50 protein-coding genes and 1 pseudogene are annotated in these 52,270 nt (G+C 43.2%); 34 read left to right on the forward strand and 17 right to left on the reverse strand.

The window, feature by feature from the left end; genetic code table 11:
* Positions 1–422: 422 nt before the first annotated feature.
* The 4 genes from FHS10_RS27425 to pdeM form a co-directional block, all read right to left on the reverse strand.
* Positions 423–1,208 carry a succinate dehydrogenase/fumarate reductase iron-sulfur subunit gene (locus FHS10_RS27425; protein ID WP_259097224.1) on the reverse strand — a complete coding sequence of 262 codons (786 nt, stop codon included), beginning with the start codon at positions 1,206–1,208 and terminating at the stop codon, positions 423–425.
* Positions 1,209–1,312: 104 nt separating this feature from the next.
* Entirely contained in the window at positions 1,313–3,247 is a 1,935-nt protein-coding gene (locus tag FHS10_RS27430) for a fumarate reductase/succinate dehydrogenase flavoprotein subunit (protein ID WP_259097225.1), read from the reverse strand.
* A 216-nt stretch (positions 3,248–3,463) separates the two neighbouring features.
* Complete coding sequence (locus FHS10_RS27435) at positions 3,464–4,246, reverse strand: succinate dehydrogenase cytochrome b subunit (protein WP_259097227.1); 783 nt, start codon at positions 4,244–4,246, stop codon at positions 3,464–3,466.
* A 162-nt stretch (positions 4,247–4,408) separates the two neighbouring features.
* Positions 4,409–5,074: a ligase-associated DNA damage response endonuclease PdeM gene (gene pdeM, locus FHS10_RS27440; RefSeq protein WP_259097228.1), complete on the reverse strand. Its 666-nt coding sequence runs from the start codon at positions 5,072–5,074 to the stop codon at positions 4,409–4,411.
* 869 nt (positions 5,075–5,943) lie between these two features.
* On the opposite strand from pdeM, the gene FHS10_RS27445 reads away from it, so the two are divergent.
* The 12 genes from FHS10_RS27445 (at position 5,944) to FHS10_RS27500 (ending at position 14,460) form a co-directional block, all read left to right on the forward strand.
* On the forward strand, positions 5,944–6,351 hold the full coding sequence (locus tag FHS10_RS27445; RefSeq protein ID WP_259097229.1) for a hypothetical protein: 408 nt from the start codon (positions 5,944–5,946) through the stop codon (positions 6,349–6,351).
* A 207-nt stretch (positions 6,352–6,558) separates the two neighbouring features.
* Positions 6,559–6,978 (forward strand): cobalamin B12-binding domain-containing protein, encoded by a 420-nt coding sequence (locus FHS10_RS27450; protein ID WP_259097230.1) that lies wholly within the window; start codon positions 6,559–6,561, stop codon positions 6,976–6,978.
* A gap of 12 nt (positions 6,979–6,990) precedes the next feature.
* Positions 6,991–7,773, forward strand: coding sequence for an enoyl-CoA hydratase/isomerase family protein (locus FHS10_RS27455; RefSeq protein WP_259097231.1), 783 nt, complete (start codon positions 6,991–6,993; stop codon positions 7,771–7,773).
* A 613-nt stretch (positions 7,774–8,386) separates the two neighbouring features.
* On the forward strand, positions 8,387–8,986 hold the full coding sequence (locus tag FHS10_RS27460) for a hypothetical protein (RefSeq protein ID WP_259097232.1): 600 nt from the start codon (positions 8,387–8,389) through the stop codon (positions 8,984–8,986).
* A gap of 175 nt (positions 8,987–9,161) precedes the next feature.
* Positions 9,162–10,589, forward strand: coding sequence for a sigma-54-dependent transcriptional regulator (locus tag FHS10_RS27465; protein WP_259097233.1), 1,428 nt, complete (start codon positions 9,162–9,164; stop codon positions 10,587–10,589).
* A gap of 3 nt (positions 10,590–10,592) precedes the next feature.
* Complete coding sequence (locus FHS10_RS27470; protein ID WP_259097234.1) at positions 10,593–10,802, forward strand: hypothetical protein; 210 nt, start codon at positions 10,593–10,595, stop codon at positions 10,800–10,802.
* Positions 10,803–10,962: 160 nt separating this feature from the next.
* The gene (locus FHS10_RS27475; RefSeq protein ID WP_259097235.1) at positions 10,963–12,006 is read left to right on the forward strand and encodes an AI-2E family transporter; all 1,044 of its coding nucleotides are present in this window, start codon (positions 10,963–10,965) and stop codon (positions 12,004–12,006) included.
* Positions 12,007–12,161: 155 nt separating this feature from the next.
* Entirely contained in the window at positions 12,162–12,428 is a 267-nt protein-coding gene (locus FHS10_RS27480; protein ID WP_091149256.1) for a YtxH domain-containing protein, read from the forward strand.
* 74 nt (positions 12,429–12,502) lie between these two features.
* Positions 12,503–12,853, forward strand: a complete 351-nt coding sequence (locus FHS10_RS27485) for a phage holin family protein (RefSeq protein ID WP_259097236.1) — start codon at positions 12,503–12,505, stop codon at positions 12,851–12,853.
* 5 nt (positions 12,854–12,858) lie between these two features.
* A complete protein-coding gene (locus tag FHS10_RS27490) occupies positions 12,859–13,305 on the forward strand; it encodes a hypothetical protein (protein WP_259097237.1) in 447 nt (148 codons plus the stop codon).
* A 65-nt stretch (positions 13,306–13,370) separates the two neighbouring features.
* Complete coding sequence (gene trmB, locus FHS10_RS27495) at positions 13,371–14,021, forward strand: tRNA (guanosine(46)-N7)-methyltransferase TrmB (RefSeq protein ID WP_259097238.1); 651 nt, start codon at positions 13,371–13,373, stop codon at positions 14,019–14,021.
* A gap of 106 nt (positions 14,022–14,127) precedes the next feature.
* Entirely contained in the window at positions 14,128–14,460 is a 333-nt protein-coding gene (locus FHS10_RS27500; protein WP_259097240.1) for an MGMT family protein, read from the forward strand.
* Here FHS10_RS27500 and FHS10_RS27505 read toward each other — a convergent pair.
* Positions 14,455–14,811 carry a VOC family protein gene (locus FHS10_RS27505; RefSeq protein ID WP_259097241.1) on the reverse strand — a complete coding sequence of 119 codons (357 nt, stop codon included), beginning with the start codon at positions 14,809–14,811 and terminating at the stop codon, positions 14,455–14,457. The genes FHS10_RS27500 and FHS10_RS27505 overlap by 6 nt on opposite strands.
* Before the next feature lie 129 nt (positions 14,812–14,940).
* Positions 14,941–15,318, reverse strand: a complete 378-nt coding sequence (locus tag FHS10_RS27510; protein ID WP_259097242.1) for a VOC family protein — start codon at positions 15,316–15,318, stop codon at positions 14,941–14,943.
* A gap of 152 nt (positions 15,319–15,470) precedes the next feature.
* On the opposite strand from FHS10_RS27510, the gene FHS10_RS27515 reads away from it, so the two are divergent.
* Positions 15,471–15,815: a carboxymuconolactone decarboxylase family protein gene (locus FHS10_RS27515; protein WP_259097244.1), complete on the forward strand. Its 345-nt coding sequence runs from the start codon at positions 15,471–15,473 to the stop codon at positions 15,813–15,815.
* Between the two features lie 101 nt (positions 15,816–15,916).
* Here FHS10_RS27515 and fabG read toward each other — a convergent pair whose 3' ends face one another.
* Positions 15,917–16,660 carry a 3-oxoacyl-[acyl-carrier-protein] reductase gene (gene fabG / locus FHS10_RS27520; protein WP_259097246.1) on the reverse strand — a complete coding sequence of 248 codons (744 nt, stop codon included), beginning with the start codon at positions 16,658–16,660 and terminating at the stop codon, positions 15,917–15,919.
* 294 nt (positions 16,661–16,954) lie between these two features.
* Between fabG and purH the strand changes: the two genes are divergently transcribed.
* The 6 genes from purH to rodA all read left to right on the forward strand — a co-directional run bounded on the left by purH (position 16,955) and on the right by rodA (position 24,515).
* On the forward strand, positions 16,955–18,484 hold the full coding sequence (gene purH / locus FHS10_RS27525) for a bifunctional phosphoribosylaminoimidazolecarboxamide formyltransferase/IMP cyclohydrolase (RefSeq protein WP_259097248.1): 1,530 nt from the start codon (positions 16,955–16,957) through the stop codon (positions 18,482–18,484).
* Between the two features lie 275 nt (positions 18,485–18,759).
* Positions 18,760–19,782 (forward strand): rod shape-determining protein, encoded by a 1,023-nt coding sequence (locus FHS10_RS27530; RefSeq protein ID WP_090651245.1) that lies wholly within the window; start codon positions 18,760–18,762, stop codon positions 19,780–19,782.
* Between the two features lie 102 nt (positions 19,783–19,884).
* Positions 19,885–20,709, forward strand: coding sequence for a rod shape-determining protein MreC (gene mreC / locus FHS10_RS27535; protein WP_259097252.1), 825 nt, complete (start codon positions 19,885–19,887; stop codon positions 20,707–20,709).
* Positions 20,709–21,227: a rod shape-determining protein MreD gene (locus FHS10_RS27540; protein WP_259097254.1), complete on the forward strand. Its 519-nt coding sequence runs from the start codon at positions 20,709–20,711 to the stop codon at positions 21,225–21,227. Before mreC ends, FHS10_RS27540 begins: the two co-directional genes overlap by 1 nt.
* Positions 21,224–23,236: a penicillin-binding protein 2 gene (gene mrdA / locus FHS10_RS27545; protein WP_259097255.1), complete on the forward strand. Its 2,013-nt coding sequence runs from the start codon at positions 21,224–21,226 to the stop codon at positions 23,234–23,236. The genes FHS10_RS27540 and mrdA overlap by 4 nt, the downstream gene beginning before the upstream one ends.
* Before the next feature lies 1 nt (position 23,237).
* On the forward strand, positions 23,238–24,515 hold the full coding sequence (rodA, locus tag FHS10_RS27550) for a rod shape-determining protein RodA (protein WP_259097257.1): 1,278 nt from the start codon (positions 23,238–23,240) through the stop codon (positions 24,513–24,515).
* Positions 24,516–24,725: 210 nt separating this feature from the next.
* Here the strand turns inward: rodA and FHS10_RS27555 are convergent, their stop codons facing one another.
* Positions 24,726–26,804 (reverse strand): TonB-dependent receptor, encoded by a 2,079-nt coding sequence (locus FHS10_RS27555; protein WP_259097259.1) that lies wholly within the window; start codon positions 26,802–26,804, stop codon positions 24,726–24,728.
* A gap of 100 nt (positions 26,805–26,904) precedes the next feature.
* Positions 26,905–27,267, reverse strand: a complete 363-nt coding sequence (locus tag FHS10_RS27560) for an MmcQ/YjbR family DNA-binding protein (RefSeq protein ID WP_259097261.1) — start codon at positions 27,265–27,267, stop codon at positions 26,905–26,907.
* Between the two features lie 43 nt (positions 27,268–27,310).
* On the opposite strand from FHS10_RS27560, the gene FHS10_RS27565 reads away from it, so the two are divergent.
* Positions 27,311–27,922, forward strand: a complete 612-nt coding sequence (locus FHS10_RS27565) for a class I SAM-dependent methyltransferase (protein WP_259097263.1) — start codon at positions 27,311–27,313, stop codon at positions 27,920–27,922.
* A gap of 14 nt (positions 27,923–27,936) precedes the next feature.
* Here FHS10_RS27565 and FHS10_RS27570 read toward each other — a convergent pair whose 3' ends face one another.
* Positions 27,937–28,854 (reverse strand): helix-turn-helix domain-containing protein, encoded by a 918-nt coding sequence (locus tag FHS10_RS27570; protein ID WP_259097265.1) that lies wholly within the window; start codon positions 28,852–28,854, stop codon positions 27,937–27,939.
* Between the two features lie 23 nt (positions 28,855–28,877).
* Entirely contained in the window at positions 28,878–29,789 is a 912-nt protein-coding gene (locus FHS10_RS27575; protein ID WP_259097266.1) for an oxidoreductase, read from the reverse strand.
* A 957-nt stretch (positions 29,790–30,746) separates the two neighbouring features.
* Between FHS10_RS27575 and FHS10_RS27580 the strand changes: the two genes are divergently transcribed.
* A complete protein-coding gene (locus FHS10_RS27580; RefSeq protein ID WP_259097268.1) occupies positions 30,747–33,110 on the forward strand; it encodes a glycoside hydrolase family 31 protein in 2,364 nt (787 codons plus the stop codon).
* Positions 33,111–33,447: 337 nt separating this feature from the next.
* A complete protein-coding gene (locus FHS10_RS27585) occupies positions 33,448–35,622 on the forward strand; it encodes a DUF5916 domain-containing protein (RefSeq protein ID WP_259097270.1) in 2,175 nt (724 codons plus the stop codon).
* A gap of 294 nt (positions 35,623–35,916) precedes the next feature.
* Here FHS10_RS27585 and FHS10_RS27590 read toward each other — a convergent pair whose 3' ends face one another.
* The gene (locus tag FHS10_RS27590) at positions 35,917–36,204 is read right to left on the reverse strand and encodes a GNAT family N-acetyltransferase (protein WP_259097271.1); all 288 of its coding nucleotides are present in this window, start codon (positions 36,202–36,204) and stop codon (positions 35,917–35,919) included.
* A 495-nt stretch (positions 36,205–36,699) separates the two neighbouring features.
* On the opposite strand from FHS10_RS27590, the gene FHS10_RS27595 reads away from it, so the two are divergent.
* The 4 genes from FHS10_RS27595 (at position 36,700) to FHS10_RS27610 (ending at position 40,659) form a co-directional block, all read left to right on the forward strand.
* Positions 36,700–37,311: a hypothetical protein gene (locus tag FHS10_RS27595; RefSeq protein ID WP_259097273.1), complete on the forward strand. Its 612-nt coding sequence runs from the start codon at positions 36,700–36,702 to the stop codon at positions 37,309–37,311.
* A gap of 104 nt (positions 37,312–37,415) precedes the next feature.
* Positions 37,416–39,311 (forward strand): DNA topoisomerase IV subunit B, encoded by a 1,896-nt coding sequence (locus FHS10_RS27600; RefSeq protein WP_259097275.1) that lies wholly within the window; start codon positions 37,416–37,418, stop codon positions 39,309–39,311.
* A gap of 182 nt (positions 39,312–39,493) precedes the next feature.
* A complete protein-coding gene (locus FHS10_RS27605) occupies positions 39,494–39,982 on the forward strand; it encodes a cytidine deaminase (protein WP_259097276.1) in 489 nt (162 codons plus the stop codon).
* A gap of 17 nt (positions 39,983–39,999) precedes the next feature.
* The gene (locus FHS10_RS27610) at positions 40,000–40,659 is read left to right on the forward strand and encodes a GDSL-type esterase/lipase family protein (RefSeq protein WP_259097278.1); all 660 of its coding nucleotides are present in this window, start codon (positions 40,000–40,002) and stop codon (positions 40,657–40,659) included.
* Positions 40,660–40,881: 222 nt separating this feature from the next.
* Here FHS10_RS27610 and FHS10_RS27615 read toward each other — a convergent pair whose 3' ends face one another.
* Entirely contained in the window at positions 40,882–41,310 is a 429-nt protein-coding gene (locus FHS10_RS27615) for a nuclear transport factor 2 family protein (protein ID WP_259097280.1), read from the reverse strand.
* A 167-nt stretch (positions 41,311–41,477) separates the two neighbouring features.
* Here FHS10_RS27615 and FHS10_RS27620 point away from each other — a divergent pair, with 167 nt between their 5' ends.
* A complete protein-coding gene (locus tag FHS10_RS27620; RefSeq protein WP_259097281.1) occupies positions 41,478–41,990 on the forward strand; it encodes a YdeI/OmpD-associated family protein in 513 nt (170 codons plus the stop codon).
* 85 nt (positions 41,991–42,075) lie between these two features.
* Here the strand turns inward: FHS10_RS27620 and FHS10_RS27625 are convergent, their stop codons facing one another.
* The 3 genes from FHS10_RS27625 to FHS10_RS27635 form a co-directional block, all read right to left on the reverse strand.
* Positions 42,076–42,498: a type II toxin-antitoxin system VapC family toxin gene (locus tag FHS10_RS27625; RefSeq protein WP_259097285.1), complete on the reverse strand. Its 423-nt coding sequence runs from the start codon at positions 42,496–42,498 to the stop codon at positions 42,076–42,078.
* Positions 42,488–42,730 (reverse strand): DUF6364 family protein, encoded by a 243-nt coding sequence (locus tag FHS10_RS27630; RefSeq protein ID WP_259097287.1) that lies wholly within the window; start codon positions 42,728–42,730, stop codon positions 42,488–42,490. The genes FHS10_RS27625 and FHS10_RS27630 overlap by 11 nt, the downstream gene beginning before the upstream one ends.
* Before the next feature lie 125 nt (positions 42,731–42,855).
* Positions 42,856–43,263, reverse strand: a complete 408-nt coding sequence (locus FHS10_RS27635) for a DUF2251 domain-containing protein (RefSeq protein WP_259097288.1) — start codon at positions 43,261–43,263, stop codon at positions 42,856–42,858.
* A 297-nt stretch (positions 43,264–43,560) separates the two neighbouring features.
* Between FHS10_RS27635 and FHS10_RS27640 the strand changes: the two genes are divergently transcribed.
* From FHS10_RS27640 to ftcD, 7 genes are all read left to right on the forward strand, one after another.
* Positions 43,561–44,076, forward strand: coding sequence for an OmpH/Skp family outer membrane protein (locus FHS10_RS27640; protein ID WP_259097290.1), 516 nt, complete (start codon positions 43,561–43,563; stop codon positions 44,074–44,076).
* Between the two features lie 447 nt (positions 44,077–44,523).
* Complete coding sequence (locus FHS10_RS27645) at positions 44,524–44,769, forward strand: hypothetical protein (RefSeq protein ID WP_259097292.1); 246 nt, start codon at positions 44,524–44,526, stop codon at positions 44,767–44,769.
* Positions 44,770–45,185: 416 nt separating this feature from the next.
* Positions 45,186–45,695, forward strand: coding sequence for a MarR family winged helix-turn-helix transcriptional regulator (locus FHS10_RS27650; protein WP_259097294.1), 510 nt, complete (start codon positions 45,186–45,188; stop codon positions 45,693–45,695).
* A complete protein-coding gene (hutH, locus tag FHS10_RS27655) occupies positions 45,688–47,247 on the forward strand; it encodes a histidine ammonia-lyase (protein WP_259097295.1) in 1,560 nt (519 codons plus the stop codon). Before FHS10_RS27650 ends, hutH begins: the two co-directional genes overlap by 8 nt.
* Positions 47,225–48,895 (forward strand): urocanate hydratase, encoded by a 1,671-nt coding sequence (hutU, locus tag FHS10_RS27660; protein WP_259097297.1) that lies wholly within the window; start codon positions 47,225–47,227, stop codon positions 48,893–48,895. Before hutH ends, hutU begins: the two co-directional genes overlap by 23 nt.
* Before the next feature lie 110 nt (positions 48,896–49,005).
* Positions 49,006–50,229, forward strand: coding sequence for an imidazolonepropionase (gene hutI / locus FHS10_RS27665; protein WP_259097298.1), 1,224 nt, complete (start codon positions 49,006–49,008; stop codon positions 50,227–50,229).
* 67 nt (positions 50,230–50,296) lie between these two features.
* Positions 50,297–51,985, forward strand: coding sequence for a glutamate formimidoyltransferase (gene ftcD / locus FHS10_RS27670; protein WP_259097300.1), 1,689 nt, complete (start codon positions 50,297–50,299; stop codon positions 51,983–51,985).
* A 111-nt stretch (positions 51,986–52,096) separates the two neighbouring features.
* Here the strand turns inward: ftcD and FHS10_RS27675 are convergent.
* Positions 52,097–52,270: pseudogene (locus FHS10_RS27675) on the reverse strand (PIG-L family deacetylase); the annotation flags it as partial.

Raw genomic sequence — 52,270 nt, forward strand, 5'->3', positions numbered from 1 at the left:
ACTGCAAACTCAAGTCTAATGATTGATTTGGTGTCATTTGATCCTCTGGTTTAACCAAATATACACTTTTTATTTTAAGTTAGTGCCATTACTCTTGAGAGGGGGCGCGATGGAATTGTGTAATGGCAAGGGTGTGTTCATCAGCGTTTAAGCAATCGGCAGGAGAACACACCCCTCCGCCCCTCTCAAGAGGGGATTCGCACACGCCCTCGCTTTTAATCGTCATTTCCCCTTCAAAGTCCGCCGGATTTTACAACTCGCAATGACATGGTGGACTTGTCATGGCAAGTTATAAAATCCACGGACCCTCAACTGCCGCAAGCGTTCCGCTTGTGGCCCGCATGCAATGTGTCCGTTTATTATCAACAAAAAAAGACCACCTTATAAAGGCAGTCTTTCCTATTGAAAAAGATTAAAGCTTATTAATGGTGCTCGCCATGAATTTCTTCTTCGCGGAACAATTTGGCGCTGAAGAAATCATTGTTCATGCGGGCAATGTTGGTTAGCTTAATTTCTTTAGGACATTCGGCTTCGCAGGCACCTGTGTTGGTACAGCTTCCAAACCCTTCTTCATCCATCTGGGCTACCATTGATTGTACACGGCTGTAACGCTCTGGCTGTCCTTGTGGTAATAAGCCCAACTGGGTTACTTTAGCCGAAACAAATAACATAGCCGACGCATTTTTACATGCCGCCACGCAGGCACCACAACCAATACAGGTAGCGGAGTTGAATGCCTCATCGGCAATTACTTTAGGGATCAGGATAGCGTTACCATCGGTAGTAACACCGGTGTTTACCGAAACATAACCGCCGGCTTGCTGAATCCTGTCAAATGCGGAGCGATCAACAGCCAAATCCTTCACTACCGGGAATGCAGATGCTCTCCATGGTTCAATAGTAATGGTTTCGCCATCATGAAAAGTACGCATGTGCAGCTGGCAGGTAGTAACACCTCTTTTGGGTCCGTGCGGGTGCCCGTTAATATATAATGAACACATACCGCAAATACCTTCGCGGCAATCATGGTCAAAGTTGATAGGCTCATCGCCTTTGTGCGTCAAACCTTCGTTAACCACATCAAGCATTTCCAGGAACGACATATCGGGCGAAATATTTTCGGCCTTGTAGCTCACAAATTTGCCCGCGGTTTGCGCATTTTTTTGACGCCATACTTTAAGCGTCAGGTTCATATTTCCGTTACTCATCTCTCTAAGATTTTGTATCAAGTAGTTAGTATCAAGTACGTGTGTTGTATCAGATATCAAGTCTTTCATTTTCTGTCTTGATACTTGATACTATATACTTGATACTATGCGTAATTTCTTTGCGATAAATGAACTGCTTCAAATACCAATTCTTCTTTGTGTAATTCTTCTGGCTGGTTTTCGCCTTTAAATTCCCAGGCGGCTACAAACGCGAAGTTTTCGTCATCGCGCAATGCTTCACCATCCGGTGTTTGCGATTCAACCCTGAAGTGGCCACCGCATGATTCTTTACGCATTAAAGCGTCATCAACCATCAGTTCGCCCAGTTCAATGAAATCGGCAATACGGCCGGCTCTTTCTAATGAAGCATTCACTTCTTCGTTTTCGCCTGCTACAATCGCGTTTTTCCAGAAATCGGCTTTCAGCGCCTGTATCAAACCTTTGGCTTTGGTTAAACCTTCTTCTGTACGGGCCATTCCGCAATATTCCCACATAATGTGGCCAAGTTCACGGTGGTATTCGTTAGCAGTTTTGGTGCCTTTTAATGCCAATAGCTTGTTGATATAGGCTAACACATCCTTTTTAGTTGCTTCAAAAGCAGGGTGCGAGGTATCTACCTTTTTAGGGCCAAGTTTAGCCAGGTAATCGCCAAGGGTAAAAGGAATCACAAAATAACCGTCGGATAAACCCTGCATCAAAGCAGAAGCACCTAAGCGGTTAGCACCGTGATCGCTAAAGTTACATTCGCCCAAAGCATATAAACCAGGAATGGTAGTGCTCAGGTTATAATCAACCCAAAGGCCACCCATGGTATAGTGAACAGCCGGGTAAATACGCATTGGTTGTTTGTATGGGTTTTCGTCCGTAATCTGGATATACATATCAAACAGGTTACCATATTTTGCCCTAACGGTATCTTCGCCTAAACGCTTGATTGCATCGGCAAAGTCAAGGAATACGGCAAAGCCCGAGCCGCCAACACCTTTACCTTCTTCAACCATTTCTTTGGCGTTACGTGAAGCCACGTCGCGCGGTACAAGGTTACCAAAGGCAGGGTATTTACGTTCCAGGAAGTAATCGCGGTCGTCCTCTTTAACCTGATCGGCTTTGATAGTTCCTTTACGCAATTGCTCGGCAATTTCTACTGTTTTTGGAGCCCAAACACGGCCATCGTTCCTTAACGACTCAGACATCAGCGTAAGCTTTGACTGGTGATCGCCGGTTACCGGGATACAGGTTGGGTGAATTTGGGTATAGCAAGGGTTACCAAAGTAAGCACCACGTTTGTGGGCCCTCCAGGCAGCCGTTACGTTTGAGCCAATGGCGTTTGTTGACAGGTAAAATACGTTGCTGTAACCACCTGTACATAATAGTACCGCATGACCTGCGTGGCTTTCAATAGCACCGGTTATCATGTTACGGGTAACAATACCTTTGGCATGGCCATCAATGGTAACTACGTCCAGCATTTCGGTGCGGGTGTACATTTGTACTTTGCCGGCGTGAATCTGGCGGTTTAATGCCGAGTAAGCGCCTAACAATAATTGTTGTCCGGTTTGGCCACGGGCGTAAAATGTACGTGATACCTGCGAACCACCGAATGAGCGGTTATCCAGCAAGCCGCCGTACTCGCGTGCAAAGGGAACGCCTTGTGCAACACATTGGTCAATAATATTTACAGATACTTCGGCCAGGCGGTGAACGTTACTTTCACGGGCGCGGTAATCGCCACCTTTAATGGTATCATAAAACAAACGGAAAACACTGTCGCCGTCGTTCTGATAATTTTTTGCCGCGTTGATACCACCCTGTGCTGCAATGGAGTGCGCACGACGGGGGCTATCCTGGAAACAAAAAGCTTTTACGTTATAACCAAGCTCGGCCAATGACGCTGCGGCCGACGCGCCTGCCAAACCGGTACCTACCACAATAATGTCGTATTTACGCTTGTTGGCCGGGTTAACCAGCTTCAGGTCAAATTTATGCTTGCTCCATCTGTCGGCTAATGGGCCTTCAGGAATTTTAGCATCTAAACTCATTTCTTTATATTTTATATTAGTGAGTAGTTGAGTGGGTTGATTGAGTTGATTAGGTTGGATTGAGTTAAGTGGTTGATTTAGTTAAGTAATTGATTAAGTTAGTTGGTTTTAAAACCACGCTATGCAACTCAATCTAATCCATTCAACCTAATCTAACTCATTCAACTAAATCTAACTTAATCAACTAAACCTAACCTAATCAACCATTTAACTTAATCAACCTTTAACTACAAAATAGTAATACACCGGCATAGCTGCAAACCCAAGCGGGATGATAACCGCGAAGAACCATGTGCCTACAGCATATACTATTGGCGTATACTTGCGGTGTACCCAACCCAGCGTACGGAACGCGCTCTGGAAACCATGCAGCAAGTGAAACGACAATGCCCCCATAGCGATCACGTAAAATGCTACGTACCACAGATGGCTAAAACTGAAAACTACACGTGCGTGCAAATCTTTAACCCTAACAATTTCTACATTGTTTTCAACAGAAACGGAATGGTTAAAATCGGCAGATACGGGAGTGTAAACAGATTCGGTTGTTTTGTTGGTTGCCAGATCGGTGCGGTACTCTTTAAAGCCCATGGTTTTATCGTTATGGTAACGGAACCAAAAATCGCCCATGTGGATAACGATGAATAACAACAGGATTGAGCCTAAAAGCCCCATGTTTTTTGACGACCATGTAGCATCTGACTTAGGCTGAATAGCATAACCTACCGGACGTGATTTGCGGTTTTTAACCGTAATAATTAATGCGTAAAGTGCATGTACCAGTATAGATAGGTACAGGATATACGCAATAACTTCAATTGGTGCAAAATGTGTAAGAAAGTTGGCATACACATTAAAACCAAAACCATTATCGTTGCTAAACAGCAACAGGTTGCCACCAAGGTGCACTATAATAAAAGTACACAAAAACAAGCCTGTTAAAGCCATGATAAGCTTTTTTCCCAACGATGAGTTGAAGGTTTGTTTGATTTCGCTCATTATGAAAATAGATTTATTTGGCAAAAGTATCCATTATATGGCAAAAGATATAAATGCATATGGCTTATTAGCACCGAAAAAGTTATTTAGAATCAATCTAAGAATTTACACTGCAATTACATACCTATAAGGCCGTAAATGATTTGGTTTGATGGCGAATAATTAGGCAATTGCGATTACCTTATCCTTCAAAACCGCGAAGATCTGGTCTGTTTGCTGGCTGCGGATGGCTACTTTACCTGTGAATTTGCCAAATGACGGCAGTATAGCCTGCTTATTGCCAAACGCGAAGCAAGGCAGCGTAATGCTTTGGCGCGCACGGCCATTTAAATTTACCCCCGGGTGAATGTGTCCGCAAAAAACGTACCCGGCCGCGGTTTGCAGTTGAATATCTGGCAGGGGGTGGTGTAGCATCAAAAATGGACCTAACAGTAATTCATCATGCAGCCGGATATTTAAGCGCTCGTAATGGCTATCGGCAATAATATCGTGGTTGCCTTTTATGAGGATGATCTGTAATTGGGGGAACTGGCTGCGCCAAAGGATAAACCAATCCCAATCGTTATTCATATCGCTATGGAAAAGGTCGCCGAGGAACAGTAGCTTTTCGGGGCGATGTTCGTGGATGAGGTCTGATAGAGTAGCCAGATCGCTTTGCTCCATATCCAGCGGAACTGCAATGCCCGCCTTACGGAAATGCCCCACCTTGCCAAAATGAACATCGGCAATAATTAAAGCTTTTTGCTGCTGCCAGTAAATGGCCTTTTGGGGCAAAAGCAACAGATCCTGTTCCAGTAAATTAAAAGGAGTAGCCGCACTGATCATCATAACAAAAGCAAAGTTAAAAATTTATTTGGGGGGAATAGGGAATGGCTGAATCTAATGCCGAGGCCATCTTTGTTTCAGCACCGCACATGACGGGCGCCGTGTACCCGTATCTTTTTGGAGTTATATCATTAACAAAAAACGTTGTCATTTCGAACGAACCTTGGGGGAATTGCGCGCCGGAGGTGAGGAGAAATCTTGTAAAAGCGGACATTCGACTATACAAAGCGTATAAGATTTTTCGCTTCGCTCAAGAGATAGTTTCTCTTTCGCACCCGGCTCATGCCATTTCTTCGCTCCATCGAAATGACATTTTCTTTTAACAAAAAAGATGTGGATACACAGGTAGCACATGACGGGTGTGATACTGAAAGTTGTTTTCACACTGTTTGTCGGTAATAACTCACCTCCTCAAAATCCTTCACCGCTATATTATTTAACTCGATGCCGAAAGCCCGATGTGCTCAAAATCGCTTCAATTTTACCACCCAAAAGATAGGTGCGCAAACGGATATTGGCAGGTGATCCAAAACAAGTCCAAAGGATGCTGGGAGGATGCAGAAAGGTGTATGAAAGGTAAAGAACGGTATGCTTTTTTTATTTTATGGTTATTGATAATCAGATACTTATAAAAATTCATTTAACAGGTTAACGATAAAATCTAATAAAAAAAGAACACCATTTGGCTGATAAAAATTGACGACGAGTTTTCGTTTTTGTATATTTGTCTGGATGTGTGTTTATACCGTTATATAACCTGGTTTTAAACCGATGCCTGGCGAGCGCTATCGCCGGTAATAATTCCTGTTAATATCTTTCATAAGCCTGTAGCACAAGTTGGTAAGTTGGCGTAATGGTATAAAAGCCAATTTATGAAAACACTTAGCCTGTTATTTTTTTTAGTTGCGTGCCTGGTAATAGCGGGTTGCAAAAATGAAAAAGTTACCCCACAGCAATTGCAGGGAACGTATAAAGGTTCATTCGCGAGTGTGAATACAGCATCGGCCAGCGATAGGTCGGGCTTGCTTGGGGGCAGTGCGCAGGTTGTAATCAGCGGGAATAATTACCAGGGCGGATCAACCGCGGTTCAGCAAAGCAGGGGCAGCTATGTAATAAAAGATAATGCGATTACCTTTACCGATAGCCTGGTACATACAGCCAATTTTAACTGGAGCTTACTGCTAAGCGGTACGTTTAAGCAAAGCACCAAAGGCGACAGCGTGGTATGGACAAAAACTTTGGGGACCTTTAATTTTATCTTTACCCTAAAAAAGCAGTAGTCTTAATGAGTTTGCTGCTAACCTATCCTATTGAATTTTTCCGTCCGCTCGGGGTCTCCTTGAAAAGGGATCCTGAGCCCGGTTGCTAAGTTGTTCGCGTTATGTTTGTGGGGTCTGACTTCATCAGGGCCCTTTGATAGACGGATCCCAGGCGTACGTGACATCTACATAATTCTTATTACTTTTACTGCAACCAATACGGTTTACATGAGTAATACCTTTAACCGCCCCATCCGTGTATTAGTTGCCAAAGTAGGGCTCGACGGGCACGACCGTGGCGCACGCATCATTGCCACATCATTACGCGATGCCGGCATGGAAGTAATTTATACCGGTCTGCGCCAAACCCCCGAAATGGTAGTGAACACTGCCCTGCAGGAAGATGTGGATGCCATTGGTATTTCCATACTCTCGGGCGCTCACATGACGGTTTTTCCTAAGATCATTAAACTGATCAAAGAAAAACAGATGGATGACGTACTGCTTACCGGCGGCGGTATTATCCCTAATGAGGATATGATCGCCTTGAAACAACAGGGGGTGGGCGAGCTTTTCCCGCCGGGGACAAGCACGCAGGATATTGTAAAATATATTACCGAATGGGTGCATGAGCACCGAAACTTCTAAAAATACTACATCATGGAATTTCAAAATCTGCTGATAGTCAATAAAGAACGTATTCAATATATCACCATTAACCGCGAAAGCAAGCTTAATGCGCTCAATAAGGACACCCTTGCCGAACTGCATACTGCGTTTACTGATGCCTTTGCCAATCCCGAAGTAAGTGGTATTATCCTTACCGGTGCCGGCCCAAAGGCATTTGTTGCAGGAGCAGACATTAGCGAGTTTGCTGGTTTAGGCGCGGCAGAGGGTACTGCACTGGCCCGTGACAATCAAAAGCAGGTTTTTGATGTGATTGCTAATGGCATTAAGCCTGTAATTGCGGCTGTAAATGGATTTGCATTGGGTGGAGGATTGGAACTGGCCATGGCTTGCCACATCCGCATAGCATCTGATAATGCCAAAATGGGCCTGCCCGAAGTAACCCTGGGACTGATCCCCGGTTATGGTGGTACGCAGCGACTAACACAACTGGTAGGCAAGGGCAAAGCGATGGAAATGATATTGACTGCTGATATGATAAACGCTGCTGACGCCCTGCAATATGGTTTGATTACCCACGTAACCACGCCGGAAGAGTTGCTTCCAAAAGCCAAAGAGCTGATGACCAAAATAATTTCTCGCGCCCCGTTAGCCCTTGCTGCCGCCATCCGTTCTGTAAACGCCGGTTTAACCGATGGCGTTAATGGTTACGAAACCGAAATAGCAGAATTTGGCAAATGCTTCGGTACCCAGGATTTTGCTGAGGGTGTAGCCGCTTTTTTAGGGAAACGTAAAGCGGAGTTTAAGGGGAATTAATTAGTGAATTATTGAGTTAATGAATTAGTGATTTGAAAATTGCCTTTTTAATTAAAAATCTGATTAATCTGTTTAATCCTGGTTCAGACAAGTGCATTAGGGATAGCAGCGGATACCGGCCTATGTGGTTAAGGCCTGTGTAGTATGAGCGAATAGCCCGGGCCAAAGGCAATGCCATTATTGGATAAAGGATTTTTGGATGAAGGAGCAAGGATCGCTTGGTTCACTGCAACGATAGACCACTGTACCCAGACTTACGAAGTTTTTAAAACTTCGTAAGTCTCTCGTTCCGCCCTCCCATTTTACCTCGTAAATAACAATTATTTTAATCGGAACTTTTACACTTTCTGCTTGTTCAACCCATTTTACGCAGAAAAGCCCATTTTCTGCCGCTAAATCCAATGTTAAGCCAGTGTTAATTCTGACATAAAAAAAGCAATTGTAACGGCATTTTACAATGGGCTGACCATTGTACCCATCGGGTCAGAAAATATATTATTGTTAATCAAACGATTAAATGAACATGACTTTAGGATGAAAAATCATATATGATTTGCTGCTTTAATTTGTCCTGTGCTAAAACAAAAACAACTATCAAAGCACAACAATGGTTATGAAAAATTCATTCAAAATTTCAGCTTTAATTTTAGCTTTTGCCGGATTAGGATTTGGCGCAAAAGCACAAACAGCAACTACTACCACTACAACAACTACTACCACCACAACAGGCGGTATCCGTTACAGCATTGGTGTCGACGCTGGTATCCCGGTTGGTAACTTCAAAGATAACTACAAATGGAACTTAGGCGGTTCGGTACAGGCAGATATCCCGGTTTACAAAAATCAATTGTTTGTAACTGTTAACGCGGGCTACAATAACATATTCGGTAAAAAAGACATTGGTGGTATTGCCGGTGTTGATGCTACCGATTTCCACTTAATCCCGGTTAAAGCAGGTTTAAAATTCTTCCCTATCGAGAATTTCTACATCCAGGGCGAAGCTGGTGCAGCATTTTTGTTAAACAAATCTGATGTTGGTGCTAACAAATCAACCGCGTTTGTTTACGCTCCGCAAATTGGTGTTCAGTTCCCGGTAAGCAAAAGCAGCTTTATTGATGCAGGTGTACGCTATGAAGCTACCACTAAATACGCAACCGGTGTTGACCAAAGCAAAGTGAATTTTATTGGTCTTCGTGTAGCTTACGGTTTTTAATATCGATCCTACATTTACCTGATAAAAGGGGAGGTCATAGTTGGCCTCCCTTTTTGTTTTTGGATATTTTTTTAATTTGTGCACAACTATAATTCAATAAAAACGTATCAATTATTCACAAACTTTGTAACTTAACGCCTTTAATACATTTTACCATCACCTGTTTATAATTGATATGAAGAAAATACTCATCATTGATGATGAAGTTAACGTAGCCTTATTGTTATCTAAGTTTCTAATACGTAACGGCTTTGATGTAAGTACAGCATCAAGTGGTAATGCCGGTATGGAAGCGCTTAAGAGTGGTGAATTCAACCTGGTGCTTTGCGATTTTAGACTGGAGGATACGGATGGCCGCGAAATGCTCAGGAATATAAAAACACAATATCCTAAAACTGGTGTAATTATTATTACCGGCTACTCGGATATAAAGATGGCTGTCGAACTTATTAAAATGGGGGCTTATGACTATATTACCAAGCCGCTGTATCCTGATGAGATCCTGAACACCATTAACAAGGCGTTTGAAACACACTATGCCCTGGTTGAAGAAGCCGGAAATACTACAACTGTAATTGCCGATAAATCAAAAAGCAAGGAAACTAAAAAACAGGGTTTTGCCAGCGAGTTTGTAGCCGGAACGAGCAAAGCATCCAAAGAATTATTAAGACAAATTGAATTGGTTGCGCCTACCAATTACAGCGTGATCATATTAGGCGAAAGTGGTACAGGTAAAGAATCGGTAGCTAAAAGCATTCACTTAAATAGCCCGCGTCACAACCAGCCTTTTATTGCCATGGATTGTGGTTCATTGACCAAAGAGCTGGCCGCGAGTGAATTTTTTGGCCACGAAAAAGGGTCATTTACAGGTGCTTTATATACCAAAATAGGTCACTTTGAAATGGCCAACGGTGGTACCTTGTTTTTAGATGAAGTAGGTAACTTATCATATGAGATCCAGGCTGCCCTGCTTCGCACTGTACAGGAGCGCAAGGTTAAAAGGATAGGCAGCACTAAAGAGATTGATTTGGATGTGCGAATTATAATAGCTACCAACGAGAACCTGCAGGAAGGCATCCAGCGAGGGAAATTCAGGGAAGATCTTTACCATCGATTTAATGAGTTTACCATATACATGCCGCCATTGCGTGATCGTGGAAATGATATTATGCTATTGGCCGAGCATTTTTTAAGAATAGCAAATAACGAACTTGGCCGTGATGTTGATTCGTTTTCGCCCGAGGTAATTGATTGTTTCATGAACTACAGGTGGCAGGGTAATATTCGCGAACTGAAAAATGTGATCAGGAGGGCGGCGTTATTGGCCGAGGATAATGAGATTACCATGAAAGCTTTGCCCCTGGAGATCTCGAACTTTAAAACACCTTCATTTGAGCAATCGTCATATTCATCATTTGCCCATGAAGCACCGGAAGTTAAAGAAAATCGTCATGATCTGAAAAACGCGGCGCTTGAGGCTGAATATGAAACTATTATACGGGTTTTGAGAGAGGTGAATTTTAACAAAACTAAAGCAGCCGAGATTCTTAAAATAGATAGAAAAACATTATATAATAAAATGAAAGCCATCAACCTTAAGTAAAAGATGGATTTGCAAAAACAGGAAAGGGCCCCGGAGGACGAGACCCTGCGCAAACTGAAGCACGATATCAAGAATCAGCTATCAAATATTCATTTGGCTCTTGAGCAATTGAAATACGAATTGCCCGATATGCCCGGGGATAGCTTGTTTTATATAGATATGATTAACACCAGCTCAACCAAAATAAATGACCTGTTGAACAACGCAGGTTAAGCCTGTGTAAAGGGTATGTTCTTTTTTAAAACGCCAAAACTTTTTGGCGTTTTTTTGTTTAATACTGGTAACAGAATAAGGAGATTAAAGTCAAAGGGACGAGGGTCAAAACTTGCTTTTGTCTTAGCTCTTGAATCTAACCTCTTGACTCTATAAGTAAATGTCGGTTTTTAACTATAAGCAGCGTAATAATATCATCCTGGCAAGCATTATTGTGCTTGGTTGTTTTTTACTTTATGCCCTTAGTGGTTTGTTTAGCAGTATACTTGGTGCAGTTGTTTTGTATACCATTTTCAGACCGTTGTATGTAAACCTGGCCGAAAAACGTAATTGGCCTAAGGCCGCAGTAGCCCTCATTATTATTTTCACATCGCTTATTGTTATCGTAATCCCATTTCTTACATTGAGCATTATGGTGGTGGGTAAAATATCAAGTATCGATATCAAATCGTTACCTATTGATCAATGGACATCAAAAATTGACGCCTTTGCGGCTGCAAATCTTAACCAGCCGCATTTTGCCGAAGATACCCTGCAAAAACTGGGTACGTTTGGTACAAGCCTGTTCCCATCTATATTAAGCAGTGCAGCAAGTATTATTTTAACCTTGCTGGTGCTGTATTTTATTTTATATTTTATGCTTACGCAAATGCGTGAATTTGAGGCCGGTTTGCTTAAATATGCGCCTTTCAGGGAGCAACATGCATTAAAGTTTGCAGCAGCCCTACGCGATTCTACCTATTCTAACGTTTTAGGACAAGGTATAATAGCACTTACCCAGGGAATCCTGTTGGCCAATGGCTTCTGGATCTTTGGTATACCCGATCCTATATTTTGGGGGGTAATAGCCATATTTATTTCATTTTTGCCGGTGGTGGGTGCACCAACGTTGTGTATCCCGGCAAGTATTTTGTTGTTTGCGCAGGGGCATAACTGGCAGGGGGTATTATTATTAGCTTACGGGTTGCTGTTTATTGGTAATATTGATAATTTTTTAAGGATGATCATCAATAAGCGTATTGCTAATACACATCCCATTATATCCATCATTGGGGTGTTTATAGGTTTACCCCTTTTTGGAATTTTAGGCTTGGTATTTGGGCCGGTTTTGTTATCTTACTTCCTGTTGTTAATGGAAATTTACGAAACAAACCGGATGGCCGCCGATAGGCTGGAACGAATACGCACAGTGCCGGAAAATTGACACAAACAATGAACTATTTTGTAAACAAAACATAAAAAATAAACAAAGAACAAAAAACTATTTATACAGAAATTGTATACAAATTATACAATTGATGATATTTGGCAAGGTATTAGTATTAATCAATCAAATGTTCAACTTAAAATTATATTACAATGAATGATAACTCAAAAGTAGTTGTTGCATTACTTGCAGGCCTGGCAGCAGGGGCAGCTTTAGGAATTTTATTTGCACCTGACAAAGGTAACGAGACCCGCGACAAACTGACCGAATCATTGAAGAACCTTGGCGACTCGATCAAAGATACTGCCGCGGCCGAAATAGATAACCTGGTAGGGTTAAAAGACAAGGTTGTTGAGAACATTAAATCAAAGATCCGCGGTGCCGAAGAAGAGTATCAGGACGATCTGGAACACGCATAATTTGATAATTACCCGGATAGCTGATGTTTGAATCAGCTACCCGGGATTATAAAATTATTTATAAACACCTATCTATGGAATCTGAAAAAGAAACAAAACCACCATTACCACCCATTATTGATCAGCTAAAAGAATACGCCGAAACGCGTTTTAAACTTTTAAAATACGAAGCTATTGAAGGTAGTACTTCAATTTTGGCCAGTGTGATCACGGATGTAGTGGTGGTAATAAGCATGGTTTTGTGTTTTATTTTCGCCAGTGTTACCTTAGCTTATTTCCTGGCCGATGTACTGCATTCCAACTGGGAGGGCTTTGGATGTGTCGCACTCATTTATTTGATTATAGCCATTATTATAAAATTGAACAAAAGTTCTATCGAAAAGCCATTGGCTAACATCTTCATTCAAAAAATATTTAAAAGGTAAATACCATGGGCTACCAGATAAAAAGTATAAGCGACTTGCAGGACGAAATATTTAGGTTGAGGACAATAGAAACCCAGCAAAGCGTTGCTTTAAAAGCCCGGTTTAGCAGTCCATCGGCTATATTTTCGTCGGTGCTTACTTTGTTCCCTCGTTCGGCTGATAGTGATGGCGTGCGCACTCCCGGTCTTTTTCATCCCGATATTATTAACCTCGTATCGCGGTTTCTGATTCCGCTTACGCTGAATAAAACCATCTTCAAAAAATCTAACTTTATTGTTAAAACATTGGTGGGTTTGGTATCCCAAAAGGCATCACACTATGTTAATGAAGAATCTGTTTCGGGCATTTGGGGTACTGTAAAAGGTATTTTTGAAAAATTTACCAAAAAGAAAGCTAAAGACGATTACAAGCCAGAGCCTTATAAAAAACCTGTCGACGGCCCGGCTGTATAAGCAATTTGCCTCCTGTTATAACTCAATTAACATAAAAAACTATTTTTGCACTTTATTTTAATAAAGTGGGAAAAGATAAGTTAAGGCGATTTGCCGAAATAGATACGTTTAGCAATGTACTGCAGTTAGATGCAGGCAAACCTTTTAAAGGCGAATGGGGTGCCGGGTTTTTCAAAAATAATAACCCGGTTGTTTTAGAGCTGGCCTGCGGTAAAGGTGAGTATACCGTTAACCTGGCCCAGCTATTTCCTGGTAAAAATTTTATTGGCGTTGATTATAAAGGCAACCGCATCTGGCGCGGTGCTAAAACAGCCGTTGAAGAGAATGTACCTAATGTTGCATTCCTGCGGATTCAGATAGAGAACCTGCTGGATTATTTTGCCGATGGCGAGGTAGATGAGATCTGGATCACCTTTCCGGATCCGCAGCCACAATTAAGCCGCGAAAAAAAGCGCTTAACCTCTCCACGGTTTTTAGATAAGTACATTAAAATATTAAAACCATCCGGCTGTGTGAATTTAAAAACCGACAATGATGGTTTACACGCCTACACCGCCGAAAAGATTGAAGAGCTAAAACTCAAGCTACACATCCGTACCGAAGACCTTTATCATTCATCATATGCCGATGAGGTTTTATCGATCAAAACCTATTACGAGAAAAAATATTTGAAGGATAATAAAAACATTAATTACCTTAAGTTCTCTTTTTGCTAAAACGCTAAAAGCTTTAAGCTTTTAGCGTTTATTGGAGAAAAATGTTCAATTAATTTTATGTGCCGTCAGTTGGCTTTAAGCTTTCGGCCTTTAGCTTTCAGCTTAAATGGAGGATATCACCTTTTACGAAAAAGTTTACCAGGTTGCCCGGTTAATTCCCGAAGGCAGAGTAACATCATATGGCGCTATCGCCGCTTACCTGGGTACCAAAGGTTCGTCGCGTATGGTAGGGTATGCCATGCAGGCGGCAGGTAGGATTGAGCCGCCTGTCCCTGCTCACCGGGTGGTAAACAGGCAGGGCTTACTGACTGCCAAATTTCATTTTGGCGGCAACCGCATGCAGGAAATGCTGGAAAGTGAAGGTGTACAGGTAAAAGACGACCAGGTACAGAATTTTAAAAATGTATACTGGGACCCCGGTATTGAACTGGCATTATAGCATCTCCAATAACTCTATCCTGTTGCCAAAAGGATCTATAAAAGAAAAGCGTTCCCTGCCGGGTATTACCGGTTCTTCTAAAAATTCAACATGGTGGCTTTGCAGATGCAGGCGGGCAGCGGCAACATCGGTAACCTCAAAGGCATTGTGCCTTGAGGTACGGGGCATCGCTTCTTCGGTACTTAAATGCAGCTGGATATTGGCAATATTAAACCAATAACCTTTTGAATTGAATTTTGGCCTTTCAATCCGTTGCAGGCCAATAATGTCGGTATAAAATATTCTTGCCTCTTCCAGGCGTTCCGGCAGAACAACTATTTGAAAATGGTCGGCACGTTTAAAGTTGATCATAAGCCCCCTCTAATCTCCCCCTGTAGGGGAGACTTTTTATTAATTTATTTTAATCCTTTTTGCAAGAATAAATTCGCTATCGATTATGCTTTTAAAGCCTCCCTACTGGGGAGGGTTGGGTGGGGCTTTCTACTCATCCTCCGCAAACACCAACAGGTAATTGTTTATATCCTTAATGGTAAATTCGGTAGCGCCGTAAAATGTAGTTTCCAGGCCCCTAACTATCGGCACAAGGTCTTTGATCTCCTCAAAAAATGCCCGGATGTTTTTAAGTTTGATGTATAGTAACATGGAAGCGCCGTCCTGCCGGCTAATATCAGGTAGTTCTTCACCAAGGCTTACAAAGGTTTGAAACATAAAGGTAACATTACCTTTTGCCATCATGGCCCATACCAGGTTGTCGCCGGTTTCGGGCACGGTAACCACCAGGCTAAAGCCCAGCAGCTGGTAAAACTTAATGGTTTCGTTAATATCCTTAACAAAAATGTTGGGCGATAGGCTCTCCATGATTTTTTTAATTACGCTGTAAAAAATGATTTTAAACTCGTGCGATAAAAATAAATATTAATAACTTTAAATACTAATTTATTTAGTAATTGTCGGCTATTTAAAATCGCAATTACAACAAATCAGTAATTCATTAATTCAATAATTAAAAAGTGGGAAAACTAATAGAAGAATTTGATGCTTATCGTACCAAAATGAATGATAGGATCATGGAATCCGCCAATACCAACATTAAACGCTTTTTTGCGCTGGATACAACAAGCTATGCCGACGGAGCCCTTGACGTTAAAACCAAAGAAATGCTCGGCCTGGTTGCCAGTATGGTACTACGTTGCGACGATTGCATTAAATACCACCTGGGTAAATGCTACGAAGCCGGCGTAAAGCACGACGAAATGAATGAGATATTTATGATAGCCAACCTGGTAGGCGGATCTATTGTGATCCCTCATTACCGCAGGGCCGTTGAATACTGGGATGAGTTGAACGAGGTTTAAATTCAAAAGGCAAAAGGATCGCCATGGCGATCCTAACAAAATAAAAAAAGTCAAAAACCATAAAAGATTTTTGACTTTTGAATTTTAACTTTTGAATTATATTAAAGCATTCCACCATCAACAGGGATTACCTGCCCGGTGATGTAGGTTGCCATATCTGATGCCAGGAATACGCAGGCATTTGCAACATCTTCCGCTTCGCCGGCGCGTTTAAGCGGGATAGCGGCTGCCCAGCCCTCTACTACTTTGGGGTCCAACACTTCGGTCATTTCGGTTTTGATAAAGCCCGGTGCTACAACGTTGGTACGGATGTTACGCGAGCCTAATTCTTTAGCCATTGATTTTGAGAAGCCAATAATGCCTGCTTTTGAAGCCGCGTAGTTACCCTGGCCGGCATTACCCTGTACGCCTACAACCGAGCTCATGTTAATAAACACACCATTACGGTTTTTCATCATGATTTTTGAAGCTGCTTTGGTTACGTTGAAAATAGATTTCAGGTTAACGTTCAACACTTCGTCCCATGCTTCTTCGGTCATGCGCATCAGCAAACCATCTTTGGTGATACCAGCGTTGTTAACCACAATATGAAGGGTGCCAAAATCGGCCACGATATCAGAGATCAGTTTCTCGGCCTCGTCAAATTTAGAGGCATCAGAGCGATAGCCCTTAACTTGTGTGCCAAAACTTTGCAGTTCCTGCTCTAAAGCTTGTCCTTTTTCAACAGATGATAAATAGGTAAAGGCTACATTAGCGCCGTGCTCGGCAAATTTTTCGGCTATTTTACGGCCTATTCCTTTTGATGCACCGGTGATAAGTGCGGTTTTTCCTTCTAATAATTTCATTGATGTACTATTTCGGGCGGTGAAGTTAGTTAATTAGTACGAAAGTAGGAAAAGCCCTTTTTTAGTATCAAGTAGTTAGTATCAAGTATCAAGACAGAGTTTTTAACTTTTATATATTGAATAGGAACTGTAAAATTAGTATTTGAAACCACTATTTAGCACCCTATAGCACTTTGTAGTGATGCCTCTCAGACAAGTAATTACGGCCTGTGATTTTTTTTAATTTGTCTTGATACTTGATACTAACTACTTGATACTATTTCACTACCTTTGCGGCTCAAAAAATCGCTGTAAATGAGCCAGTCTGTTCAAATAAAAAATGCTTTAATTTCTGTTTATTATAAAGACAACTTAGAGCCTATAATTTTGGAGTTAAAACGCCTTGGGGTTAATATCTATTCAACCGGCGGAACCGAAACTTTTATCCGCAATTTGGGTGTTGATGTGATTCCTGTTGAAGATCTTACTTCATACCCATCAATCCTGGGCGGTCGTGTTAAAACGCTGCATCCTAAGGTGTTTGGTGGTATTTTAACCCGCAGGGATTTTGAAGGCGACCAAAAACAAATTGCCGAATACGAAATTCCGGAACTTGATTTGGTTATCGTTGATCTATATCCATTTGAAGAAACTGTAAAATCGGGCGCGAGTGCCGAAGACATTATCGAAAAGATCGATATCGGAGGCATTTCTTTGATCCGTGCCGGTGCCAAAAATTTTAAAGATGTGGTGATCGTTGCTTCAAAAAACGACTATGGCATCCTGGAAGACATCCTGAAAACACAGGACGGCGTTACCACAATTGATCAACGCAAGTCTTTCGCGCAAAAAGCATTCAACATTACCTCAAACTACGATACACACATCTTCCAATATTTTAACCAGGAAGAACCACTGCCGGTATTTAAACAAAGCATCCAAACCAGCCAGACTTTACGTTACGGCGAAAACCCGCATCAGAAAGGTACTTTTTATGGTGACTTAGATGCTATGTTCAATAAATTGAACGGCAAGGAGCTTTCATACAACAACCTGGTTGACGTTGACGCTGCCGTTGCTTTAATTGATGAGTTTATATCAGAGCCAACCATCGCCATATTAAAACATACCAATGCATGTGGTATTGCTTCACGTGATACTATCCTGCAGGCCTGGATTGACTCCCTGGCTTGCGATCCCGTTTCTGCCTTTGGTGGTGTGATCATTGCTAATGCCGAGATTGACGCAGCTACAGCTACCGAGATTGACAAAATATTTTACGAAGTATTAATTGCCCCGGCTTATACCGATGAGGCAGTTGAGATTTTAAAAGCTAAAAAGAACCGCATCATTCTGGTCCGTCAGCCTGTTGCATTGCCTGTGACTCAATTTAAAACCTTGCTGAACGGTGTTATTGAGCAGGATAAAGATGCCGTAATTGAAGGGCCGGCACAAATGACCCCGGTTACCAATCGTAAACCAACAGAGCAGGAATTAAAAGATTTGTTTTTTGCCAACAAGGTTGTAAAACATACCAAATCAAACACCATCATATTTGCTAAAAACGGCCAGCTGATGTCAAGCGGTGTTGGTCAAACTTCAAGGGTTGACTCCCTGAAACAAGCCGTGATCAAAGCGAACAGCTTTGGTTTTGATTTGAACGGAGCGGTTATGGCATCTGACGCGTTTTTTCCATTTCCCGATTGTGTGGAGCTGGCTGCCGAAGCAGGTGTTACAGCCGTTTTACAACCAGGCGGATCAATAAATGACAAGCTATCTGTAGCCATGTGCGATGAGAAAAACATCTCGATGGTAACTACCGGCGTGCGTCATTTTAAGCACTAATTTTATAAACACGAATTGCACTAATTATTTCGAATTTCATGAATTAATCAGGCAAGAATTACACTAATTATAACGTAATTTCACAAAGGGATATTTACACGGATTGCAGGTTTAAAAAGTAACAAAAACAGGGGCGGGGATACGAATAGGGGAATTTTGGAGTTATTATAACCAACCTGCATTAATTCGTGAAAATTGTGCAGACAAAACAAGGATTCGTGGAATTCGTGACCTTATATTACTTAACTTTGCAGATTAATTGAAGGAAACATTAGATGGGTTTATTTAACTTTTTTACACAGGAAATTGCTATCGATTTGGGTACTGCCAATACCCTCATTATACATAATGATAAAGTTGTTGTTGACGAACCGTCCATCGTGGCGTTCGACAGGACTACCAACAAAGTTATCGCCATTGGGCGCCAGGCCATGCAAATGGAAGGCAAAACGCACGATAACATTCGTACCGTTCGGCCGCTTAAAGATGGTGTAATTGCCGACTTTAACGCCGCCGAACACATGATTCGTGGGATGATTAAAATGATTAATCAGGGTAAGGGATGGTTTTTCCCATCTTTACGTATGGTTATCTGTATCCCATCGGGCATTACCGAGGTTGAAAAACGCGCGGTGCGCGACTCGGCCGAGATTGCGGGCGCCAAAGAGGTTTACTTAATTCATGAGCCAATGGCCGCCGCGGTAGGTATTGGGATTGATGTGGAAGAGCCTATGGGCAACATGATCATCGATATTGGTGGCGGTACTACCGAAATTGCGGTTATCGCGTTATCAGGTATCGTTTGTGATCAGTCTATCCGCGTAGCGGGTGATAACTTCGACTCGGATATAGTTCAATACATCCGTCGCCAGCACAACATCATGATTGGTGACCGTACTGCCGAGAAAATTAAAATTGAAGTTGGTGCGGCATTGCCGGAGCTTGCAGATCCACCGGCCGATTTTGCAGTACAGGGTCGTGACCTGATGACAGGTGTGCCAAAGCAGATTATGGTATCTTATACCGAAATTGCGCATTGTTTAGATAAATCTATTTCTAAAATAGAGGAGGCGATATTAAAAGCATTGGAAATTACCCCGCCAGAGCTTTCGGCAGATATTTACCAGACAGGTATTTATTTAACCGGTGGCGGTGCCTTATTGCGCGGACTGGACAAACGTGTAGCCGCCAAAACCAAGCTACCCGTTCATGTAGCCGAAGACCCGCTACGTGCTGTAGTACGCGGAACCGGAACCGCCCTTAAAAACATAGGTAATTTTAAATTTTTAATGCAATAAAGAGAATCAAGAATTAAGAGTCAAGAATCAAGATAGCTTCGTTTATTTTCGGTCTTGGCTCTTGATTCTTGACTCTTGATTCTATCCCCAATCTGAAGAACAATGCGTAACCTCTTGGCTTTTATCACTAAGTATAACGCGTTTTTTTTATTTCTGATTTTTGAGGTGAGCGCCTTGCTTATCTATATCAAATACAACTCTTTTCAAAAAGCTACTTTTCTTAATTCGCAAAACCAGGTTACGGGTACTATGTATGCCCAGGTTAGCGAGTTTAAGAGTTACCTACGCTTAAAAGATGTAAATGATAGTCTGGCCCGTGAAAACGCCAAACTACGGGGAATGCTTAAATCGTCATTTTATGTGGATACTGCCGAAAAGCATAAAGTAGCCGATACCGTTTACAAGCAGCAATATACCTACGTTGTAGCGCGTGTTATTAATAACTCAACCAATCAATCCAATAACTATATTACTATAAACCGGGGCAGCAGGGATGGTATTGGTAAAGATATGGGGGTAATTTGCGGGGATGGCGTTGTTGGAATGATAACTGCTGTTTCAGATCATTACTCGGTTATAAAATCATTGTTACACTCAAAAAGCCAGTTTAGCGCCATGCTGGCAAAAGACAGGTCTGTTGGCTCATTTATATGGGGAACGGATCTTAACCCGCGCAAAGGTTTGCTTAGCCTGCAAAACGATGCCAAGCCTACTATGGGCGAAACAGTAGTTACATCGGGTTACTCGCTTTTCCCTACCGGGATTCCTTTTGGTAAAATAACCAACCTGCACGCCAAAGAAGGCGGCTTACTGTTAAATGTAGAAATAGATCTGTCAGTCGATTTTGCAAAGCTGCAATACGTTTATGTAGTTGTTAATAAATATGCACCTGAACAAGCGGGTTTGGAGGCCGTAGAAGTTAAATAATGGGCCGTACTATCATCATCAACGCTATCCGCTTTTTGCTATTGGTTTTTATGCAGGTTTTCCTGCTTAAAAATGTTACTTTTTATAACCTGTCTACCCCTTACTTTTATATCCTGTTTATACTGCTGCTGCCATTTGAAACCCCGAATGCCTTGCTTTTTATATTATCATTTATATTGGGCCTTACGGTAGATGCATTTTACGATACCCCCGGCCTGCATGCTGCTGCCTGCGTAGTGTTGGCGTTAGTACGCATCCTGTTCATCAATATTACAGTACAAAAAGAGGGCTTTGATAACGAACCCGAACCTACGTTAAGCATTATGGGTTTCAGGTGGTTTTTTACCTACGCAACCGTACTTACCTTAGCTCATCATTTTTTCCTGTTAAACCTCGAAGTATTCAGGCTTTCCGAAATACAATACACACTAAGCCGTGTTATTTTAAGTTCTGTATTTACCGTATTTTTAATGCTGATCTCTGGTCTGCTGTTTTTCAAAAGGAAAGAACGTAAATGAATAAATTTTTTGAGCGTAGGTACGTTGTAACCGGTATTTTTATAGCGCTGATCTTAACATTGCTCGGCAGGCTTTACTACATCCAGATAGTTGATGACCGTTACGCCATTTACGCTACCAAGAATGTTATCCGCAGTTTTATCCAATATCCTGCACGTGGTCCCATTTTAGACAGGAATGGCAAGGTATTGGTTCAAAACGAGCCTATTTACGATATCATGGTTACCCCAAAAGATGTTAAACCTTTTGATACCCTGGAATTTTGTAGAATGATAGGTATTGATAAAGCCGGTTTTGATAAGCGCTGGATCAAGGCGATGAAATACTCGCCAACTAAAGAATCAGCTTTTGAAAAACAAGTACCAGTTTCACTTTTTGCTCCCTTACAGGAAAAGATGGGTGATTTCCCGGGCTTTTATATTTTGCCCCGTACAGTACGTACTTACCCCGATTCGGTAGCCGCTCAATTCCTGGGTTATATTGGTGAAGCCCAGGACAGGGATATTGAACGCTCAAAAGGTTATTACCGGCTGGGCGATTATATTGGAATAACCGGGGTTGAAAAAGCCTACGAAAATGTATTGCGCGGCCAGCGTGGTGTTAAAAGCATGATGGTTGATTCGCGCGGAGTGCAAAAAGGTTCATTTGCCAATGGTGCTTTTGATACCGTTGCCCGCACAGGCGAGCGCCTTACATCATCATTAGATATAGAATTACAGAAACTGGGCGAGCAGCTGATGCATAACAAGCTGGGCAGTATTGTAGCCATTGAACCATCTACAGGCGAGATCCTGGCTTACGTAAGCAGCCCTACTTATGATCCAAACCTGATGGTTGGCCGCGAACGTGGCAACAATGCGGCAAAGATGTACAATGATCCTTATAAGCCATTTTTCATCAGGCCTATACAAGCGCAATATCCGCCGGGTTCGTCGTTTAAGCCTTTGAGTGCTTTGATAGCTTTGCAGGAAGGTATCATTTCACCATCAGAAACCTACTATTGCACCGGCCATTACAGAGCGGGCAACCGTTTGGTGCCTTGTAATAACGGTGAAGCTCACGGAACAGTGAATATGGGGCGTGCCGTGGCCGAATCATGTAACGGTTATTTTTCGATGGTGTTTCAGCGCATCCTGGAGCGCTCGGGGGCAAAATATACCGAAGCTGCATTTACCAAATGGCGGGCCAACGTAATGAAGTTTGGTTTAGGTACCCGCCTTGATCTGGATATGCCGGCCGAAAGCCGTGGCAACGTACCAACACCCTTACATTATGATAATGTTTATAAAAAAGGCGGATGGCGCGCAAGCACCATCATTTCTTTGGCCATAGGCCAGGGAGAGCTATTAGCTACGCCATTACAAATGGCTAACCTGGAGTGCACCATTGCCAATCATGGTTATTTTTACAAGCCGCATTTAATTAAAGCCATAGGCACCGAAAACGTAATTAAAGCAGAGTATACCAAAAGAAACTATGTAGGTATCGATTCGCAATACTTTGAGCCGGTTATTAATGGGATGCAGGCGGTGGTTGAGGATGGTACTGCACGCAGATCAAAAATCCCGGGTATTATCATGTGTGGTAAAACGGGTACCGCGCAAAATCCCCGTGGTGAATCCAATTCGGTATTTGTAGCTTTTGCACCGCGCGAAAATCCTAAAATCGCTATTGCGGTAATTGTAGAAAACTCTGGAGAGGGTGCGCATTGGGCCGCGCCAATTGCCAGCTTTATTGTTGAAAAATATTTGAAAGGCAAGGTAACACCGCGCGAATCGGGCTTTACGGTTGATTATTTTGCCAATGCCAATAGGATGCCCGATCTGGCTCTTTACGCCATGGATCTGAAAAAAGAACGTATGCGCGATAGTATCCGTGCTGTAAAACTCGATTCCATCAGGAAATTCAAGGCCGACTCCATCAAAAAAGCGGCTCGCTTAAAAACCGCTGCCAACAATAAACCAGGCGGATGGGGCAGTTTATTAGCAGGAAGGGGGGCTGGTAAATAACATGAGCAATTATAACAACCACAACCAGCGCAGTTTCTTTTTTAATGTTGATTGGGTAATGGTGTTCCTGTACCTCGCGCTATGTACTATAGGCTGGTTTAACATTCATGCCGCGGTTTACGACGAAAAACACCCCAGCATCATTGATATATCTACGGTATACGGCAAACAGTTTATTTACATTATGGTGGGCATTGTGGTTGGCATGATCATTCTTTTGCTCGAAAGCAGGTTTCTTGCTGCTTTAGCGCCGGCTTTTTATGCTATCACAACGCTGTTACTGTTAGTGGTATTAGTGATAGGTAAAAACGTTGGGGGTAACCAGGCCTGGATAAATATGGGCGGCGGTTTCAGGCTGCAGCCATCGGAGTTTGCCAAATTTTCTACCTGTTTGTTACTTGCCCGATACTTAAGTTCTGTTAACGTAAAAGTAACCGAGCTTAAATCCTTTGCCATTGTGGCGGCCATCATTTTGGTGCCCATGCTACTCATCAAACTGCAACCCGATGACGGTTCAACCCTGGTGTTTTTTTCCTTGATATTTGTGTTATACCGCGAGGGCCTTTCACCCTATTTTTTGGTGACCATAGCTACCACAATCATTTTGTTTATCACCTCGCAATTGTATAACGAGTATTATATAGCAGGCATTATCATAGCTATTACAACGTTGATAGCTTACCTGAACAAACGCAACCGGCAAACCATTTTTAAAGCGCTGGTCGCGGGTATAGTTTGTATTGGCTTTGTATTGGTTGCCAAACCCATTTATAACCATGGTTTAAAACAACACCAGCGTGCACGTATTGATGTGGTATTGGGTATTACATCAGATACACGAGGCGTAGGATATAATCAAAATCAATCAAAAATTGCCATAGGCTCGGGCAGGCTTTGGGGTAAAGGCTATTTAAAAGGTACCCAAACCAAATACGCGTTTGTGCCCGAGCAGAGTACCGACTTTATTTTTTGTACCGTTGGCGAAGAGTGGGGCTTTGCCGGCTCGGTTGTTGTATTGGGCTTATACCTGTTCCTGCTACTCCGCATTATTTTTATTGCCGAACGGCAGCGCGCGCCATTTACGCGCATTTACGGTTACGGCGTGGCGTCCATCATATTTTTTCACGTGATCATTAACATCGCCATGGCTATTGGAGTAATGCCGGTAATTGGCATCCCGCTGCCCCTCATCAGCTACGGCGGCTCATCATTAATAAGTTTTACCATTTTGATATTCGTGCTCATCAAACTGGACTCGAACAGGATGGGAATAATTTAAGCTGCGGATGTGCGGCTCGAATATTTATTTGAGAATTTGTAAAATTGAAGATTTGAAAATGATTGGAATTCATTTATATGGACGATTGAGGAATTCTGTTAATTCATTAATTCTGAAAATTCAGGTTCAGACAAAAATCCTATCAATCCTTTAATCCCAAAAATCCCGGTTCAGGCAAAAATCGGTGAAATCACCCTTTAATCGGTGAAATCATAACCTAATATTCATCCCTGCCGAGTAATTCCGCAACGGCGATGCGTTGTAATACCGGTTGCCAACAGCATTCAAATCGTTACCCAGGCTGTATTTTTGATTGAGGAGGTTATCCGCGGCGGCAAAAATTTCTAAATGGGTTTTGTGGCCGATGGGCGGTTGCCAGCTCAGGCGGGCCTGCAGCAGGTTGTAATGCCCGGCGTAAACGGTGCTCAAATCGTTCAGCGGGATTTTTGAGGTATAATTATGCTGCACAAATAGCGATACATTTTCTGGTACTATAACCTGCAAGCTGCTCACTATAGTATGCCTTGGTACACCTGTTAATCGGTGGCCCGAGTAGTTGTTGGTGGCATCGGCATAATCCCTGAAGGTAAAGCCACCATAGGTATATGATTCGTTGAACTGCAACCCACGCACAAAATGCGTGCTGTTACGGCGGATGAACCAATTGGTAAATGACAGCTCAAAACCCGGCTGATTGGTGCCGCCCGCGTTGATATAATGTTCGGTTTCGTCGGCATTTAGGCGGCGCACAATGGCGTTGTTAATGCGGTAGTAAAATACGGAAGCATCTAACAGTAAGGTTTCGTCCTGGTTGCGCAGTCGGATGCCGGTTTCATAGTTCCAACCAATTTGGGCCTGCAGACTGGTATTAACGATATTATCAGTGGGCCTAACCTCGGCAGTTGTAGGCGTGGAGTATCCCCTGCTTACCGATGCGCGCCCGATAAAGTTATTGGTAAACTGGTAGCTTAATGCCAGCCTTGGCATCAGTTGGGGTGTAAAATCGCGGTTGGTAAAATTGCTTTGGTTAAGCGGGTAAATGTTTTTAAAATCGTAGCCATACCAGTTTAAGCTTACCGCGGCTTCAACATGCAAGCGCTTATAAATGTCGGCCGAGTAACGCCCAAATATAAAATGCTGGTTGGTGTGGATATTGTCGCTGGTTTGGGTGGTATCTTTCTGGCCTTTGTTATTGCCGTAATTACTAATCTGCGAGTTAGTTTGCTGCCACTCTACGCCAAGGTTCACTTTCCAATCCAGGTTTTGCTGTTTTAAGCCGGCCAGTTCAAAATAGGTACGGAAGCCAAAGGTATTTTCGCTGCGCTGCTCGTAATTGGTTATAAACGGATTGGCAAAATCAACATGGTTACCAAAAACAGATAATACGTTGCGGATGCGATCATTAAAATGATATTCATTAACAAGGCCGCCCAGGTACATTTTGGTGGTGATACCAATATGTTGCTGGATAGCACCAGGCAGGGTAGGTGTAGGTTGCCTTGCTTCGGTAGGATTTGTCGTAAACTGGGCCAGGTTCAACCCGCCCGGGGTTTGGTAAGCCAGGTTGGAGTATATGCCCAAAAACTTTAAATTGTTTTGACCGCTGTAATTCCATTTATCGGCTAACTGGATATAGTTACGATGGGTATCGCTGTTTTGGCGGTAGCCATGGTAAGTTTGAAAGCTTTGGTTAATGTTAAGCAGGTTGCTGCCGTTGCGCTGTTGAAGCGTTACCTTTTCATGGAACAGGCCGTAACTGCCGGCTGTAATTCCTGCCGATAGATAGCTGCTATCGGCAAAGCGGTTGATAGGGCTTAATAACATCACGCCGCCGGAGTTGGCACCAAACAAGCTGCCATCCGGTCCTTTTAAAATTTCGATGCCGCCAATGCTGCCAATATCTATGGCGTTTAAATAAGTATTGCCACCGGCATCGGTAAGCGGGATCTCGTCAAAATAGATCTTTACATCCCTAACCCCAAATGGCGACCGCAACAAACTCCCCCTGATAGATAAACGGTAACTGCCCGGTGACCGCTCCTCGGCACGGATGCCCGGTACAGTATTTAAGGCGGTAACAAAAGAGTAATCGGGTTGTATTTTCAATTGCGCTGCCCCAAGCACACTTACCGAAGCGGGAACGCTTAGCACAGGCTGCTCTGATAAATAACCACGTACGGTTATTGTTTTTAAACGGGTGGTATCTTTTGGGGTTGATTTTTTGCTTTGCGCACCAACATTTAGGGCAATGGCGAAAACAAAAAACAAAGCGAGGGATAATCTTTGCATATTATGGCTTAGAGGGGCAAAAGTAGGTGTTTTAACTTATAAGGTTTGCTTGCAGCGTGTAAATTTAAATAGGAGTATTTTGCTTTGATAGATGCGTGTGTTAGTCAAAGTTTTCCAGCATTTCCTCGTATTCTTTAATCAGTTTTTTAGTAGCCCGGGCAAGGTAAGCTGTGATGAGTAAAGTTTTCACATCATCGGGCGATACGGTTTCCAGCCGCACGGCCATATATTTATATTTAAGATAGTGCGGGGTTATAAAAAAGGTATGCGGATCTTTTTCTATCCATTTTTCGCGTTCAAGGGTATGGATGGCAAGCACCTCATCTTTAAATTTTACGTTCGCGAAAATTTTATCGTTTACATAAAAGGCCTGGTCTTCAAAATGCATTTTCTCATTAACACCGGGCAAGGGCAACACAATGCCGCGTAAAAATTGCATAAACAGGTGCATATCTGTCGCCATGTTTAAAGTTAGGTAATTTTCATATTATTCTTAATTTTCGTGTATGCAAAATAACCTTCAGCAAGCCTTTGGCAATATTGATATTTACCTGTTCGATCAGTTATTAAAGGGGCGATACAATCAATGTAAAACCGTGCTTGATGGCGGTTGTGGCGGTGGCCGTAACCTGGTTTATTTTTTACAAAACGGATTTGAAGTTTATGGGGTTGATCAAAGCCCGGCGGCCGTCGATGCTGTTAAGCAATTATCCGCTATGCTGTCGCCGGCTAATCCCTTATCAAATTTCGCCGTTTCGGGTGTTGAAGATCTGTCTTATTCTGATAATTTGTTCGACCTGGTAATCTGTAGCGCGGTATTACATTTTGCCGCTAATGAGCAGCATTTTGATAGTATGGTACGTTCCCTTTGGCGGGTACTAAAATCCGGCGGTTACTTTTTTGCCCGGCTGGCCTCTGATATTGGTATTGAAGATTTGGTGCAGCCATCAGGCAGCAGCCGATACCTGCTCCCCGATGGTTCTGAACGCTTTTTAGTTAACGAGCAAACCTTGCTGCGTTATGGATATGAATTAAAAGGAATTTTATATGAGCCGATAAAAACCACGAATGTGCAAAATTTGCGGTGTATGACTACCTGGTGTTTGCAGAAGAAGTAAATGCGTGGCCGTTTTTAGTTCAATAGCTTTCTGTACGCCAATGGCGAAATGTTTGTTTTGCTCTTGAATAGTTTGTTAAATGATTGCGGATATTCAAAACCTAACTGGTAAGCAATTTCGGCAACGGTAAATTCTGTGTTCCCTAATTGTTCTTTGGCTTTTTGTATCAGTTTATCGTGAATGTGTTGCTGAATGCTTTGCCCGGTAAGTTGTTTTAAACAATCACTCAGGTATTTGGGCGATATATTAAGTTGGGATGCAATGTAGGCGGCAGATGGTAAGGTGTTATTGCCGGAGTCTTCATCAAAGTGGTTTTTCAGTATTTCCTCTACTTTAACCAACAGGCTTTGATTAGCTGGCTTACGCGAAATGAATTGCCGGGTATAAAATCGGTTGCAATGTGTAAGTAACAGTTCAATATTGGTGATGAGCACATCCTGGCTAAAATTATCAATAGGTAGTTGATATTCCCGCTCGATGTTTTCAAAAATTGCCACCACTACTTTTTCTTCGTCGTCGCTCATGATGAGGGCTTCATTCATGGCATAATCAAAGAAGCCGTAGTCTTTTATTTTTTTTGCTAATGGGTAATGGTTCAAAAAGTCGGGGTGGATAGATAAAAGCCAACCCGATGGAGGGAATAGTGTTCCCGGTTCAATGATGCTCACTTGTTTTGGCGAAAAAAAAGACATCACGCCTTCGTTAAAATCATACTGGCTTTGCCCGTACTGGAGCTTGCAAGGGCATTGCCTTTTTAAGGTGGTTTGATAAAAATCCGAAATTAATTTTATCCTTTCCTTGGTTTCCTGCTGAGGTATATCTTCAAAACGCCGCAAGCCAATGAGTGGATGTTTAGGTTTGCCAATCCCCATTAACTCATGCAGCTGTGTTATCGATTTTATTTCAAACAGGAGCGTCTCTTTTGATTTCATGATAAACAAATTTACGGAAGTATTTATTTGAAATTATAAAAGGTCTGTGTCATCTGTTCGCTAATTTCCCATAGCCTTTGCTGGTCGGCCTTTACTAAACCCTGTTGCGGGATTTGTGTTAGCTCGGGGTACCCCCGCATTTCTCTCATTTTTAACGGGCCATAAAACTCACCGCTTTTTACGGTCGGGTCAATAGCGGCCCTAAGGATCGGGAGCATTCCCATATCAACCCTTTGGGCTATTAAGTATGTCAGTATTTTTATCATTAAGCTCATATCTGCCTGGATACCCGATTTGGTAAAACCAGGGTTGGCCAGCACAGTAATGATTTCGCTATTGGATTTTTTGAGCCGATCACCTAATTCAAGCGCAAATAGGATATTGGCAAGTTTACTTTGCCCGTATGCCGTCATACCATCAAAGTTTTGGGTGTGTTGTAAATCATCCCACTTGATAACGCTTTTACTGTATTTGGGCACAAAACTGGCAACAACAACAATCCTGGCATGTGGCGTGGCTTTAAGTATAGGCAAAAGTTTACCGGTTAAAGCAAAGTGCCCTAAATGGTTGGTGCCAAAATGCGATTCAAATCCTTGTTTGGTTTCTGTCCTTTCATTTGGCATGGCAATGCCCGCGTTGTTGATCAACACATCCAACTTTTTATATTTAGCGGCAAATTCTTCCGAGAACTGATCAACAGAAGCCAAATCGGCCAGATCGAGCTGCATTAAATCAATTATAGCGTTGGGGACTTCCTTCAGGATTTTAGCTCTGGCTGCTTTTCCTTTTTCTAAATTTCGTACTGCCATAATAACATTAGCGCCTTTTTCTACCAATGCTTTGGTAGTGCCAAACCCGGTGCCGCTATTTGCCCCGGTTATTAAAAAAGTTTTCCCTTTTTGTGAGGGTATATCGTTGGTTGTCCAATTTTTCATTCTTGAAATTTTATGGAACAAAAGTAGCTGGCGCCCAAAAACTAAATGTATCCAATTAGCGGATGGTTGTGTTCAATTGGCTGTTTCCTTTTAGTGATAGGTTTTTAACCCAGGAGTGATCGAAAGGATAAAAGAGTAGGGGATGTGCGATTCCTTCCTCTGGGAACTACTGTGTGTACACATCTTTCTAAAAAAGAAAAATGTCATTTCGATAGAGCGAAGGAGGGGGGTGTGGGGGCGCGAAAGAGAAATCTTCTACGAGCGACAAGCAAACGTAGCCTGTCGTATAAGATTTCTCACCCTTGCCCTGCAAAATCCCTCCCTCCAAGGGTTCGAAATGACAACGTTTTTGTTTAGTGATACGATTCCAAAAGACGTGTACACACAGTAGCCTCGGGGAAGGAGGAGTTAGGGGTTTGATCAGCTATTCATTGCCACATTTCTCGTCGCTTTTAGAAACCCCTCACTGCATTTGCTCGCATTCCCAACCACAGCCCTCCCGTTGGGCTACTGTGTGTACACATCTTTTCATCAAAAACGTTGTCATTTCGAACGAGCATGGGTGGGGAAAAGCGGGGCTGCGAGGAGAAATCTTGTACGTCTTGCACAGCTGAATGTTCGCTTTTATTAGATTTCTCCTCACCTCCGGCGCACAATCACCCACCGGTTCGTTCGAAATGACAACGTTTTTGTTAATGATACATCTTTCAAAAGATGTGTACACACAGTACCTGTTGGGAGGGAATAAAAAAAACTTTCGAACAGTCAAGGGCTTAAACCCGTAGCTAAAGAGAAGTATTGTTACTACAAATTATTTTTTTGCAATAAAAAAATAAACCTATATTCACATTTTCAAAACACGTGTTATTCTTACACTTATTATAAACCAATTTACAGCTGTTCAATATGTTTAAAAAGTTACTCACCTTAAATGTTAAAAAAATACAATCGATTGCGATGTTTTTTTTACTTGCGGGAAGTATAGCCGCAACGCCTGCCAAAGCAGTCGTCAAATCCTTTAAAAAAGGTACCGATGGCGTTACTTTTTCTTTAGATAAAGGCCTCTTGAAAGTATTGGTGCGCAGTGCCGATATTATAGAAGTAAAGTACACCATTTTTGATGCCTTTGAAACCAAGCCATCACTGGTTGTGATTAACAGCTGGAAAACGCCCACGCCCTACCAGGTTAGCTCAACCAAAACCGAAGTGGTGATCACCACCGCGAAACTTAAGGTTAAGGTTAATAAAGAAACCAACGCTATCACTTATACCGATTTAAGCGGTAACGTAATAACTTCCGAAGACAGCGAAAACAAAACTATAACCCCGGCAATTATTGCCGGTATCAATACCTATAACATCAGCACACAATTTACTTCGCCAACTACCGAGGCTTTGTACGGGCTGGGCTGTCACCCTTTGGATTCTTTATCTATCAACTACAAGGGCCGCAACCAGGAATTGCTGATCAAGTACCTTACCGGCGCTATCCCGGTGTTGCTATCAACCAAAGGTTATGGTTTACTGTGGGATAATTATTCGGCATCAAACTTTTATGGCGCCGAGGCTAATAACACCAAATTTAAATACGTATCTGAAAGCGGTAAACAGGTAGACTATTACTTTTTTTACGGGCCTGGTTTTGACCATATTATTGATCTGTACCGCACCGCATCTGGCAGGGCACCCATGTTTGGCAAATGGGCTTATGGCTTGTTCCAGTCACAGGACAGGTATATGAGCGAGAAAGAGATCCTGAGTGTGAAAGATAAATACCGCGATAACCATATCCCGGTTGACGTGATTGTGCAGGACTGGTATTACTGGGACCCATTGCCAATTGGTTCGCACGTGATGAAGCCCGAACGCTACCCGCATCCGCAGCAAATGGTTGATGAATTACACAAGGCAAACATCCATGCCATGATCTCGATATGGCCGGTATTTGGTAAAGGCACGCCCAACTATGATGCTTTAGAGAAAATGGGCGGCTTAACAGATATTACCTGGGATAACGTGGTTACCCATACTTTTGATACTTACTACGATGCCCACAACCCTAAAGCCCGCGAATTATATTGGGACCAGGCCCGCGATAGCCTGGTAAAACGCTACGGCTTTGATGCCTGGTGGATTGATCAGTGTGAACCAGATAACGGCGCTTTGCTTGATGCCCGTCGCCAAAGTAACTTTAGCATAGGTAAGGGTATCGATTACTTCAACACTTACTCGTTACAGCATACCAAAGGTGTATACGATGGTTGGCGCAGGGATATTCCTGGTAAGCGTGCGTTTTTCCTGGTACGTCAATCATTTGCAGGCGAACAGCGCAATGCGGCCACCTTATGGTCCAGCGATATTGAGTGTACGTTTTGGAATTATAAAAACCAGGTACCGCAAGGCATCAACGCCTGCGCATCGGGCATCCCGTACTGGACATCTGATATCGGTGGATACCATTTCCATTGGAAAGCAGCCGATTGGTCGCAGCCGGATAAACGCGAGTTATTTACCCGTTGGTTCCAGTTTGGCGCGTTTTGCCCCATCTTCCGTATCCACGGTAAAGGCGAGCGTGCTTTATTCAGCGATAACTGGGATGCCGATACCAAAGCCATCCTGTTAAACTTTGATAAACTTCGTTACCGTTTACTACCTTACATTTATTCGTTGGCCGGCCGCGTAACGCAGGATAATTACACCATGATGCGTGCGCTTACCTTTGATTTCAGGAACGATCAAAAGGTCTATGGCATCCCGGATCAGTATATGTTTGGACCGGCGTTTATGGTTAACCCGGTTACCGAGCAGCTATATACATCTGCCGATGCCGATAAAAAAGCCAAAGCACGCCAGGTTTATTTGCCTGCCGCTACCAAATGGTATAACTTCTGGAATGGCGAAGTACTTGATGGTGGCCAAACCATTAGCGCTGCCGCGCCTATAGAGATATTGCCGCTTTATGTAAAAGCGGGTTCGATTATCCCGATGGGGCCACATATGGAATACGCTACCGAGAAAAAAGCAAGCAATATTGAGTTGCGCATTTATCCCGGTGCCGATGGCACTTTCAAGTTTTACGAAGACGAGAACGAAAGCTATAACTACGAAAAAGGCCAGTTTGCAACCTTCACCTTTAACTGGAATGATAAAGCGCACAAGCTAACCATATCTGATACCAAAGGTCATTTCCCAGGCATGCTTAAAACCCGCACCTTTAGCGTGGTACTGGTAAAAGGCGCGCACGGATCAGATGTTGGCATAACTGCCAAAGCAGATAAAGTTGTAAAATATGCTGGTAAGGCTTTGGTTGTAAATATGTAGTTGGGAAGAGTCAAGAATTAAGAATCAAGAGTTAAGACAGCTACAGCTGCGGAAATGAACGTTAAAAACGTGTTATTGCGAGTGGCAAGATAAAGCAACCCTGGTAGGAAAAATGATAATATAAAGCTTTGTCATTGCGAGGAACGAAGCAATCTCGTAGCTATGCTTATCCGCTCTGTAGAGCTACGAGATTGCCGCACTGCGCTCGCAATGACATAATTTATTGTGGGGGCTAAACATCGCACTCTATTTAAATACATTTTTTTCCATCTTGGTTCTTGACTCTTAACTCTTGATTCTATTCTTTATCTTTCCAAACTAAAAACCTTTATCCCCATTGAAAATTACAAACCCACTATCGCCGGTAAAAATATTATTGCTGTTGGGTTTTTGTTTTTTTAGTGTTTGGGCATCGGCACAAAAAAAGAACGCGGGGTACCAGTACCATATCCGCAAAAGCGCGGGCCCGATAGTTATTGACGGGTTGATAGACAGCGCCTGGCTTAAAACAGATTCGGCAGATAAGTTTGCCATGGTATTGCCTATGGATACCAGCCTGGCTACCGTACATACCATTGTGCGGATGACGTATGATAACAATAACATTTACGTATTGGCGGTTTGTTACACAGCCGGCCCAAACCAATACATGGTTGAGTCGCTTAAGCGTGATTTTAACTTTCAAAAAAACGATAACTTCATCTTTTTTCTCGATCCTTTTGATGCCCGTACAGATGGCTTTAGCTTTGGTGCCAACGCGGCTGGGGCACAGTGGGACGGTACCATGTACGAGGGTGGCAAAGTAGATTTGAGCTGGGATAACAAATGGACATCGGTAGTAAAAAACTATCCGGATAGATGGGTATTTGAGGCGGCTATCCCTTTTAAAAGTATCCGCTATAAAAAAGGCGTTGGTTTGTGGGGCATCAATTTTAGTCGTAACGATTTAAAAACTACCGAAAAATCGGCCTGGGCACCTGTACCAAGGCAGTTCCCTACGGCGGCGCTGGCTTATACCGGATCGTTGGTTTGGGATGAGTTGCCGCCCGATGCCGGTACCAATATTTCGATAATTCCCTATGCGCTTGGTGGTATTTCTAAAGATTATACCAATGGCAGCAAAACAGATTGGAAAAAAGAATTTGGTGGCGATGCTAAGATCGGCCTTACCTCGTCCTTAAACCTTGATCTTACAGTAAATCCCGATTTTTCGCAGGTGGATGTTGATCAGCAGGTGGTGAACCTTAACCGGTATGAGTTGTTTTTTCCCGAGAAACGCCAGTTCTTTTTAGAGAACGGCGACCTGTTTGCCAATTTCGGCTATTCGGATATCCGGCCTTTTTTCTCGCGCAGGATAGGGCTTAACGCGCCCATCAGGTTTGGCACCCGACTTACAGGCAAGTTGGATAAAGATTGGCGGGTAGGCTTAATGGATATCCAAACCGGCGAATCAAACGATGCTATTACACCAGCGCAAAACTACGGGGTGCTCACGCTGCAACGAAGGGTTTTCAGTCGGTCAAATATTGGCTTTATGTTCATCAATAAAGATGCGACAGGATCATCGGCACCGGGCAACGCTTATAACCGCAACGTGGGTATGGAGTATAACCTGGCATCGTCAAACAATGCTTTCACGGGCAAGCTATTGGGAATAAAATCATTCACAGCAGGCCTAAAAGGACATGACATTGTAGCCGCCGGTCACCTCCAGTACCTTAGCAAATATTGGACCCTTTATTTGCAGGATGAGTATGTGGGCAAAAACTATACAGCCGGCATGGGTTATGTGCCCAGGGTAGGTTATAACAAGATCAGTCCGCTGGTATTGCATAGTTTTTTCCCTAAGCAGGGCAGCATTTTAACACATGGGATACAGTTGTTGAGCAATTATTATTTTGATGAGCATTTTAAAAGAACGGATAACGAAAGCAGCCTGGCTTACATTATCACGTTCCGTAACCGTAGTGTATTTACGCTAACTGGGATTGATACTTATATTAAATTGCTGGTTCCGTTCGATCCAACCAATACCGGCAAAACACCTTTACCTATAGGTAATCAAAATCATTGGAATACTATCGACGCGCAATTTGCCTCCAAACCGCAAGCGCTGTTTACTTACCTGCTTGAAGGCCTGCATGGCGGCTATTACATTGATGGCAGCCGCAGCAGTTTGATAGGGCAGTTGGGTTACCGCTTTCAGCCTTATGTGAACCTATCGGTAAATACTTCTTTTAATGACCTGCATTTACCAGCACCATATAACAATACCACGTTTTGGCTGGTTGGGCCACGGGCCGATGTTACGTTTAGTAATACCCTTTACTTTACCACTTATGTGCAATATAACGGGCAGGTAAAAAACATCAATACCAATGTGCGCCTGCAATGGCGGTACAAACCTGCGTCAGATTTCTTTATTGTTTATGGCGATAATTCTATTCCATCGCCATATATGGTTAAAAACAGGCAACTGGTAGTGAAGTGGACTTACTGGTGTAATTTATAGTTGGGGTTCGAGGTACGGACAAGCAGCATTGGGCTTAAACGCTGGCGAAGACTCACCCGGCTACGCTGCGCTGGCCACCCTCTCTTCACCTGCGGTGGAAAGAGGGGGTTTAATAGCTAATAAACTGATTATAAGTAATATAAATACAAAAATCTTCAAGCCCATCTTTCCGGCGAAGCCGAAGAGAGGGTGCCGCGCATAGCGCTGGCGGGTGAGTCTTCGCCGCCATGCGATCTACGTCATTCCCGCCTTCACAGTCGCGGATTTTAGAACAATGACGATTTTTTTCGGTTTTCAAACCGCCACCAACCTATTCCACTCCGGATGTCTTTTCAAATAAGCAGCAACATACACGCATAGTGCTACAATTTTAAGTTGATGCTCTTCAATGTAATTGAAAGCCTTTTCAACAAGTGCAGCGGCAACGCCCATGCCTTCCAGTTCAACCGGTACTTCGGTATGGATAAGATATATTTTATCGCCTTTTAATTTATAGTCAATAAATGAGCGATGGCCATCAACAACAAGCTCAAAATTGTGGATGGCTTCGTTATTTACAAGGGGGATTTCCTGGTATTTCATCAATTCTAATAATATAAGTTACGCTAAAAGTAAGTATTTGATTGAGGTAATATCCTATCCCTTTTTTAATTTTGTAGCCGAACTAAACTGATAACACAACAAGCTGCGTTATGTTTATTGCCGGCGGGTTGCTTTTTAAGTAATAACAAAAACTATTTTCAAAAAACAGGTTAATGTTACGTTGCAGACTAAACCATCAGCGTAAAAAAGCATCTGTATGCATGGCCGTTGGCTCTATTTGGTAAAATTAGGCCGTTGGTTAGTAAAAAAAATATTAATATAAAAACAAAGAGCATAACCTATAGGCCGATATAAACGACTGGTATTAACTATGTTATTTGTATTTTTAAATTATAATTAATTTTGATTTGTGCTTCTATTTTTATAGAATTACATGAAGAAACGGCCCTGGTTTCGCCCCAAATGAAAACTATTGTGAAGCAACTCAAGTGTTTTATACTTCTGGCTGTATCATTGCTATGCTTTACTGGCGTTATGGCACAAGCTAACCATCCGCAATACCTGGCTAAACTTAAAGCTAAGCCTAAGCCCGCAAAAGCACAATACGTAGCGCCAGTTAAAGGAAGCCCGCAGTTTAAAGAGTTTTCGTTACTGTTGGCGCAGGCCAATGTTGAGTTTACTTTTCCAAAAGGATTTAAGGAAATTCCGGCTGTTAACAATGAGGATTTTTCTTTTGATTACGGCATGGAAATCCCTGGGCAGGAGTTTGAGATCTGGTTCCAGGTAAGGTCATTAAAACAAAACTGGTTTAGCTTTGAGCGTAACCATGAGCAGGAAAATCCCGATTCGTCCTATCTTAAAATAGGACAGGCAGTGGCATCTAATTTCACCGGCGAGCAGGATAACTTTATCCGCAGCATCCCCGCAAATGTATTGGCCCGTTACAGGGCCGATGCCGGGAAATCATATTTGTTAAACCTCACTGATTCGCAGGATACCAAGCATTATAAATATGCTTTGCTTATCACACTGCAAAAAAATCATACAGGCACTATCATGGCCGTTTGTTTCACCAATGAAAAAGATCCCGAATTTTTCAGAAACATTGATAAGGCCAGTAACTGCCTTAAGTTTAAACCACGTTAGTATAATGTTAATAAGTTGACAGTTTTGAACGCTCAATTCAAAGCCTAAGTTTTATTTTTGCAGATAGGTGCATATTGGCGCCTGCTTAAATTCTACTTTAATAAATGGCAGAACCAGTTAATTACAGCGAAGATAGTATCCGCTCCCTCGATTGGAAAGAACACATCCGTTTACGACCAGGCATGTATATTGGTAAACTGGGCGATGGCTCGGCTTATGACGATGGTGTTTACGTGTTGCTTAAAGAGATCATAGACAACTCTATAGACGAGTTTGTGATGGGCAGCGGCCGTACCATTGAGGTAAACATGAGCGATCATAAAGTAACCGTACGTGATTATGGGCGTGGTATTCCTTTGGGTAAGGTGATTGATTGCGTATCCAAAATAAACACAGGTGGTAAGTACGATAGTAAGGCCTTCCAAAAATCGGTAGGTTTAAATGGTGTGGGTACAAAGGCGGTAAACGCCTTGTCAAATGTATTTGTGGTGCAATCCTACCGCGATGGCCGCACTAAACTGGCCGAATTTGCCAAAGGTGAATTAGTGCGCGACGAACCAGAAAAGGAAACTACCCAGCGTAATGGTACTGCCATCAACTTTACACCCGATGATACCATTTTCAGAAATTACCACTTCATCCCGGAGTTTGTAGAGAACATGATATGGAACTACGTTTACCTAAATTCGGGCTTAACACTCAACTTTAACGGGCAAAAGTATTTCTCAGAACGTGGTTTGCATGACCTGCTCACCAAAAATACCGATGCCGAAACGCTGCGCTATCCAATCATCCACCTTAAAGGCGAGGATATTGAAATAGCCATGACCCACGGACAGCAATATGGCGAAGAATATTACTCCTTTGTAAACGGGCAGAACACTACCCAGGGGGGTACCCACCAGGCAGCCTTTCGCGAGGCGGTGGTAAAAACCATCCGCGAGTTTTACAAAAAAGAATTTGACGCTGCCGATATTCGTGCATCTATTGTGGCTGCCATTGCCATTAAGGTGCAGGAGCCGGTGTTTGAATCGCAAACTAAAACTAAGTTGGGGTCACAAAATATTGGTCCCGAAGGACCATCTGTACGTGGTTTTATCAATGATTTCCTGAAAAAGGAACTGGATAATTACCTGCATAAAAACCCTGCTGCTGCCGATGCCTTACTGAAACGCATCCTGCAGTCGGAACGTGAGCGTAAGGATATTGCCGGCATTAAAAAACTGGCCAATGAGCGGGCCAAAAAAGCATCGCTGCATAACCGCAAACTACGCGATTGCAAGCTTCATTTTGAGGATACGCATGAACGCCGCCAGGATACTACCTTGTTTATTACGGAAGGGGATTCGGCCAGCGGAAGCATCACCAAATCGCGCGATGTAATGACGCAGGCTGTGTTTAGCTTAAAGGGTAAACCGCTTAACTGTTTTGGCTTAACCAAAAAAGTGGTTTACGAAAATGAAGAATTTAACCTGTTGCAGCATGCCCTCAATATTGAGGATGGTTTAGATGCCTTGCGTTACAACAACATTGTAATAGCTACCGATGCCGATGTAGACGGGATGCACATCCGCCTGTTGCTGATGACCTTCTTTTTACAGTTTTTTCCCGACCTGGTAAAAGCCGGGCACGTGTTTATTTTGCAAACACCATTATTTAGGGTACGTAACAAAAAGGAAACGATTTATTGCTACAGCGATGAAGAACGTCGCAATGCTATCGAAAAATTAGGCAACAAACCCGAGATCACCCGATTTAAAGGTTTGGGAGAGATTTCACCGGATGAGTTTGGGCTGTTTATCGGGAAAGATATCCGCCTTGATCCGGTGATCCTGAAAGATGCCAACATTAAAGGTCTGCTTGAATACTTTATGGGCAAAAATACCCCAACCCGCCAAATGCACATTGTAAACAATCTGAGGGTTGAAAAAGATGATGCAAGCATTAACCCGCTGGTAGCCATTGAGGCAGAAGGTGTTGAATTGCCGGTTGCTGTATAAACACGATTTAAAGATTATACTGGATTTACAGGATACTTCACAAACAAACGTCATTGAGACCATTCTCAATGGCGTTTGTTTGTGAAGCAACTTCTAATAATTAGTTTAATTCCCGTTCAGACAAACTTATTTCCTAAAAAGTTCTTATCTTGTTTCCCCCTCTTTTTTTACTGGGACATGATATGACTAACCACGAAATTAAAATAGCATTTGAAGAATACGATTCGATAAAGGAACTTGATAAAACTGATTACGAACTATGTCTTGAGGCGGCCAACGCCCTGAAAAATTCACATTCACCGTATTCAAAATTCAGGGTAGGGGCTGCATTGCGCCTGCAAAGTGGTAAAATAATTTACGGTAGCAACCAGGAGAACGTGGCCTATCCGTCGGGCTTGTGTGCAGAGCGGGTTGCACTTTTTTACTGGGGAGCCAATCATCCCGATGACCCGGTTGAAAGCATGGCAGTTACTGCCCAAACAGATGAGTTTGCTTTAACAAAGCCGGTAACCTCATGCGGATCATGCCTGCAGGTGTTAGCCGAGGTAGAAAAAAAACAAAATAAGCCTATAAAGATTATACTATATGCGCAGCAGGGCCCGGTGTGGGTAATAAAAGGCATCGAAAACCAGTTGCCGTTTTTGTTTTTTGAGGATAGATTGAATGCTTAACCAATAATACATCTACCATGAAGTTGAAACTGTTTTTATTTTTAATAGGCTGTGCTTTTACCGCCAATGCATTTGCGCAACAAGGTTTGCCGTTTGATAACGAGATCCGTGCTTTTAAACACCAGGATAGCATAAGTTTCCCCAAGCCAAACGGCATCCTGTTTATAGGCAGCTCGTCTATCAGGTTATGGAGCGACCTGGAGCAGCGCTTTGCCGATAAACCTATCATTAAACGCGGCGTAGGCGGCAGCGAAATGTGGCAACTGGTTGATTATTTTACGCCTTACATCCTGTTCCCATATCATCCCCGCAAGGTTTTTATTTACGCCGGCGAAAATGATATAGCAGGTGGCAAGTCGGCTCAATCGGTAGCAGATCAGTTTGCTAAACTATGGGTGATGATCCGCGGAAAATTGCCCAGGGCCGAGATCTATTTTATGTCGATAAAGCCAAGCCCCGTACGCGCTAAATTTTATGCCGAAGTATACAAAGCCAATGACCTGATCAAAGCCTATCTTCAAAATAAACCCAAAAGTCATTATGTCGATTTAGTCCCGGCCATTTACAAACCCGGAACTACCCAGCCCGACAGCAGCTTATTTAAAGGAGATTATCTGCATCTTAACCCCAAAGGATATGATAGGTGGCAGGCGGTATTGGAACCATTGGTGAAGTAGTGCACACGAATTTTTCGAATTGGATCTAATTTCACGAATTTAGATTACACGCTAATTGGTTGAACTTACTAAATCTGAATTTAATTAAAATTTGTCTTTCAACGCCACGCTCGGCAATTCGTGTAATTCGCTCCGAATTCGTGAAAATTAGTGTCCATAAAAAAAGGCCCCACCTGGTGGAGCCTATACTTACTTACATTAAACACTAAACTAAAACTATCTTTATTTAAACACGCTGTAAACGTTGGTGATTTTCCAGCCTTTGCCGGTGTTGGCTACGGTTACATAGTTGGTGCGTACAAAGTCATCAAACTGCATGTCAACTTTTACTACGGCCATGTCAGAGTTGCTTTCCATTATGGTTGTACTGGTAGTGCAATTTTGCTCGGTATTTTTGTTGGCTTTAATTGATTCGATCATTTCACTTTTTGAGAAGCTCAATACATTTTTGCCACGTAATAAATTGAACTTGGCCGATTGGTCGACCACATCGCCAAAACCTGCTACTTTACCACGGGTCATGGCATCTACGTATGTATTTATGGCAAAGTTGCGGGTTAAATTATCGCCTTCAACTTTTACATTTGCTTGGGCGGCACCACATACTATTATTAAAGCTAAGCTTGCGATTATTGATTTTAAGGTTTTCATATTGTTGTTGTTTTTGAGGTTATTTGTTTTTTAATTTATATCTATAAGACAGCAGCAGTATTCCATTCGTTACAGTTAAATCAATCAATTTATACGATTTAACAAACATTTAACAATTGGTATTATTTATTAAATATTTAGCAACGTTAAGATTATATACTATCGGCATGATTGATTTTAATACCATTATTTTGCAATTTGCTGAACAGGGCGAAAAAACAGGATGGACTTATATTGAAATTCCTGCCGATTTAGCGCAGGAAATGAAGCCCGGGAACAAGAAATCATTCCGGGTAAAAGGTAAACTGGATAATTTGCCTGTAGCCGGCATGGCATTAATGCCTATGGGCGAAGGTAATTTTATCATGGCACTTAAAAAAGATATCTGCAAGGCCCTCCACAAAAGCAGGGGTGCTATGCTTAAAGTACAGATAGAGCCCGATGATGATTTTAAATTTACCGTACCGGCCGATTTTAAGGAATGTTTGGAAGACGAACCCGAAGCTATCGATTATTTTAACAGCATTGCCGAAAGCCACCGGGGCTACTTTATCAAATGGATTGACAGCTCCAAAACCGACGCTACCCGGGCCAACCGGATAGCCGCCACCATTAATGCCCTGGCACGGCGTATGGATTATGGTATGATGTTACGGGAGCAAAAGAGGATGAGGGAGTAGGGGGAGGATTGGCTGTTAGGTCACCCTAAGTTGTTCCAGAAACATAAGCCAAATGTACAATACGCTATTTACGTGATTCTGAGTTTCAAATAAACGTACTCAAAAATTCTTTTGGCGAATATATTGGTAAAGCTGCAATATCATTTTTCTGCAATTTTTTATCGCGCGATATAAAATAGTGCAGTTTATGATGAATTGCCGTGTAGTATTGAAGTGCGTCTTCAATGTCATCAATTTTTGAATGCAAAGCAGTTAGTGCTACTTCATGAGAGATATCAATAACTTTTACATCAATCAATAAAGTTAAAAGTAAATCTTTTGCCTTTTGATTACCGTAAGCTTTGGCAACCCAATATCCGGTTATATGTAAAACTGAAGATGTGATAAAAGTTTGCACCTGGTTATTAATAACAAGTTCCATAACTTGTTTAGCCTCGGGATAGTGATCGTTACGCTTGAGCATAAAATCGAGTAATATATTGGCATCGAGGAATATTTTAGACGCCATATTTTTTAACCTGATCTTGGTAATAAAGTTCCTTTAAGTCTGTCTGAGCATCAATATCAGGAGCATCAAGCTGCTCAATCATATCAATGATACTTTTTCGTTTAGGTGCTTTGGTGATATTTTTAAAATAATCTTCTACCAAATCAGAAACGCTTCGATGCTGTTTTTGAGCGTACATTTTTGTATCTGCCAATAAACTATCGTCGATAGTTAAATTTAACCTGGTTTTCATGAGATAAATATACGCATATTTTTAAATCATGCGTGCTTTGGCGTGAATATTAAGTTAGTGCCATTTTTTAACCTCCCCATTGCGCTACCTCAGCTTCTGTAAGTAGCCCCAAGGGATGAGATAGTTTACTTCCCGCTCAAAAGCTCATCTAACAAATCATCGGTTAATTTAATCCTGTCGTTTTTATTTCCCCACTTCCCATTGCCAGGAGAAAACGCGTTACGGGAATAGCCGGTTTTGTTTTTGAAATCAAATATAGCGTGGCAATAATTATTGATCAGGAGGGAAGCGAATTGCCAATCGTTAGTCCACACAATGTTGATATTGCATTGCCTGCCTTTTTCAGTTACATGATCAACATCGTAAATATGTAAGGCATCAAGAATTTCCTGGCCAGGCAATTTTCCTATGGCGTAAAAATAACCGGTGTTACCATCATCTTCAAAAACTACCCCATGCGACGATGTAGGTGCTACGCTATCAAAAAAAGTATCTTCACCAACAATAAAAGTTTCCTCTAATTCCAAAATCATTTGGCAAAGTTACGTTAAGGGAGAAGGATTTTCTTAACCAAAGGTATTCTTACTGGCCATCACCAAAATATTCCGATTGAAAAGGAATTATCGCGTAAAAGAAATCTAAGTGTTTGCCTTCCAAAAAGCAGAGTGCGCTATCTTTAAAATGCCTTTGCTTTCATATAACCTTTAAACGCCAATCTTTTAAATTGTTGCTAATCCATTCAGTCAGCCGCATGTTATTTTAATGCAATTTCCTCGTGACAAAGGTAACTTGATCATAAAATCGTCCTATTCATATTATCTTTGCGCTATATGAAAAGGCCGTTTTTAATTTTATTCGTATCGTTAAGTTTGGTATTGGCTGGTAATATGGCTAAGGCCCAATCAAAAATTGGTTATGTTGATTTCCAGGCTCTTTTAGGTCAAATGCCCGAAGCAAAAGGCATAAAGGCGCAAATAGATGCTTACCAAAAGCAATTTGTTGATCAATTGACAACCATGAACACCGAATTTCAAACCAAAGGACAGGAATACCAGGCACAAGGCCCCAAAATGACCGATGCTGCCCGCCTCGCAAAAGAAACCGAATTACAGGATCTGCAAAAACGCATAGAAGACCTGCAAAACAGCGCACGCCAACAAGTAGAAGCCAAATCCAACGAATTGGTAAAACCATTGTCAGATAAAGCGATAGCCGCGCTTAGCGCCATAGCCAAAGAAACCGGTCTCGCCTATGTAATTGATTCATCGCAAGGTACCCAGGTAATTGTTTCGCCTGATGGAACAGATTTGATGAATGCAGCTAAAGCCAGGTTAGGAATTAAATAACAGGTTAACTTTTCATAAAACTAAGGGCGATTTAAATTGATTAAGGTTAAATTAGTCCGAATGGCGAAATGCGCAGTACGCCATGATTTGAACATGAGTTTGGCATAGTAAGAAAAGGGCAATCGCTTTAAAGATTTGCATAGCAAAGGGTAGCTCCTATGGAGCAAAAAAGCATAAATTACTTGTTCTACAAATAGGTAGCCGCTATGCGGCATCGAATATTTAATAAGCGGGAAGAGTGCCGCATAGCGGCTACCTGTTTGTAGTAAGAAAAAGAACCAGACAAGATGCCGCATAGCGGCTACCTATTGTGCTCATTGAATGATGTTACCTTATGCGGAACTGTTAAAAGCGATTTCCCTGATAGTAAGAACTACCATCTGTAAAATTCTTAAACATTTTGTAAATTCGATGTGATTTGTAATTAAAGCACATTAATCATTGCCAATGGAAAGATCCGCAATTCTGGAAAAGTTGTTAGCTAATATCGATAATATCTACGAATTGGGTAAGCAGCGCGCTTTTGAACTCGGGAATCCATTTTATGCCAAATACGAAGGTGATGGAGAATATTACACCAAAGAACTACCCAATGGCGAACGTTACCTGGTAAGCGTGGAAATTATAGTCGACGAAAATGATATGCCTGTACAGGTAAAAGATACGGTAATTAAGCGGTTAGGTTTTCAATGAATCAACCAAAATTTGTATTTGTGGCCGGTTGCATTATTTTCTTTTCAAAATGAGCGATTGAGTAACACCGCTTTTGACATTATAACGGCAAATTTAAATTACCCCCCCCCCCCCAAAAAAAAATAAGTAAAGTCGCAGCTGCATTTAACGCCATCGCTAAAGAAACCGGCCTCGCTTATGTGATCGATTCGTCACAAGGTACCCAGGTAATTGTTTCGCCGGAAGGAACAGACCTGATGAATGCCGCTAAAGCCGAATTAGGAATTAAATAATATAAAGTAAATCAATTTAGCAGATCTGCTAATTGTTTAGCAAGTTTAGCCCGGCTTTCATAAAGGAGCCAGGCTTTTTGTGCTTAATGAAAAATAATCCCTCTTAAAACTTGCATTTATATAAGCACTTATATAAATTGCACTATGAATTTATATCAAAGCTTAGGTTACCTGGTTTTGGGGAGCAGGTTGAGACGGTTGAGCGAAGCTTTCCTGGCCGAAATTAACCGCGCTTATCAAAACGAGGGTATTGATTTTGATGCCAGCTGGTTCCCGGTATTTTACCTGCTATCTAAAAACGACGCTTTATCTATCAAAGAATTGAGCGAGCAGATAGAGGTAAGTCACCCGGCTGCCAGTCAGTTAATCACCAACCTTAAAAACCGCGGACTGGTTACCAGCGCCACCTGTGCCGATGATGGTCGCAGGCAATTGGTTACGCTAACCGAGACTGGTCGTAAGCTGTTAGAGCAGATCCTGCCGATGTGGGAAGCCATAAACAAGGCTATGACCGAGTTGATTGATAGCGACTCTATGTCGAAACAATTGTTGCCGGCAATAACCGCATTAGAGAATGAGTTTCGCTCTATCAGTTTATCTGATTTAATAAGTAACAAATTGGCATCCAATCTTAAATCTGCCGGCGATGAATAGTGTTTTTAACTACGGTATAGATCATTTGAGCATTGGCATTTGCCTTGATATTGCCGCTGGTAAAACCAAGGGTATTATCAATGCTGATGCTGATAATGCCATCCGTGCATCCTGGCGCGAGGTGGAAAAGATAGTTCACGCGCAGAAACCGGTTTACGGTATTAATACCGGTTTTGGTCCGCTTTGCGATACCCGCATTTCTGAAGCGGATACCAGTTTGCTGCAAAGTAATATCCTTAAAAGTCATAGTGTGGGAGTGGGCAGCGCCATCCCGCAGGAGATAGCCAAGCTCATGCTCATCACCAAAGTACATGCGCTGGCCCAGGGCTACTCGGGAATAGCGCCGGATACCTTGCAAAGGGTGATCTGGTATATTGATCATGATATTATTCCGATAGTCCCCGAGAAGGGATCCGTAGGTGCCTCCGGCGACCTGGCCCCGCTATCGCATTTATTTTTGCCGCTGATAGGTTTGGGTTATGTTTATGAAGATGGAACAAAATTACCCGCCGGTGATGTATTAAAAAAGCACAACCTGCAACCATTGGTATTGGGCCCTAAAGAAGGGCTGGCGTTAATCAATGGAACTCAATTTATATTGGCCTTTGCTATTAAGGCTGTACAACGCCTGGATGAAGCCCTGAACCGCGCGGACCTGATAGGTGCCATGTCTGTAGAAGGCTTGATGGGTTCTGCCCGCCCGTTTGATGCACGTATCCACGCTTTAAGGCCGTTTAAAGGCACCAAACACGTTGCCGATAGGTTGTTCACTTTGTTAAACGGATCGGAGATCAATTCATCGCACATCAACTGCGATAGGGTACAGGATCCGTATTCGCTTCGGTGTATGCCGCAGGTGCATGGCGCATCGCGCAACGCCTGGTTGCATTTAAAAGAACTTACCGAGATCGAACTGAACTCCGTTACCGATAACCCGGTTATTTTTAATGCCGATGATACCATCAGCGGGGGCAACTTTCACGGGCAGCCATTGGCTTTGCCGCTTGATTATGCCACCGTTGCCGCCGCCGAGCTGGGCAATATTGCCGATAGGCGCTGCTACCTCATGAGCGAGGGCCGTTACGGTTTGCCCAAATTGCTTACACTCGATGCCGGTTTAAACTCTGGCCTGATGATTCCGCAGTACACCACTGCAGCCTTGGTTACCGAAAATAAAACCCTTTGTTTCCCGGCAAGTGCCGATAGTGTGCCTACCTCATTGGGGCAGGAAGATCATGTATCTATGGGTTCCATCAGCGGGCGCAAGCTGCACCAGGTGATAGATAATATCGAATACATTCAGGCTATTGAATTGCTTTATGCTTCGCAGGCTATGGATTTCAGGCGGCCACTTCAGTCAACCCCGGTTATTGAGGCCTTGCATGAAAAGGTAAGGCAACAGGTACCACATATACAGGACGACCGCATTTTTTCTGACGATATCAACAGCCTGCATCAATTAATTACAGATGGTTCCTTTTTGGCAACCGCTAATGATGCAGCTATTAAAAACAATATAAACCTTAGCCATGACGAGTTCGGAATTTATTAAAACCTACGCCAGCCACCCGGTGTACAAGGCACCGTGTGGCATGCAGTTGCACGCCAAAAGCTGGCAAACCGAAGCGCCTTTAAGGATGCTGCTCAATAACCTTGATGGCCAGGTTGCCGAAAATCCCGACGAACTGGTGGTTTACGGCGGGATTGGCCAGGCAGCCCGCAACCCGGAGGCATTGCGGAAGATTATTGAAATATTGCTGGAGTTGGATGAGTATCATTCGTTGTTGGTACAGTCGGGCAAGCCGGTGGGGATCATCCGCAGTCACCCTGAAGCACCAAGGGTTTTAATAGCCAATAGTAACCTGGTCCCCGCCTGGGCCAACTGGGAGCATTTTAATGAACTGCGCGCCAAAGGGCTGATGATGTATGGCCAGATGACGGCCGGTAGCTGGATTTATATTGGTACCCAGGGCATTTTACAAGGCACCTACGAAACCTTTGTAGAGTGCGGCAACCAACACTTTAACGGCGACCTGGCCGGCAAGCTTATGGTAAGCGCCGGTATAGGTGGTATGGGCGGTGCGCAACCGCTGGCTGCAACTATGGCTGGCGGCGTGTTTTTAGGTGCCGATGTTGATGCAACCCGGATTCAAAAAAGGTTGGATTCTCAGTATATCGACCGGATGACCTATTCTTATGAGGAGGCCATTGCCTGGGTTAAGGATGCTATTGCCAAAAAAGAAACCCTTTCTGTAGGCCTGGTAAGTGATGCCGGTGATATGCTGGAACGTTTGCTAAAAGATAATATCATCCCCGATGTTTTAACCGACCAGACATCGGCACATGACCCCTTGAACGGCTATATTCCCAATGGACTGTCGTTACAGCAAGCCGCAGCACTGCGCAACAGTGATGCCGTTGAATATAAGCGCCTTTCATTAAAAAGCATGGCCAGGCATGTGGGCCTGATGCTCGATTTGCAAAAGCGTGGTGCTATCACCTTCGATTACGGCAACAACCTCCGCGAGTTTGCCCGCCAGGGCGGCGAGCCGGACGCCTTTAACTTCCCGGGCTTTACGCCGGCCTATATCCGCCCGCTGTTTTGCGAGGGGAAGGGGCCGTTCAGGTGGGTAGCTTTATCCGGCGATCCTGAAGATATTTATACTACCGATAAGGCGCTGATGGAATTATTCCCCGAGGATAAACCGCTTGCCAAATGGCTGACCAACGCAAGGGAAAAGATCTCGTTCCAGGGGCTCCCCGCCCGCATTTGCTGGTTGGGTATGGGCGATAGGGAAAAGGCCGGTTTGTTGTTTAACGAACTGGTACGAACAGGCAAAGTAAAAGGCCCGATAGTGATCGGTCGTGATCACTTGGATTGCGGCTCGGTAGCCTCACCCAACCGCGAAACCGAATCAATGAAAGATGGCTCAGATGCGGTATCCGACTGGCCATTGCTAAACCTAATGGCAAACGCATCGGGCGGAGCAACCTGGATTTCGTTTCATCATGGCGGCGGGGTAGGCATGGGGTACTCGCAGCATGCCGGCATGGTAGTGGTAGCGGATGGAACGGATCGCGCGAGGACTTGCTTAAGTAGAGTTTTGTATAATGATCCGGCGATGGGTATCTTCAGGCATACCGATGCGGGGTATGATAAGGCAGGAGAGTGGGCGGAGAAGTTTGGGCTGAAGGTTTAAGCCCCACCCAACCCTCCCCTGAAGGGGAGGACTTTAAAAAGTGTTAATTGAAATTGAGTTTCCAAAAGTCTCCCCTACCGGGGGAGATTTAGAGGGGGCTACTACTTGATATGAAAAAACTAATAGGTCCATTCACACAAATACTCCCACTTACAGATTTACCCCTCAAGGGCAGTCTGCGGGACGAGCAATTGCACATCATCCCGCAGGGAGGTGTATTAGTTGAGGATGGGCTAATTCTGGCTGTTGATGATTTTGAGAAGCTAAGAAAGGTCAATCAATCAGCAGATATAGAAGAAGTTACCGGCGGCAGCGTATTGTTGCCCGGCTTTATAGATTGCCATACCCATATCTGTTTTGCGGGTAGCCGGGCTAAGGACTATGCTATGCGGAACAGCGGCAAAACCTACCTCGAAATCGCGCAAACGGGCGGTGGCATCTGGGATTCGGTAACCCAAACCCGTAATGCCGATGAAGCTGTCTTGGCAGATTTACTATTGAAACGTGTACAGCGCCATACAGCAGAAGGCGTTACCACTATCGAAATAAAAAGCGGTTATGGTTTAAGCAAAGATGCTGAGCTAAAGCAGTTAAGGGCAATAAGGGCTGTTGCTGACAAAACTACTGCCAGTTTAATCTCCACCTGCCTTGCAGCGCATATGTTGCCTAAAGATTTCGCAGGAAACCATCAGGAATATTTGCAGTATGTGTTGAACGATTTGCTGCCTCAAATTAAACAGGATGGTTTAAGCAACCGGGTAGATATCTTTATAGAACAAAGCGCTTTTAATACCAGCGACGCGCTAAACTACCTTGCCAAAGCCAAACAACAGGGCTTCGAGGTTACTGTACATGCCGACCAGTTTACTACCGGCGGAAGCGAAGTAGCCGTTAAGGCCCGCGCCGCATCGGCAGATCACCTGGAAGCCAGTACCGGTTATGAAATAAATTTACTGGCTAATTCTGGTACCGTAGCCGTAACTTTACCCGGCGCGTCGTTAGGATTAGGAATGCCGTACGCGCCTGCCCGCAAATTGCTGGATGCAGGTGCTTGCCTGGCCATAGCCAGCGACTGGAACCCCGGATCGGCACCAATGGGCGACCTGTTGATGCAAGCCGCCGTGATGGCAGCCGCCGAGAAATTATCAGCTGCTGAGGTATTTGCGGGCCTGACCAGTCGTGCAGCACAGGCTTTAAAACTAAACGACCGCGGTATTTTAGCCAAAGGAAAACTTGCCGATATGCAGGCCTACCCATGTGCCGATTACCGCGAGATATTATATATGCAGGGGAAATTGAAGCCTACCCATATATGGACCGCTGATTTATTTTGATTTTTATGATTTCGTTGATCTTACAAAGCGATAAGACCAATGACTAATGACTAATGACTAATGACCAATGACGAAACTAATTGAATGCGTACCCAATTTTAGCGAAGGTGTAAACCTTGATATTATTAAACAGATCACCAACGAAGTAGAATCGGTTGAGGCGGTGAGGTTGTTGAATGTTGATCCAGGTAAGGCCACCAACCGCACCGTGGTAACTTTTGTGGGCGAACCTGCTCAGGTGATCCAGGCGGCATTCCTGGCTATAAAAAAGGCCGGAGAGCTGATTGATATGAGCAAGCAAAAAGGCGAGCACCCTCGTATGGGCGCTACGGACGTTTGCCCGCTTATTCCTATTAGTAACATCAGCATGGAGGAAACTGCCGAATACGCCCGGCAATTGGCTAAGAGGGTAGGTGAGGAGTTGCAGATCCCTGCTTATTTGTACGAGAACGCGCAGCCGGATAAGCGCAGAAGTAACCTATCGGTGATCCGCGCTGGGGAATACGAAGGTTTTTTCAAGAAGATAAAATTGCCGGATTGGGCACCCGATTTTGGTCCGGCAGAAAATGATGTTAAGCGCGGAGCAACTGTTATAGGCGCGAGGGATTTCCTGGTGGCTTATAATGTGAATTTAAATACCACATCAACCCGAAGGGCTAATGCTATCGCTTTTGATGTTCGTGAAGCCGGCCGCACCCTGCGTGACGGTGACCCGGTAACTGGCAAAATTGTGACTGATGAAAATGGTAAGGCCAAATCCATTCCCGGCTCATTAAAAGCAGTGAAGGCTATTGGCTGGTATATTGAGGAGTACGGCATAGCCCAGATCTCGATGAATTTAACCAATATCGAAATAACCCCCGTACACAAAGCTTTTGACGAAGTATGTACCAAAGCCAATGAGCGCGGCATCCGCGTTACCGGCAGCGAATTAGTGGGCCTTATTCCGCTAAAGGCGATGTTGGATGCCGGTAAATATTTCCTGCGCAAGCAACAACGCTCTGTTGGGGTAAGCGAAAAAGAACTGATCAAGATCGCCATTAAATCAATGGGGTTGGATGAACTTGGTCCGTTTGTTCCCGAAAAACGAATTATTGAATACCTGTTAAAAGATAAGGCTGATAGCAAACTCATTAGCATGAGTCTTAGTGATTTTGCCGATGAAACTGCCAGTGAAAGCCCGGCACCGGGTGGCGGTTCTATTTCGGCTTATGTAGGTTCGTTGGGCGCTTCATTAGCAGGGATGGTTGCCAACCTAAGTTCGCACAAAAAAGGCTGGGACAGCCGCTGGCTGGAGTTTAGCGACTGGGCCGAAAAAGCACAGCAATACAAAAATGAGTTACTTGCCCTGGTTGATCTGGATACCACGGCTTTTAATAAGATCATGGAATCATTCAGCCTGCCAAAATCTACTGAAGAAGAAAAAGCAATAAGAGATCAGGCTATCCAGGATGCAACCCGATATGCCATCGAAATTCCGTTTAAGGTGATGGAAGCTGCTTTAAGTAGTATGGAAGTAATTAAAGCGATGGTAGAGATAGGCAACCCCAACTCTGTAACAGATGCCGGTGTAGCAGCGCTTTGCGCCCGTACTGCGGTTTTAGGAGCCTTTATGAATGTGAAGATCAATGCCTCGGGTTATAAGGATAAAGATTACGTGTTGAATATTATCTATCGTGGAAACGAGATAGAACGAAAGGCGATTGCTTTAGAAGCGGAAATTATTGAAATGGTAAATGGGAAGATAGGGGTTTAGCCCCCACCCGCTGAAGGAGAAGTAAAAACAGAAACGGCGACGAGATAACCCCGTCGCCGTTTTTGCTATTTGAAACTCTATGAACCATTAACTATGATCCATGAACCAATCTTAAAACCTATACCTCACAAAAGCCTCAATAGCCTCATATTCTGCAAGTCCTAATTGATCGTATTTTTTGGCGGTTTCGCTTGTCCTGTCCTCGGCTCTCACCCAAAACTCCCTGGCATCATCCCCCGGGAAAACCGGACGATCTTTTTGAGATTGGTGTTTGAAGATAGCATT

This window comes from Mucilaginibacter dorajii (genome assembly GCF_024808255.1).
In the GTDB taxonomy this organism is placed as follows: Bacteria; Bacteroidota; Bacteroidia; order Sphingobacteriales; family Sphingobacteriaceae; genus Mucilaginibacter; species Mucilaginibacter dorajii.

Coding starts and splice junctions, on each gene's coding strand:
- FHS10_RS27540 (WP_259097254.1), top strand. CDS start 20,709: ATGGGCCGTACTATCATCATCAACGCTATCCGCTTTTTGCTATTGGTT.
- rodA (WP_259097257.1), top strand. CDS start 23,238: ATGAGCAATTATAACAACCACAACCAGCGCAGTTTCTTTTTTAATGTT.
- FHS10_RS27630 (WP_259097287.1), bottom strand. CDS start 42,730: ATGAAAACCAGGTTAAATTTAACTATCGACGATAGTTTATTGGCAGAT.
- FHS10_RS27455 (WP_259097231.1), top strand. CDS start 6,991: ATGGAATTTCAAAATCTGCTGATAGTCAATAAAGAACGTATTCAATAT.
- FHS10_RS27460 (WP_259097232.1), top strand. CDS start 8,387: ATGAAAAATTCATTCAAAATTTCAGCTTTAATTTTAGCTTTTGCCGGA.
- ftcD (WP_259097300.1), top strand. CDS start 50,297: ATGACGAAACTAATTGAATGCGTACCCAATTTTAGCGAAGGTGTAAAC.
- FHS10_RS27640 (WP_259097290.1), top strand. CDS start 43,561: ATGAAAAGGCCGTTTTTAATTTTATTCGTATCGTTAAGTTTGGTATTG.
- FHS10_RS27580 (WP_259097268.1), top strand. CDS start 30,747: ATGTTTTTTTTACTTGCGGGAAGTATAGCCGCAACGCCTGCCAAAGCA.
- FHS10_RS27445 (WP_259097229.1), top strand. CDS start 5,944: ATGAAAACACTTAGCCTGTTATTTTTTTTAGTTGCGTGCCTGGTAATA.
- FHS10_RS27510 (WP_259097242.1), bottom strand. CDS start 15,318: ATGGAGAGCCTATCGCCCAACATTTTTGTTAAGGATATTAACGAAACC.
- FHS10_RS27480 (WP_091149256.1), top strand. CDS start 12,162: ATGAATGATAACTCAAAAGTAGTTGTTGCATTACTTGCAGGCCTGGCA.
- FHS10_RS27625 (WP_259097285.1), bottom strand. CDS start 42,498: ATGGCGTCTAAAATATTCCTCGATGCCAATATATTACTCGATTTTATG.
- hutU (WP_259097297.1), top strand. CDS start 47,225: ATGACGAGTTCGGAATTTATTAAAACCTACGCCAGCCACCCGGTGTAC.
- FHS10_RS27555 (WP_259097259.1), bottom strand. CDS start 26,804: ATGCAAAGATTATCCCTCGCTTTGTTTTTTGTTTTCGCCATTGCCCTA.
- FHS10_RS27565 (WP_259097263.1), top strand. CDS start 27,311: ATGCAAAATAACCTTCAGCAAGCCTTTGGCAATATTGATATTTACCTG.
- mrdA (WP_259097255.1), top strand. CDS start 21,224: ATGAATAAATTTTTTGAGCGTAGGTACGTTGTAACCGGTATTTTTATA.
- fabG (WP_259097246.1), bottom strand. CDS start 16,660: ATGAAATTATTAGAAGGAAAAACCGCACTTATCACCGGTGCATCAAAA.
- FHS10_RS27645 (WP_259097292.1), top strand. CDS start 44,524: ATGGAAAGATCCGCAATTCTGGAAAAGTTGTTAGCTAATATCGATAAT.
- hutH (WP_259097295.1), top strand. CDS start 45,688: ATGAATAGTGTTTTTAACTACGGTATAGATCATTTGAGCATTGGCATT.
- FHS10_RS27575 (WP_259097266.1), bottom strand. CDS start 29,789: ATGAAAAATTGGACAACCAACGATATACCCTCACAAAAAGGGAAAACT.
- FHS10_RS27650 (WP_259097294.1), top strand. CDS start 45,186: ATGAATTTATATCAAAGCTTAGGTTACCTGGTTTTGGGGAGCAGGTTG.
- FHS10_RS27435 (WP_259097227.1), bottom strand. CDS start 4,246: ATGAGCGAAATCAAACAAACCTTCAACTCATCGTTGGGAAAAAAGCTT.
- FHS10_RS27570 (WP_259097265.1), bottom strand. CDS start 28,854: ATGAAATCAAAAGAGACGCTCCTGTTTGAAATAAAATCGATAACACAG.
- FHS10_RS27590 (WP_259097271.1), bottom strand. CDS start 36,204: ATGAAATACCAGGAAATCCCCCTTGTAAATAACGAAGCCATCCACAAT.
- FHS10_RS27635 (WP_259097288.1), bottom strand. CDS start 43,263: ATGATTTTGGAATTAGAGGAAACTTTTATTGTTGGTGAAGATACTTTT.
- FHS10_RS27620 (WP_259097281.1), top strand. CDS start 41,478: ATGATTGATTTTAATACCATTATTTTGCAATTTGCTGAACAGGGCGAA.
- FHS10_RS27450 (WP_259097230.1), top strand. CDS start 6,559: ATGAGTAATACCTTTAACCGCCCCATCCGTGTATTAGTTGCCAAAGTA.
- FHS10_RS27500 (WP_259097240.1), top strand. CDS start 14,128: ATGGAGGATATCACCTTTTACGAAAAAGTTTACCAGGTTGCCCGGTTA.
- FHS10_RS27560 (WP_259097261.1), bottom strand. CDS start 27,267: ATGGCGACAGATATGCACCTGTTTATGCAATTTTTACGCGGCATTGTG.
- FHS10_RS27530 (WP_090651245.1), top strand. CDS start 18,760: ATGGGTTTATTTAACTTTTTTACACAGGAAATTGCTATCGATTTGGGT.
- hutI (WP_259097298.1), top strand. CDS start 49,006: ATGAAAAAACTAATAGGTCCATTCACACAAATACTCCCACTTACAGAT.
- FHS10_RS27470 (WP_259097234.1), top strand. CDS start 10,593: ATGGATTTGCAAAAACAGGAAAGGGCCCCGGAGGACGAGACCCTGCGC.
- FHS10_RS27485 (WP_259097236.1), top strand. CDS start 12,503: ATGGAATCTGAAAAAGAAACAAAACCACCATTACCACCCATTATTGAT.
- FHS10_RS27425 (WP_259097224.1), bottom strand. CDS start 1,208: ATGAGTAACGGAAATATGAACCTGACGCTTAAAGTATGGCGTCAAAAA.
- purH (WP_259097248.1), top strand. CDS start 16,955: ATGAGCCAGTCTGTTCAAATAAAAAATGCTTTAATTTCTGTTTATTAT.
- FHS10_RS27595 (WP_259097273.1), top strand. CDS start 36,700: ATGGCACAAGCTAACCATCCGCAATACCTGGCTAAACTTAAAGCTAAG.
- FHS10_RS27490 (WP_259097237.1), top strand. CDS start 12,859: ATGGGCTACCAGATAAAAAGTATAAGCGACTTGCAGGACGAAATATTT.
- FHS10_RS27475 (WP_259097235.1), top strand. CDS start 10,963: ATGTCGGTTTTTAACTATAAGCAGCGTAATAATATCATCCTGGCAAGC.
- FHS10_RS27465 (WP_259097233.1), top strand. CDS start 9,162: ATGAAGAAAATACTCATCATTGATGATGAAGTTAACGTAGCCTTATTG.
- FHS10_RS27615 (WP_259097280.1), bottom strand. CDS start 41,310: ATGAAAACCTTAAAATCAATAATCGCAAGCTTAGCTTTAATAATAGTA.
- FHS10_RS27505 (WP_259097241.1), bottom strand. CDS start 14,811: ATGATCAACTTTAAACGTGCCGACCATTTTCAAATAGTTGTTCTGCCG.
- FHS10_RS27605 (WP_259097276.1), top strand. CDS start 39,494: ATGACTAACCACGAAATTAAAATAGCATTTGAAGAATACGATTCGATA.
- FHS10_RS27610 (WP_259097278.1), top strand. CDS start 40,000: ATGAAGTTGAAACTGTTTTTATTTTTAATAGGCTGTGCTTTTACCGCC.
- pdeM (WP_259097228.1), bottom strand. CDS start 5,074: ATGATGATCAGTGCGGCTACTCCTTTTAATTTACTGGAACAGGATCTG.
- mreC (WP_259097252.1), top strand. CDS start 19,885: ATGCGTAACCTCTTGGCTTTTATCACTAAGTATAACGCGTTTTTTTTA.
- FHS10_RS27600 (WP_259097275.1), top strand. CDS start 37,416: ATGGCAGAACCAGTTAATTACAGCGAAGATAGTATCCGCTCCCTCGAT.
- FHS10_RS27430 (WP_259097225.1), bottom strand. CDS start 3,247: ATGAGTTTAGATGCTAAAATTCCTGAAGGCCCATTAGCCGACAGATGG.